General features: G+C 74.9%; 53 protein-coding genes and 1 pseudogene (1 of these 54 cut by a window edge). 34 read left to right on the top strand and 20 right to left on the bottom strand.

Annotated features, from left to right (window positions below; all coding sequences use genetic code 11):
* The 5 genes from ACFVVA_RS15645 to ACFVVA_RS15625 all read left to right on the top strand — a co-directional run.
* Window positions 1–2390: the 3' portion of an amino acid adenylation domain-containing protein gene (locus ACFVVA_RS15645; RefSeq protein WP_387689753.1), read on the top strand. It extends 967 nt beyond the left edge of the window; the window shows 2390 of its 3357 coding nt (coding positions 968–3357); its start codon lies off the left edge, out of view; it ends in the stop codon at window positions 2388–2390.
* Entirely contained in the window at window positions 2387–3301 is a 915-nt protein-coding gene (locus tag ACFVVA_RS15640; protein ID WP_387689751.1) for a leucyl/phenylalanyl-tRNA--protein transferase, read from the top strand. The genes ACFVVA_RS15645 and ACFVVA_RS15640 overlap by 4 nt, the downstream gene beginning before the upstream one ends.
* 78 nt (window positions 3302–3379) lie before the next feature.
* Window positions 3380–4954 carry a hypothetical protein gene (locus ACFVVA_RS15635; protein WP_387689749.1) on the top strand — a complete coding sequence of 525 codons (1575 nt, stop codon included), beginning with the start codon at window positions 3380–3382 and terminating at the stop codon, window positions 4952–4954.
* Between the two features lie 89 nt (window positions 4955–5043).
* Window positions 5044–5598: a hypothetical protein gene (locus ACFVVA_RS15630; protein ID WP_387689747.1), complete on the top strand. Its 555-nt coding sequence runs from the start codon at window positions 5044–5046 to the stop codon at window positions 5596–5598.
* Entirely contained in the window at window positions 5595–6116 is a 522-nt protein-coding gene (locus tag ACFVVA_RS15625) for a hypothetical protein (protein WP_387689745.1), read from the top strand. Before ACFVVA_RS15630 ends, ACFVVA_RS15625 begins: the two co-directional genes overlap by 4 nt.
* A 142-nt stretch (window positions 6117–6258) precedes the next feature.
* Here ACFVVA_RS15625 and ACFVVA_RS15620 read toward each other — a convergent pair whose 3' ends face one another.
* Together ACFVVA_RS15620 and ACFVVA_RS15615 are read right to left on the bottom strand one after the other, a co-directional pair.
* Window positions 6259–7263: a DUF2510 domain-containing protein gene (locus tag ACFVVA_RS15620; protein WP_387689743.1), complete on the bottom strand. Its 1005-nt coding sequence runs from the start codon at window positions 7261–7263 to the stop codon at window positions 6259–6261.
* The gene (locus ACFVVA_RS15615; RefSeq protein WP_387689742.1) at window positions 7260–8573 is read right to left on the bottom strand and encodes an MFS transporter; all 1314 of its coding nucleotides are present in this window, start codon (window positions 8571–8573) and stop codon (window positions 7260–7262) included. The genes ACFVVA_RS15620 and ACFVVA_RS15615 overlap by 4 nt, the downstream gene beginning before the upstream one ends.
* Before the next feature lie 26 nt (window positions 8574–8599).
* On the opposite strand from ACFVVA_RS15615, the gene ACFVVA_RS15610 reads away from it, so the two are divergent.
* Window positions 8600–9139: a CGNR zinc finger domain-containing protein gene (locus ACFVVA_RS15610; RefSeq protein WP_387689740.1), complete on the top strand. Its 540-nt coding sequence runs from the start codon at window positions 8600–8602 to the stop codon at window positions 9137–9139.
* A 135-nt stretch (window positions 9140–9274) separates the two neighbouring features.
* On the top strand, window positions 9275–10042 hold the full coding sequence (locus tag ACFVVA_RS15605) for an HAD hydrolase family protein (protein ID WP_387689738.1): 768 nt from the start codon (window positions 9275–9277) through the stop codon (window positions 10040–10042).
* A 25-nt stretch (window positions 10043–10067) separates the two neighbouring features.
* On the opposite strand, the gene ACFVVA_RS15600 is transcribed toward ACFVVA_RS15605, so the two are convergent.
* Window positions 10068–10205 (bottom strand): hypothetical protein, encoded by a 138-nt coding sequence (locus ACFVVA_RS15600; protein WP_387689736.1) that lies wholly within the window; start codon window positions 10203–10205, stop codon window positions 10068–10070.
* Between the two features lie 64 nt (window positions 10206–10269).
* Between ACFVVA_RS15600 and ACFVVA_RS15595 the strand changes: the two are divergent.
* From ACFVVA_RS15595 to ACFVVA_RS15565, 7 genes and pseudogenes are all read left to right on the top strand, one after another.
* Window positions 10270–10659 (top strand): annotated as a pseudogene (locus ACFVVA_RS15595) (nuclear transport factor 2 family protein); the annotation flags it as partial.
* Window positions 10660–10884: 225 nt separating this feature from the next.
* The gene (locus tag ACFVVA_RS15590; RefSeq protein ID WP_387689945.1) at window positions 10885–11781 is read left to right on the top strand and encodes a phosphotransferase family protein; all 897 of its coding nucleotides are present in this window, start codon (window positions 10885–10887) and stop codon (window positions 11779–11781) included.
* 246 nt (window positions 11782–12027) lie between these two features.
* Window positions 12028–12309, top strand: a complete 282-nt coding sequence (locus tag ACFVVA_RS15585) for a hypothetical protein (RefSeq protein ID WP_387689734.1) — start codon at window positions 12028–12030, stop codon at window positions 12307–12309.
* Between the two features lie 68 nt (window positions 12310–12377).
* On the top strand, window positions 12378–13778 hold the full coding sequence (locus tag ACFVVA_RS15580; RefSeq protein ID WP_387689732.1) for a cytochrome P450: 1401 nt from the start codon (window positions 12378–12380) through the stop codon (window positions 13776–13778).
* A 99-nt stretch (window positions 13779–13877) separates the two neighbouring features.
* Window positions 13878–14534 (top strand): DUF1707 domain-containing protein, encoded by a 657-nt coding sequence (locus ACFVVA_RS15575; protein WP_387689730.1) that lies wholly within the window; start codon window positions 13878–13880, stop codon window positions 14532–14534.
* Window positions 14535–14614: 80 nt separating this feature from the next.
* Window positions 14615–15415, top strand: coding sequence for a serine hydrolase (locus tag ACFVVA_RS15570; RefSeq protein ID WP_387689729.1), 801 nt, complete (start codon window positions 14615–14617; stop codon window positions 15413–15415).
* A gap of 276 nt (window positions 15416–15691) precedes the next feature.
* Window positions 15692–16942: a transferase gene (locus ACFVVA_RS15565; protein ID WP_387689727.1), complete on the top strand. Its 1251-nt coding sequence runs from the start codon at window positions 15692–15694 to the stop codon at window positions 16940–16942.
* 126 nt (window positions 16943–17068) lie between these two features.
* Here the strand turns inward: ACFVVA_RS15565 and ACFVVA_RS15560 are convergent, their stop codons facing one another.
* The 6 genes from ACFVVA_RS15560 to ACFVVA_RS15535 all read right to left on the bottom strand — a co-directional run bounded on the left by ACFVVA_RS15560 (window position 17069) and on the right by ACFVVA_RS15535 (window position 23853).
* The gene (locus ACFVVA_RS15560; protein WP_387689726.1) at window positions 17069–18202 is read right to left on the bottom strand and encodes an FAD-dependent monooxygenase; all 1134 of its coding nucleotides are present in this window, start codon (window positions 18200–18202) and stop codon (window positions 17069–17071) included.
* A 70-nt stretch (window positions 18203–18272) separates the two neighbouring features.
* Window positions 18273–18863 (bottom strand): ATP/GTP-binding protein, encoded by a 591-nt coding sequence (locus ACFVVA_RS15555; protein ID WP_387689725.1) that lies wholly within the window; start codon window positions 18861–18863, stop codon window positions 18273–18275.
* Between the two features lie 2 nt (window positions 18864–18865).
* Entirely contained in the window at window positions 18866–19381 is a 516-nt protein-coding gene (locus ACFVVA_RS15550; RefSeq protein WP_387689723.1) for a DUF742 domain-containing protein, read from the bottom strand.
* Window positions 19382–19386: 5 nt separating this feature from the next.
* Window positions 19387–19842 carry a roadblock/LC7 domain-containing protein gene (locus ACFVVA_RS15545; RefSeq protein ID WP_387689721.1) on the bottom strand — a complete coding sequence of 152 codons (456 nt, stop codon included), beginning with the start codon at window positions 19840–19842 and terminating at the stop codon, window positions 19387–19389.
* Window positions 19839–22751 (bottom strand): nitrate- and nitrite sensing domain-containing protein, encoded by a 2913-nt coding sequence (locus tag ACFVVA_RS15540; RefSeq protein ID WP_387689719.1) that lies wholly within the window; start codon window positions 22749–22751, stop codon window positions 19839–19841. Before ACFVVA_RS15540 ends, ACFVVA_RS15545 begins: the two co-directional genes overlap by 4 nt.
* 418 nt (window positions 22752–23169) lie before the next feature.
* Window positions 23170–23853 carry a FadR/GntR family transcriptional regulator gene (locus tag ACFVVA_RS15535; protein ID WP_387689717.1) on the bottom strand — a complete coding sequence of 228 codons (684 nt, stop codon included), beginning with the start codon at window positions 23851–23853 and terminating at the stop codon, window positions 23170–23172.
* Between the two features lie 186 nt (window positions 23854–24039).
* Between ACFVVA_RS15535 and ACFVVA_RS15530 the strand changes: the two genes are divergently transcribed.
* The 4 genes from ACFVVA_RS15530 to ACFVVA_RS15515 all read left to right on the top strand — a co-directional run bounded on the left by ACFVVA_RS15530 (window position 24040) and on the right by ACFVVA_RS15515 (window position 29263).
* A complete protein-coding gene (locus ACFVVA_RS15530; protein WP_387689715.1) occupies window positions 24040–25761 on the top strand; it encodes a 2-isopropylmalate synthase in 1722 nt (573 codons plus the stop codon).
* A 7-nt stretch (window positions 25762–25768) separates the two neighbouring features.
* Window positions 25769–26290, top strand: a complete 522-nt coding sequence (locus tag ACFVVA_RS15525) for a YbaK/EbsC family protein (RefSeq protein ID WP_387689713.1) — start codon at window positions 25769–25771, stop codon at window positions 26288–26290.
* A gap of 503 nt (window positions 26291–26793) precedes the next feature.
* The gene (locus ACFVVA_RS15520) at window positions 26794–28707 is read left to right on the top strand and encodes an ABC transporter ATP-binding protein (RefSeq protein WP_387689944.1); all 1914 of its coding nucleotides are present in this window, start codon (window positions 26794–26796) and stop codon (window positions 28705–28707) included.
* 64 nt (window positions 28708–28771) lie between these two features.
* On the top strand, window positions 28772–29263 hold the full coding sequence (locus ACFVVA_RS15515) for a hypothetical protein (RefSeq protein WP_387689711.1): 492 nt from the start codon (window positions 28772–28774) through the stop codon (window positions 29261–29263).
* Here the strand turns inward: ACFVVA_RS15515 and ACFVVA_RS15510 are convergent.
* From ACFVVA_RS15510 to ACFVVA_RS15500, 3 genes are all read right to left on the bottom strand, one after another.
* Complete coding sequence (locus ACFVVA_RS15510; protein ID WP_387689709.1) at window positions 29248–29892, bottom strand: response regulator; 645 nt, start codon at window positions 29890–29892, stop codon at window positions 29248–29250. The two genes, ACFVVA_RS15515 and ACFVVA_RS15510, sit on opposite strands and share 16 nt — an antisense overlap.
* Window positions 29883–31046 (bottom strand): sensor histidine kinase, encoded by a 1164-nt coding sequence (locus ACFVVA_RS15505; RefSeq protein ID WP_387689707.1) that lies wholly within the window; start codon window positions 31044–31046, stop codon window positions 29883–29885. The genes ACFVVA_RS15510 and ACFVVA_RS15505 overlap by 10 nt, the downstream gene beginning before the upstream one ends.
* A gap of 143 nt (window positions 31047–31189) precedes the next feature.
* Window positions 31190–31861 (bottom strand): DedA family protein, encoded by a 672-nt coding sequence (locus ACFVVA_RS15500; RefSeq protein ID WP_387689705.1) that lies wholly within the window; start codon window positions 31859–31861, stop codon window positions 31190–31192.
* Window positions 31862–32051: 190 nt separating this feature from the next.
* Between ACFVVA_RS15500 and ACFVVA_RS15495 the strand changes: the two genes are divergently transcribed.
* Window positions 32052–32558 (top strand): hypothetical protein, encoded by a 507-nt coding sequence (locus tag ACFVVA_RS15495; RefSeq protein ID WP_387689703.1) that lies wholly within the window; start codon window positions 32052–32054, stop codon window positions 32556–32558.
* A 100-nt stretch (window positions 32559–32658) separates the two neighbouring features.
* Here the strand turns inward: ACFVVA_RS15495 and ACFVVA_RS15490 are convergent, their stop codons facing one another.
* Window positions 32659–33462: a nucleotidyltransferase domain-containing protein gene (locus ACFVVA_RS15490; protein ID WP_387689701.1), complete on the bottom strand. Its 804-nt coding sequence runs from the start codon at window positions 33460–33462 to the stop codon at window positions 32659–32661.
* A 251-nt stretch (window positions 33463–33713) separates the two neighbouring features.
* Here ACFVVA_RS15490 and ACFVVA_RS15485 point away from each other — a divergent pair, with 251 nt between their 5' ends.
* Complete coding sequence (locus ACFVVA_RS15485; protein ID WP_387689700.1) at window positions 33714–34946, top strand: glycosyltransferase; 1233 nt, start codon at window positions 33714–33716, stop codon at window positions 34944–34946.
* A 56-nt stretch (window positions 34947–35002) separates the two neighbouring features.
* On the opposite strand, the gene ACFVVA_RS15480 is transcribed toward ACFVVA_RS15485, so the two are convergent.
* Window positions 35003–35965, bottom strand: a complete 963-nt coding sequence (locus ACFVVA_RS15480; RefSeq protein ID WP_387689698.1) for a hypothetical protein — start codon at window positions 35963–35965, stop codon at window positions 35003–35005.
* Entirely contained in the window at window positions 35962–36495 is a 534-nt protein-coding gene (locus ACFVVA_RS15475; RefSeq protein WP_387689696.1) for a SigE family RNA polymerase sigma factor, read from the bottom strand. The genes ACFVVA_RS15480 and ACFVVA_RS15475 overlap by 4 nt, the downstream gene beginning before the upstream one ends.
* Before the next feature lie 123 nt (window positions 36496–36618).
* Between ACFVVA_RS15475 and ACFVVA_RS15470 the strand changes: the two genes are divergently transcribed.
* The 11 genes from ACFVVA_RS15470 (at window position 36619) to ACFVVA_RS15420 (ending at window position 47114) form a co-directional block, all read left to right on the top strand.
* Window positions 36619–37380 (top strand): alpha/beta fold hydrolase, encoded by a 762-nt coding sequence (locus tag ACFVVA_RS15470; RefSeq protein ID WP_387689694.1) that lies wholly within the window; start codon window positions 36619–36621, stop codon window positions 37378–37380.
* A gap of 181 nt (window positions 37381–37561) precedes the next feature.
* Window positions 37562–38302 (top strand): alpha/beta hydrolase, encoded by a 741-nt coding sequence (locus tag ACFVVA_RS15465; protein ID WP_387689692.1) that lies wholly within the window; start codon window positions 37562–37564, stop codon window positions 38300–38302.
* Window positions 38303–38583: 281 nt separating this feature from the next.
* Entirely contained in the window at window positions 38584–39522 is a 939-nt protein-coding gene (locus tag ACFVVA_RS15460; protein WP_387689690.1) for an urea transporter, read from the top strand.
* Between the two features lie 185 nt (window positions 39523–39707).
* Window positions 39708–40013 carry an urease subunit gamma gene (locus tag ACFVVA_RS15455; protein WP_188298983.1) on the top strand — a complete coding sequence of 102 codons (306 nt, stop codon included), beginning with the start codon at window positions 39708–39710 and terminating at the stop codon, window positions 40011–40013.
* Between the two features lie 3 nt (window positions 40014–40016).
* A complete protein-coding gene (locus ACFVVA_RS15450; protein WP_387689687.1) occupies window positions 40017–40991 on the top strand; it encodes a cobalamin biosynthesis protein CbiX in 975 nt (324 codons plus the stop codon).
* Window positions 40981–41418 carry an urease subunit beta gene (locus ACFVVA_RS15445; RefSeq protein WP_359904398.1) on the top strand — a complete coding sequence of 146 codons (438 nt, stop codon included), beginning with the start codon at window positions 40981–40983 and terminating at the stop codon, window positions 41416–41418. Before ACFVVA_RS15450 ends, ACFVVA_RS15445 begins: the two co-directional genes overlap by 11 nt.
* Window positions 41418–43142: an urease subunit alpha gene (gene ureC, locus ACFVVA_RS15440; RefSeq protein WP_387689685.1), complete on the top strand. Its 1725-nt coding sequence runs from the start codon at window positions 41418–41420 to the stop codon at window positions 43140–43142. The genes ACFVVA_RS15445 and ureC overlap by 1 nt, the downstream gene beginning before the upstream one ends.
* 56 nt (window positions 43143–43198) lie before the next feature.
* Window positions 43199–43894, top strand: a complete 696-nt coding sequence (locus tag ACFVVA_RS15435) for an urease accessory protein UreF (protein ID WP_387689942.1) — start codon at window positions 43199–43201, stop codon at window positions 43892–43894.
* Window positions 43895–43944: 50 nt separating this feature from the next.
* A complete protein-coding gene (ureG, locus tag ACFVVA_RS15430; RefSeq protein WP_387689683.1) occupies window positions 43945–44565 on the top strand; it encodes an urease accessory protein UreG in 621 nt (206 codons plus the stop codon).
* Window positions 44566–44684: 119 nt separating this feature from the next.
* On the top strand, window positions 44685–45635 hold the full coding sequence (locus ACFVVA_RS15425) for an urease accessory protein UreD (protein ID WP_387689940.1): 951 nt from the start codon (window positions 44685–44687) through the stop codon (window positions 45633–45635).
* 120 nt (window positions 45636–45755) lie between these two features.
* Window positions 45756–47114 (top strand): PQQ-binding-like beta-propeller repeat protein, encoded by a 1359-nt coding sequence (locus ACFVVA_RS15420; protein ID WP_387689681.1) that lies wholly within the window; start codon window positions 45756–45758, stop codon window positions 47112–47114.
* Between the two features lie 50 nt (window positions 47115–47164).
* On the opposite strand, the gene ACFVVA_RS15415 is transcribed toward ACFVVA_RS15420, so the two are convergent.
* Window positions 47165–47647, bottom strand: a complete 483-nt coding sequence (locus ACFVVA_RS15415) for a MarR family winged helix-turn-helix transcriptional regulator (protein WP_387689939.1) — start codon at window positions 47645–47647, stop codon at window positions 47165–47167.
* 74 nt (window positions 47648–47721) lie between these two features.
* Between ACFVVA_RS15415 and ACFVVA_RS15410 the strand changes: the two genes are divergently transcribed.
* On the top strand, window positions 47722–48600 hold the full coding sequence (locus tag ACFVVA_RS15410) for an NmrA family NAD(P)-binding protein (RefSeq protein WP_387689679.1): 879 nt from the start codon (window positions 47722–47724) through the stop codon (window positions 48598–48600).
* A 6-nt stretch (window positions 48601–48606) separates the two neighbouring features.
* On the opposite strand, the gene ACFVVA_RS15405 is transcribed toward ACFVVA_RS15410, so the two are convergent.
* Genes ACFVVA_RS15405 through ACFVVA_RS15390 form a run of 4 tightly spaced genes read right to left on the bottom strand, consistent with a single transcriptional unit; the run spans window position 48607 to window position 53580 of the window.
* On the bottom strand, window positions 48607–48930 hold the full coding sequence (locus tag ACFVVA_RS15405; RefSeq protein ID WP_387689677.1) for a HEAT repeat domain-containing protein: 324 nt from the start codon (window positions 48928–48930) through the stop codon (window positions 48607–48609).
* Window positions 48821–51721, bottom strand: a complete 2901-nt coding sequence (locus ACFVVA_RS15400) for an NACHT domain-containing protein (protein WP_387689675.1) — start codon at window positions 51719–51721, stop codon at window positions 48821–48823. Before ACFVVA_RS15400 ends, ACFVVA_RS15405 begins: the two co-directional genes overlap by 110 nt.
* Window positions 51722–51750: 29 nt before the next feature.
* The gene (locus tag ACFVVA_RS15395; protein ID WP_387689673.1) at window positions 51751–52182 is read right to left on the bottom strand and encodes a protein phosphatase; all 432 of its coding nucleotides are present in this window, start codon (window positions 52180–52182) and stop codon (window positions 51751–51753) included.
* A 27-nt stretch (window positions 52183–52209) separates the two neighbouring features.
* On the bottom strand, window positions 52210–53580 hold the full coding sequence (locus tag ACFVVA_RS15390; protein ID WP_387689671.1) for a LuxR C-terminal-related transcriptional regulator: 1371 nt from the start codon (window positions 53578–53580) through the stop codon (window positions 52210–52212).
* 247 nt (window positions 53581–53827) lie between these two features.
* Between ACFVVA_RS15390 and ACFVVA_RS15385 the strand changes: the two genes are divergently transcribed.
* Both ACFVVA_RS15385 and ACFVVA_RS15380 read left to right on the top strand, forming a co-directional pair.
* Window positions 53828–54760, top strand: coding sequence for an NADP-dependent oxidoreductase (locus tag ACFVVA_RS15385; RefSeq protein WP_387689669.1), 933 nt, complete (start codon window positions 53828–53830; stop codon window positions 54758–54760).
* 228 nt (window positions 54761–54988) lie between these two features.
* The gene (locus tag ACFVVA_RS15380) at window positions 54989–55720 is read left to right on the top strand and encodes an MIP family channel protein (protein WP_380537783.1); all 732 of its coding nucleotides are present in this window, start codon (window positions 54989–54991) and stop codon (window positions 55718–55720) included.
* Window positions 55721–55780 lie beyond the last annotated feature (60 nt).

Below are 55780 nucleotides of genomic sequence, written 5' to 3'. Positions count from 1 at the left end.
CCGCCTACTGGCACCACCTGCTCGACCTGCTCCCGCCCGGCGGGCCCGGCCCCCGGGAACTGCGGCTGGTCGTGGTCGGCGGGGACGTCGTGGACGCCGACGACTGCCGCCGCTGCCTGGAACGGCTGCCCGGCGCCCGGCTGCTCAACGCGTACGGGGTCACCGAGGCGGCCGTCACCTCGACGCTCTGCGAGGTCACGGCCGACCTCCTCGGCGGGGGCGCCACCGGCCCGGGCCCGGCGGGACCGGGCGGCTCCGCCGCGCCCGTACCGATCGGCCGGCCACTGCCCGGAGTGCGGGTGCACGTGCTCGACGCCCGGCTGCGCCCCGTCCGGCCCGGGGAGAAGGGGCAGATCCACCTCGGCGGGCCCGGCCTCGCCCGCGGCTACTGGCGGCAGGCCGGGCTCACCGCCGAGTCCTTCCTGCCCGACCCGTACGCGCCGCTGCCCGGTGAGCGGATGTACCGCACCGGCGACGCCGGACGGTGGCGGGCCGACGGGCAGCTGGAGATCCTCGGGCGCTTCGACGACCAGCTGAAGGTGCGCGGGCACCGGGTGGACCCGGCCGAGATCGAGGCCGTCCTGGCCGCCCACCCGGACGTCCGGCAGGCCCGGATCGCGGCCGACGGGGAGGCGGCGGACGGCAGCCGCACGCTCACGGCGTACTACACGCTCGCCCCCGGGGCGGCCGGCGGGGCGCGGGCGATCCGGGCGTTCCTGGCCGAGCGGCTGCCGGAGTACCTGGTGCCGGCCGACTTCGTGCCGCTGGCGGCGATGCCGCTGACGGCGGCGGGGAAGATCGACCGGCGGCGGCTGCCGCACGCGCCGGTGCGCCCGGTCGGTTCGGGCGGTCCGCCCGGCCCGGCCGCTCCGACTGCTCCGGCCGTTCCGGCCGGCGCGGGTGCGTCCGGTGCGGACGCGGTCGAGGCGGCCGTCGGGCAGCTGTGGGCGGAGCTGCTCGGCGTCGAACACGTCGGCCCGGACGGCGACTTCTTCGCGCTCGGCGGCACCTCGCTGCTCGCGATGGAGATGCTGGCGCGGGCCCGGATCATGTTCGGCATCGACGTCGGGCAGGTGCGGGCGCTCACCCGGGCACTGCTGCGCGAACCCGTCCTGCACGCCTTCGCGGGGGCCCTGCGGGCGGCGCGCACGGAGGGCCCCGCGGGCGCCGAACGGGACGCCGGCGTCGACTGGTTCGCGGAGGCCCGGCTCACCGACGACCTCCGGCAGTCCTGGAGCCCGGCGCCCTCCCGGGCCGAACCCGCCGAGATCCTGCTCACCGGCGCCACCGGCTTCTGCGGCGCCCACCTGCTGCACGCGCTGCTCGCCACCACCCGGGCCCGCATCCACTGCCTGGTCCGCGCGCCCGACGAGGAACACGCGCTGGAACGGCTGCGGGCGGCGCAGCAGCGCTTCCTGCGGCACGACCTCGCCGACCGGCGGGTGGTGCCGCTGGTCGGCGACCTCACCCGGCCCGCACTCGGGCTGACGGACCACCGGTTCGACTGGCTGGCCGGGCACCTCGACGCGATCCACCACCTCGGCGGGCAGGTCAACTTCCTCTACCCGTACCACCAGCTGCGCCGCCCCAACGTCGGCGGCACCCGGGAGGTCGTCCGGCTCGCCGGGCACAGCCGGGGCATCCCCGTGCACTACCTCTCCACCCTCGCCGTCCTGGCCGGCTTCGGCGCGGCCGGCGTCCCGAAGGTCACCGAGCGGACCCCGCTCGCCCACCCGGAACGGCTCGGCGTCGGCTACGTCGAGAGCAAGTGGGTCGCCGAACAGCTGCTGCACAACGCGGCCGCCGCCGGCCTGCCGGTCACCGTGCTGCGCACCAACGACGTCACCGGGGACCTCGCGGACGGGGCGATGAACACCGGCACCGAACTGTGCGCGCTGATCGCCTACCTGGCCGACAGCGGGACCTGCCCGGACGTGCAGCTGCTGCTCGACTTCGTCCCCGCCGACCGCTTCTCCCGGGCCGTCGCCCACATCGCCGCCCACGCGCCGGCCGCCGGCGAGGTCTACCACCTCACCTCCCCGCAGCCGGGCGTCCTCGCCGACCTCGCCGAGCGGCTGCGGGCGCGCGGCCACCGGATCGCCCCACTGCCGTACAGGGACTGGGTGCGGCGGCTGGTCCGGTTCGCCGCCGGGAACCCGACGCACCCGATCGCACCGTTCGTCCCGCTGTTCGTGGACCGCGCGCCGGGGACGGAACTGTCGATCAGCGAGATGTACTTCCGGCCGACGTTCCCGCTGTTCGAGCGGGTCAACGCGGACGCGGCGCTGGCCGGGAGCGGGATCGAACTGCCGCCGGTGGAGGCCGGGTTGATCGACCACTACCTGGCGGGGCTGGAACGGGAGGGCTTCCTGCGGGCGGCGTCGCCGTGAGCCGTTCCGAGGGGAGCCGTTCCGAGGGGAGCCGCGCCGAGGGGGGCAGTGCCGCGGGGAGCCTTTCCGGCGCGGGCCTCTTCGACGCGCTGGGCGGGCGGCTCGGCTCCGGCGACGGCCCGGTGGCCTTCGGCGGGTCGCTCGGGCCCGGAGAACTGCTGGCGGCGTACCGGCGCGGGCTGTTCCCGCTGCCGGCGGCGGACGTGTACGCGAGCGCGTACAGCGAGGCGCTGTACGGGGACGCCGTCGAGGCGGGCGAGGTGGCCCTGCTGCCGGGCGGGACGGACCCGTACGCGCTGGCCTGGTGGTCGCCCGACCCGCGGCCGGTGATCGCGCCCGACGGCGTTCGGCTCGGGGGGCGGCTGGAGCGGCGGCTGCGCAACCGGTCCTCGTGGTGGACGAGCGCGGACCGGGCCTTCGGGCAGGTGCTGGCGGCGTGCGCCGAAGGGCGTCAACCGGTCTGGCTCACGGAGGAGTTGGCGGCGGCGCTGATGAAGCTGCACGGGCTGGGGGCGGCGCACAGCGGCGAGGTGTGGGAGGGGGAGGAGCTGATCGGCGGCGTGTTCGGGGTGGTGGTCGGCCCGGTGCTGAGCCTGGACTCGATGTTCCACCGCCGCCCGGACGCCGCCCGGGTCGCCGTCGCCGATCTCGGGGCGAGGTTCGGCGCGGCGGGCGGGCGGCTGCTCGACGCGCAGTGGGACGGGCCGCACGTGCGGAGCCTCGGGGCGGAACCGATGGCGCGCTCGCGGTACCTCGCCGTGCTCTCGGGCGAGGGCGAGGGTACGGACAGGGGCGAGGGCAGGGGCATGGGCGGGGTCGGCGCGCTGGACGGGTCGCCGCTGCCGGCGGCGCGGCTGGGGCGGGGCCCGGTTCGCCCGGCTGATCCCTCCACTCCGACGAACCTCGGATGACCTGCGGTTAAACCTGATCGGTCCGGCTTTTTGGCCTGTCTTCGACAAAGTTATTCCTCGTCAGTAACATGACGCCGCGTGTTCAAAAGCTCCATAGGCAGGGCCGCCGGCCCCGCCGTCCTCACCCTCGTCCTCGCCGGGGCCGCCGCGTGCGGGCCGACCAGCCCCGGTACCTCCCAGGCCGGTGCCGCACCGGCCGCCGCCACCGTCGCCGACCCGGCCGCGACCGCCGCCGGGGGCAGCCCGGCCGCCGCGCCGCCCGCCGGCGGCACCCCGCGCGCCAAGGCGGGCAGCCCCGCCGCCGGCCGTCCGACCCCGAGCGGAACCACCGTCACCGCCGCACCCGCAGGGGACCACCAGGCCGCGATCGGCAGCCCGGGCAAGGACGGTGGCGCCGTCACGGCGGCGGCGAAGAACCTCCAGCTGACGGCCTACGACCCGGCGGGCGGCACGGCCGTGCTGTCGGCGACGGGGCCGGCCGCCCCGGCCACCGCCCCAGCCACTGCTTCGCCCACTGCTTCGCCCACGGCTTCGGCCACGACCTCGCCCACAGCCTCGGCTACGACCTCGCCGGGCGCCGTCCCGTCTGCCGCAGTCGCGGCCGCGGCCGTCCAGCCCGGGCAGCTGATCGCCAGCCCGCCCACCGCCGCCGCCCCGCAGGGCGCGCTGGTCGCCGTCACCGGCGTCCGGCCCGGCGCGGGCAACACCATCGCCCTGACCACCCGTCCGGCCACCCTGGCCGAACTCCTCGGCGGCACCGAGGCCGACGGCAACGTCCCCGTCGACCCGCACGGCATCACCGTGACCCCGCTGGTCAAGGACCTCAAGGCGACCGCCGGCCTGACCGGGAACGGCGTCCAGGCCGACGCCTCCGGCACCCTGGAGGTGAACCTCAAGGCCCCCGTCCCGCTGCCCGACGGCGCGAGCCTCGACGCGTCCGGCTCGCTCCAGCTCCACCCCGCCGTCCACTTCGCCTACCACGGCGCGGCGGCCGGCAGCCCGCGCACCGCCTCGATCGGCTTCGACCTCGGCGCCCACGCCCAGTGGAAGGTCACCGGCGACGCCGCCCGCAGCACCGGCGCGGCCCCCGTCCGGGTGCCCTTCGCCAAGCTGCAGGCCAGCCCGGTGCTGACGGTCGCCGGCCTGCCGGTGGTCGTCAACCTCGGCCTCACCTGCTACCTGGAGGTCAGCGCCGACGGCCAGGTCCACCTGGAGGCGGAACAGGACGCCACCGGCACCTGGGCGGTGCGCGCCGACTACACCGGCGGCAAGGGCTGGACCCCGGCCACCAGCGCCGAGACCAAGGTCTCCCCGGTGCACGTGCGGCTCAACGGCAAGGCGGGCGTCCGGGCCGCGCTCGGCGCCGAGATCAGCCTCGGCCTGTACGACACCGTCGGCGTGGAGACCACCGTCGCCCCCTATCTGAGCGCCCGGGCGGAGGGCTCGCTGGTCGCCGACTCCTCCGGCAACCCGCCGCAGGCGCAGGGCAGTTGGTCGCTGGTCGGCGGCGTCGACCTGAACGGCTCGCTGCTCGCCCACCTGAAGGTCTTCGGCACCCCGGTCATCGAGGGCAAGCTGCCCCTGCCGCCGTTCCACCGGGAGTGGCCGCTGCTCGCGGGCTCGGCGACGCTGCCCGCCCCGCAGCACAGCTGACCCCTCGCCACCTTCCGGGCCCCTCGGCGGAGTTCTCCGACCGGGGGGCCCTCGTCATGGGTAGGCTCGGACCGGAGGAAGGGGGCGGTGTGGGGAGCAGACGTGCGGTGCTCGGCGGCGCGGCCGTCCTGGTCTGGGCCGGGACGCTGGTCCTGTACGCCGCCACCGGGATCGGCTGGTGGGCGGCCCTCCTGGCGCCGGCCGCGGCGGTGCTGGCCGCGCTGGCGCTGCCGACGCCGCCGCGACCGGGCGCACCGGCGGACGGGCCCGGGAGGCGCGTTCAGAGCCCGCTGCCGGCCGGGCCCGCACCCATGGGCCTGGGGTTCCCCGTCCCCGCGGGCCTGCCGCCGGTTCTTTCGGAGGGCCTTTCGAAGGCGGGGCCGGTGGGCAGCGGGCCGGTCTTCCGGTCCGACGTCTCCGGCGGCGTCCTCGCCTGGGCGGACGGCGACGCGGCGCTCACCGGGAGCGGCTGCGGGGCCGGGTGCCGGCCCCTGCTGGAGTACGCCGACGACCCGCTGACCCCGGTGGCCGCCGAGACCGTCGCCGAGGGCCTGGAACGCCTCTTCCTCCGGCTCGGCCCGCCGCCGGGCGCGGACCGGGACCCCGACCGCACCGCCCCCACGCCCCGAGGTGACGACCGGTGACCACCCCCGAGGAGAGCCGCACCCGCCGTCCGACGGCCCTGGAGGTCGCCACCCAGTGGGCCCGACTTCCGCCCGAGCACCTGCGGGTGGCCCTGGAGCACCTCGAACTGGAACTCCGGCGCGAACACGCCCGGGAGAGTGCCCGGGAGCGCCACCTGGCGTCGCTGGAACGCGAGCGGACGGCGTCGGCCTCGGCGCTCGAAGCGGCCCGGATGCGGGAGGAGCACGTGACCGAGCGTGCCCGGATCGCGGCCCAGGACCGCAAGGACCAGCGCGCCCACCAGCTCTACGCCGGCGGACTGGTGGCCGGCTTCGTGCTCGCCGCCGGAATGCTCGCCGGCTCGGTGATCGTCGGCCTGGACGGCCGCCAGTGGCTGGCCGGCCTGCTCGCCGGGCCCGGCCTGATCGCCCTCCCGGTGGTCTTCGTCCTGCGCCGCAGCGACCGGCCCGCCGCACGCCCGCGCCCGCTCCCGCCGCCCACCTTCCCGGAGCGGCTCCCGGACGACCGGCCGGCGTAGCCGAGCACTGTGGCAGCCCGGTGCCGCGGAACGCGCGGGAGGCCCCGAGGGGTGGAGCCGCGCGGCCGCGCGCCCGGAGGCGGGGCGGCCACGGCCGTGGCCGCGAGGGCGACGCCGGTCGCGACACCGCCGCAACGGGACGTCAGGTGCCGCTGGTGGGGGCGTCGTCCTTCTTGACGCCCAGGAGGATCTGGTCCAGCACCGAGACGTCCGGGGCGGCCGGGTCGTCGTCCACGCCGCCGTCGAAGACCACGTAGCCCCCGCCCTTCGCGGGGAGGGCGGCCAGCAGGACGTAGCCCTGGGTTCCGTCGGCGTTGGTGATGTGCCAGCGGGTCGCGTAGCCGGCCACGCCGGCGACGGCGAGGCTGCCCGAGCCGTAGTCGGTCTGCGAGGTCATCCCGCTGAAGATCTGCTTGGCGACGGTCGGCATGGCGGCGTCGGCGGCGGCCTTGGCGCTGTCGCCCTGGATGGTGTTCTTCTCCACCGAGAACCGGCCGCGGATGCAGGCCTTGCCGTTCGCGCAGGTGTAGCGGCCGCTGCCGAGGTAGACCGACCACTGCGGGGTGTCGGTCGTCGTCACCTCCCAGCCCTCGAACACCGGGAGGGTGATCGAGTGCTGCTGGTCCGCGACGGTGCTCCGGAGGACCGGGGCGGGCTTGGGCGTGGCCGGCTTCGGGGTGGGGCCGGGGCTCGTGGTCGGGCCGGCGCTGCGGCTGACGGAAACGGTGGGGTCGGTGGTCGGGTCCGCCGCGGGGTCGCCGCCGTGGCTGAGCGCGACTCCGGCGATGCTGCCGCCGACCGCCAGGACGCCGACCGCGGCGGCGATGATCACGCCCGGCTTGGCCCGCTTGGGGGCGGGGAGCGGGGCCGCGGCCATCGGCGGGTAGCCGGGGCCGGGTTGGCCGTAGCCCGCGGCCGGGTACGCCTGCGGGCCGGGGTACGTCTGCGGGCCCGGGTAGACCTGCGGGCCGGGGTGGTTCGGGTACGCCTGCTGCGCCGGGGGCGCCTCCTGGCCCGGGTAGCCGTAGCCGCCCTGGACCGGCCGGACGTCGCTGCTCCAGGCGTTGCCGTCCCACCAGCGCTCGTGGCCGGGGGCGCCGTCCGGACCGGGGACCGGGTACCACCCGGGAGGCGTCTCGTTGCTCACGGCCGTACGGTACCCGCCGGTGTGCGGCCCATGGCGGCAGGGGTGCCGCGCCCGCCGCCGCCCCCGCCGCGGGCGGTCAGCACGAGGGTCGCGGCCGTGGCCGCGGCGAGGGCGGCCCAGGCGGCGGTGAAGCCGTGGGTGGTGTCGCGGAGCAGCCCGAGGGCGGGCGGGACCAGGACGACGGCCAGTTGGTTGACGGCCATGACCAGCCCGAGGGCGAAGCCGGTCCGGCCCGGCGGGGCCGACTCCGCCAGGTGGGCCACCCAGGGGCCGTACCAGCCGATGCCGAAGAAGCCCAGCCAGGTGAACAGGAGGGCGGCCACCACGGGGGAGTGGCCCGCCGGCGTCGTCAGGGCCGTCAACCCGGCCACCACCGCGCCCAGGCAGACCAGGACGGGCCGGTACCGCCCGGCACGGCTGCGGTCGCTCCAGGCCGCCAGCGCGATCCGGCCGGCCGCCCCCGCCACCTGGACCGCCACCAGGACGGCGGCGCCCGGACCGGGGCCGAGGGCCGTCACGTCGTGGAGGTACAGCGCGCCGAGCACGCCGATGCCGCTGTGTACCGAGACCAGGCTCAGGCCGGAGAACAGGATCCGCGTCATGGCCGGCTCGCGGAGCATCCGCAGCCGGGAGCGGACGGAGGCCGTCGGCGCGGCGGTGCCGGGAGCGGGGCGCAGGGCCGTGGCGGCCGGCGGCCGCCGGTAGAGGGCGGTGAAGAGCCCGGCGCCCACGAGGGCGACCAGCCCGCCGACCACCAGCGCCGCCCGCCACCCGTGCGCCACGGCCACCAGCGGCAGGACGGCGGCGGCGAGTGCGCCGCCCAGCGGCAGCCCCGCCTGGCGGACGCCCATGGCCAGTCCCCGCTGCGCCGGGGCGAACCAGACGGCCACCGACTTGCTGCCGCCGGGCTGCACGGTGCTGTACCCGGCGCCGACGACCAGCAGGACGGCGAGCAGGGAGGCGTACCCCTGCGCCAGGCCGCCGAGGAGCAGGGCCGCGGCGACCACGGCGGAACCGATGCCGACGACCCAGCGCTCGCTGTGCCGGTCCAGGAGCGCACCGGCCACCAGCAGGCCGACCAGCGGCACCAGTTGGGAGGCGGACAGGAGCAGGCCGAGCCGGGTCGTGCTGAGGTCCAGTGACTGCTGCAGGGGGACGGCCATCGCCCCGATGCCCTGGACGAAGAAGCCGGAGGCGGCCTGGGTGACGGTGGCGACGCCGAGGACCACCCAGCGGTACCGGAGCGGGCGGGCGGCGTCCCCGACGGCCCTCGGCCCGGAGTGCTTTTCGGTGCCGGTGTGCTGACTCATGCTCAGCAGCCTGGTGTCATGGTCTTATGCATCTCAACCCTTACGGCGAAGGCGCCGTGCACCTCGCCGCGGAACTGGCCAACCGGCGCCCCGGAACCGCCGGGGAACTGGTGGACCGCTGCCGCGCGGCCGGGCTGGTGGTCGACGGACCGGTCCTGCCGGCGGACCTGGCGCGCATCCTGGCCCTGCTGGACAGCTGGGAGGCGGTGGTCGACGCGGCCGACGAGCGCGAACGGGCCGAACGGCTCAACCGGATGCTGGCCGCCGACGCCGCCCACCCCCGGCTGACCGACCACGCCGATGGCTGGCACCTCCACTACCGCGACGACCACCAGCCGTTCGCCGCCGTGCTGTCCACCCTGATCGCCGTCGGCACCGCCTTCCACCTGGTGGGCCGCGGCATGCACCGGCTCGGCCGGTGCGCCGTCGCCGAGTGCACCACCCTCTTCGCCGACACCACGCGGACCGGCCGCCGGCGCTACTGCTCCCAGCTCTGCGCCAACCGCGACGCCGTCCGCCGCCACCGCCGCGCGGCGCGACCTGCGACCGGCCCGGCCCGCGGGTGACCGTCCCGCCCGGACGACGGGGACGTGTCGGAGGGCTTCGGCCGGAGCGGGACGCCGGGCCCGCCGACTTCCCGATCCGGCCGTACCCGAAGGGCCGCGGGATCGTGCACCGCACCGCCTGGATACGATCGCACGATGATCACCACCAGCGCCCGCACCACGGTCTTCGACATCGACGGCACCCTCTGCTTCGACGGGCGGACGATCGACCGCCGGATCCTCGCCGCGCTGGCGGACTGCGAGCGGGCCGGGCACCAGCTGGTCTTCGCCTCCGCCCGGCCGGTCCGCGACCTCCTGCCCGTCCTCGACGGGGCCTTTCCCGCCGCCACGCTGATCGGCGGCAACGGCAGCCTGGTCTCCGTCGACGGCCGGGTGCGGGCGCGGGCCGCGTTCGAGGCCGGTGACCTCGACCGGCTGCTGACCGAGGCCGAGCGGTTCCGGGCGGGCTACCTCGCCGACGGCCCGTGGGACTACGCCTACACCGGACCGGCCGACCACCCGATCCGCGGCCGGGTCGACCAGGGCGGCCTCGCCCGCCGGGTGGAGCTCGCCGAACTCCCCGCCGTGGTCAAGTTCCTGGTGGTCGACGCGACCGACCCGGCGGCCCTCGCGGAGGCCGGCCGCGCGCTCGGGATGACCGTCAACCACCACCTCGACGAGGCGATCATCGACTTCGCCCCGGGCACCACGAACAAGTGGGAGGCGCTGACCTCGCTGGGGATCGACGCGTACAACGCCTTCGGCAACGACATCAACGACCTCGACCTGCTGCGCAACGCCCGGCACTCCGTCCGGGTCGGCGCCCACCCGGGCCTGGACGGCGTCGCCCGCGTCACCGTCGCCGCCGAACCGGAGGCCGTCGCCGCCGAGATCTCCCGGCTGGCCGAGGCGCCCGGCCGGTAGCCGCCGGGCGCCGCGACCGTTCTCGTCAGGCCGACGCGGCGTCCGGCCCGTCGGTGCCGATCTCCGGAAGCTGCTGGAGCGCTTCCAGCGCCGCCCGCCACTCGGGCACGGCGAGCTCCGCCAGGTGCGCGTCCCCGCCGGCGGATTTCCGACGCCCGGTCAAAAGCGTGGGAGAGTCGGGGAGAGGGGCGGAAGAACCGACTGCCGCCGGGCCCGTGGGGGAGAACATGTCCGCGTCCGTCGATCCGGTACCGAGCCACCGCGCGATCGAGAACCTGATCGCGCGCTACGCCGAACTCGTGGACGACGGCGACTTCGCGGGGCTCGGCGCCCTGCTCGCCGACGCCGTCTTCGTCGGCAGCGGTGCGCCGGTCCGCGGGGCCGCGGCGATCGAGGCGATGTTCCGGGAGACGATCGCCGTGTACGCCGACGGGACGCCGCGGACCCAGCACGTCACCGGCAACCTGGCCGTCGAGGTCGACGAGCGGGCGGGGACGGCGGTCGCGCGCTCGTACGTCACGGTGCTGCAGGCGCTGCCCGAACTGCCGCTGCAGGCCATCGCCGCCGGCCGGTACCACGACCGCTTCGCGCGCGGGGAGGACGGGCGGTGGCGGTTCGTGGAGCGGCGGGTGCGGATCACCCTGGTCGGTGATGTGAGCCGCCACCTGCGGAGCCAGGGTGCGCCGGCCGGGACGGGGGGACGGCCGGCCCGGGGGCGACCAGGACGAGAAGGGGCCGGGGCGGCGGTGCGGGAGCGGTTGGCGGGCGCGGCGCGCGCCGCGCTGGGCGGCGGCCGCCGGCTGGAGACGGTCGAGCGGCTGACGGGCGGCAGCAAGAAGGGCGTGTACCGGCTGTTGATGGACGACGGGACGACGGCGGTCGCCTACCGCTGGGACCGGACCGAGAACCACTGGCCCGCGGCCGAGGGGGACGACGACCTCGCCGACCCGTTCTCGCCCGGACTCGGCCTCGACCTGTTCCAGGCCGCGCACGCGCGGCTGGGCGCGCTCGGCGTCCGCGTCCCGGCGCTCCGGTTCGTCGAGCGCGCCGGGGACCGGGACGGCGCCGGCACCCCGGACACGGCCGACCTCGCGATCGTCGAGGACGTTCCCGGCGAGAGCCTGGAGAAGCTGCTCGCCCGCGACCCGCGCGCCGCCGCCCCGGTGCTGGCCCGGCTCGGCGACGCGCTGGGCGCCATGCACGGCCACCGCGCGCCCGGCTACGGGAAGGTGGCCGTGGTCGACGGCGGAGGAACCTCGCACGGGCCGTCCTGCGAGGGCGTCGTACGGGACCGCGCCCTGCGCGACCTCGCGGAGGCGGCGGCGCGCGATCCCCGGATCGCCGGGGCCCGGGACCGCTTCGCGGAACGCCTGCGGGAGCTGGCGGCGGCGGTGCGGCCGCGCGCGGAGCACGCCGTGGTGCACGGCGAACTCGGGCCCGACCACGTGCTGGTGGACGCCGACGGCCGCCCGGTGCTGATCGACATCGAGGGCACGATGTACTTCGACGTCGAGTGGGAGCACGTCTTCCTGCGGATCCGCCTGCGCGAGGCCGGCTACCGGCCGCTGGCGGCCGACGGACTGGACGAGGACCGGCTCGCCCTCTACGCGCTGGCGCAGCGCCTCTCGCTGACGGCGGGACCGCTGCGCCTGCTCGACGGGGACTTCCCGGCCCGCGAGGCCATGGCCGGCATCGCCGAGCACAACCTGCGGCAGGCCCTGCGGCTGCTCGGCGACTGAGGGCCGCCGTCACCGGCCGGTCCCGGCCGGTCCCGGCCCGTCCCGGCCCGTCCGCCCGGAGACGAGCGCCCCGAGCAGCCGTGGCCGCGACATCGCCTCCTCGCCGGAGACCCGGCAGGAGCCCGTACGCCCTCGTCGGTTCGGGGGATTGCGGCGGGGGTTTCCGGCGCGGACGGGGCGGCGGGGGAATCCATGCCCCGGAAGGGCGCCGCAACCGGTCGTGCGCCCTCGGAAGGGAGAACAGTCATGCGTCGTCGGATTGCCGCGGTCGGGATGCTGGCCGCCGCCGGAGTGCTCGCGTTCGCCGTGCCCGCACAGGCGGCGACGGGGGTGCTGGTGGTGAACGGTGCGGCGCACCAGAACCCGGCCCGGGGGTGCTACCCGACCCTGTCGCCCGTACTCGTCCAGAACCTCACGGACGCGAGGGTCGACGTGTACTCCGCGGCGAACTGCCAGGGGTCGCTGACGCGGGAGATCGCCGCCGGGATGTCCGCGGCGACGGTCGGTTTCAGCTACTTCGTCAACTGACGCAGGAGCAGGACCGGAGCACGGGAAGTCGGCCGGGCCGACTTCCCGCGCCGTCACGAGGAGGTGCGATGGAGATCCCGGGGCCCGAACCGTGCGCCGACGGCGGGGTGGGAGCCATCGCGCGGGCGGGCGGCCTGCACGCCTACCAGCTGTGGCTGCACGCCGAGTACGGACCCGTCGCGCGGCTCCAGCTGCCCGGGGCCGGGACCGCCGTGTCGATCGCCGATCCGGTGCTGCTGGAGGCCGCGGTCCACCTCGACGAGCGGCCCCGGCGGCTGTTCTCCTTCCTGGACCCGCTGTTCGAGGCGGGCAACCTCCAGGTGCTCCCGGCCGACGAGCACGGGCCGTGGCGCCGGCTGCTGCTCACCGTCCTGGCCGGACGGCCCTCGCACGAACGGCACGTCGCCCGCTTCGCCGCCCTGGCGACCGGGCTCGCGGACCGCTGGGCCGCCCTGCCCGCCGGGCGGCCCGTCGAGCTCCAGCGGGAACTGGCCGGGCTCTCCCTCCGGATGGTCTGCGGCTACGCCCTGGGCGGCGAGGTCGAGGACCCGGACGGCGTGGTCGAGGCCTTCGAGGTGGTGCTCGCCGACCAGTTGGAGCGCCTCTACCGGGATCCGGCCGAGCACGCCCCGGAGCAGCACGTCGAACGGACCGCGCGGGCCCTCGCCCGGCTGCGGGCGACGGTCGACCAGGTGATCGCCGCGCACCGCCCGGACGGCCCGAGCGCCGGCGGCCCCGGCACCCGCGACCGCGGCGCAGGCGGCCCCGACACCGACAACCCCGGCACCCGCGACCGCAGCGACCTGATCGGCGCCCTCGTCGAGGCCGGCGAGAGCCCCGCGAGGATCCGCGACACCGTCCTCGCCGTGATGCTGGCCGCCCATCACACCACGGGCGTGGCCGTCTCCTGGACGCTGCACCTGCTCGCCGCCCACCCGGAGGCGGCCGCGCGCGTCACCGAGGAACTCGACCGCGTCCTCGGTGACCGCCCGGCGCCCGACCACGCCGACCTGCACCGGCTGCCGTACCTGGGGATGGTCCTGCGCGAGTCGCTGCGCCGCTACCCGCCCGGCCCGTACGGCGCCCGGTGGACCGCCGGTCCGCTGGCCGTCGGCGGGTACACCGTCCCCGCCGGGGCGGTGGTCCTCCTCCCGATCCTGGCCGTCCACCTGAACCCCGCGTACTGGCCCGAGCCGGAGCGGTTCCGTCCCGAGCGGTTCACCCCCGAGGAGTCGGCGGGGCGCCCCCGGCTGGCCTGGATCCCGTTCGGCCTGGGCCCGCGCGCCTGCGAGGGGGCGGGCCTGGCCATGACGGAGGCCCAGGTGGTGCTGGCCGTCCTGCTCAAGCGGCTCGGCTTCCGGCCCGAGCCGGGCCACCGGGTGGTCCCGGTCGAACGGTTCGTGCTGTGGGCCGCCGACGACATCCGCATGCTGGTGAGCCCGCGCGCCGCGGACGGCCCGTCCCGCTGAGTGGTCTGGCGGGAACTCCTATCGCGATATATCGTGAGTTCCCGTCCGTGTCGCCGACCCCGACGCGTGACGACCATCGTCGAGTTCAGGACGGGAAGTATGCCGGGAGAGATCGTGCCCGCCGGGACGCACTCCGGCGGCGGCCCGCAGCAGTCCGGGATGCGGGCCTCCCACGCCGACCGGGACCGGGTGGCCGAGCTGCTGCGGGTCGCGGCGGGCGACGGCCGGCTGACCCCGGACGAGCTGGACGAGCGCCTGGAGGCCGCCCTGTCGGCGCGGACGCTCGGCGAACTGGCCGGACTGACCGCCGACTTGCCGCCGGTGTCGATCTCCGCCGACGGGGTGGTGGCGGAGGTCAAGGACGTCCTGCGGATCGACCAGCGGTGGAGCGCGGTCAGGCGGGAGGGGCGCTGGGTGGTGCCGCGACGGCTGGAACTCTTCGTGGAGTGGTGCGACGTGACGCTCGACTTCACCCGGGCGGTGATCACCCAGGACACCCTGCGGATTGACCTGGACATGGAGGGCAAGACCCTGACGCTGATCACCGGGCCCGGCGTCGTGGTCGATTCCGACGCCCTGGCACTGGAGTTCAGCAGGGTCAGGAACGACCGGGCGCCGGACTCCGGCGGGCCGGTCGTCCTGCGCGTGGAGCTGGTCGGCAGGAAGCGCCACGGCCGGATCGTCGTGCGGCAGCCGCGGCGGACGGCCGGCCAGTGGCTGCTGCGCAAGCCCGTGGCGCTGCCTCCCGGCGGCTGACGGGCCGCCGCGGCGGCCGCGGGTTCGTGTCGTGCGCCGCAACCGTCGAGGTCCGACCGGTTCTGCCCTACCCTTCCTCCATGCTCTCTGTGGTGGTGGCCCCCTGGATGGGCGACTCGAAGCCGGTGTTCCTCCACAACCCGGACGAACTGCACGACGCCGCGAGCACGATGAAGGTCGCCGTGCTCGCCGCGCTCTGCCGCGCCGGCGTCGGTCTCGACGCCGAAGTCCCCGTGGTGAACCGCTTCGAGTCCGTCGTGGGCGGGGAGTTCGGCATCGACCCGGACCGGGACAGCGATCCGCTGCCCTGGGAGCTGCTCGGCACCCACGTCCCGCTCCGGCTGCTCGCCGAGCGGATGATCACCCACTCCTCCAACCTCGCCACCAACATCTGCCTGGCCCGCACCACCCAGCAGGCCGTCGCCGACGTGTGGCGCCGCGCCGGAGCCACGCACAGCGCCACCCCGCGCGGGATCGAGGACCACGCGGCGCGCGCCCGGGGCGTGCACAACCGGGTGAGCGCCCGCGACCTGGTCCGGCTGCTGCGCTCGCTCGCCGACGAGCCCGAACTCCTCGGCCTCCTCGAATGCAACGAGTTCCGGGTGGACCTGGCCGCAGGCCTCCCCTCCAACACCCGGATCGCCTTCAAGAACGGCTGGATCCCCGGCACCCGGCTCGCCGTGGGCCTCGTCCAGGCGGCCGACTGCCCGCCCTACCTGATCGCCGTCTGCTACACCGGCCCGCTCGCCGACGGCACGGACCGCACCGACCCGGCGGCCCGCCTGCTCGCCCGCATCTCCAAGGCGGTGTGGGACCGCCGGGACCAGATCAGCCGGCCGGTGCCCTCGGCCCGCCCGGCGCCGCTCCGTTCGGCGGGTTGATCCGTACGAGCCCGTGGCGGCCGGCGGGTTCGAAGCGGCATGCGGCATGCGGCATACGGCGTGCGCCGTCCAGCCGGCCGCTTGTCGGCCGGCGCGGTGACCCGGTCGAACAGGAGTGTCCGGCGTCCACCGGGGCGGAGGCGCCCGGCGCGTGACACTGCGGAGGATCCGCCGACGGACGGCCCGGACGTGCTCCGGGCCGTCCCGCTCGGGGCGTGCGCCCGGGAACCGGCTCCGATCGCACACGCATGACGGCCCTTCCGTTGCGGTATCGGATTGAAGGGTCCTGCTCAACTGCTGCGCGAGGGTTCGGGGGTGGTCGGCGTGTCGTCCCGGCTACGGATGTTCGCCCGGTGGATCACGGCGGTCGCGCTCACGGCGGCGTACGCGGCCCTGCACCTGCTGGTCAACGTGGGCGTGGGCCAGCAGGTCCGCGCGAGCAGGGCGGGGGCGCTGTGGTGCGGGGCGGTCGCCCTGGCGCTGCTCGGACCCGCCCTGTGGCTGCGGCACCGCCGACGGGCGGGGGTCGCCGAGATCGTCGCGCTCGTCGACCGCTACGGCACCCGGCGGCCGCGATGCCGGCGGGCCGTCCTGGCCGCCAACACCGCCGGGTGCGTGCTGGCCGGGGGCGGCGCGCTCGCCGTCGCCGTGTCGGAGCGCAGCGACGCGCTCCCGCCGGAGGCGTCGCTCCTGCTGCTGGCGGGCGGCGTCGCGACCGCGGGGGCCGGCCTCCTGCTCCTGCGCGGCACCCGTCCGTACGCGGCCCGCGGGGCGGCCCAGGCCCTGCTCCGGGACGGTCGCAGACCCGTGCTCTACCTGCGCAGCTTCGACGACGACGAGGCGGCCGCCCGGGTGGACGACAGGGCGAGGAGCGACCTCCGCGCGCGGGAGGTGCAGTTCGCCGCCGCGCTGGGCGCCGTCGGTCCCGTGATCGCGGTGGGGCGGCCGGGGGAGACCCTTCCGCTCCTGGGGGCGGCCCGGTTCTACCTGCCGCCCGACGACTGGCAGGGCACCGTGCGGCGGTTGATGGACCTGTCCCAGCTGATCGTGCTGCGGCTGGGGCCGGGGGAGGGGCTGCGGTGGGAGATCGGGGAGGCCCGGGCCACGCAGCCGCCGGCGAAGCTGATCCTGCTGGCCCCGCGCGGCTTTCCGGAGCTGGCCGGCCAGGTGAACGCGAGCCTCCCCACCCCGCTGCTGCCCAGGGAGATGGTCGTGGGCGGGCACTGGGTCGGAGCCGTCATCGCCTTCGACGCCCACTGGACCCCCCGGGTGTTCCCGGTGAAGGAGCGCAGGGGGCGGACGGCGTGGACGGCCCGGTCGGGCGGCTCCTCCCTGCGGACGCCCACCGTGCACCTGGTCCGCACCATCCACGCGGCGCTGGCCGCGACCGGGAGGCGGCAGCGGGCGATGGCCTGGAGGGCGCAACTCGCCACCAGGAAGGCCGACCTGGTGATGGCGGGGCTGGCCCTCGCGCTGGTCCTGCCGGGGTGGCTCGGGTACCGGATCCTGCAGTTGGCCGGTCGCTGAACCGCCCCGCCGCCCGGCTGCCCGCCCCTTTGCCCGGCCCGGCGACGCGCCGAAACGCGCCGCTGGGCCCGGGGCCGGGCCCGGGGCCGGGGTCGCGGCCGGGCGAAGGGGCCGGGGCCGCAGCCGTCAGTACGGCTGGACCAGGACGTGCGCCGCGCCCGGGATGCCGACCTTGAGGAGCTCGTCCTCCTCCGGCGTGGTCGGCGTGCCCGTCTCCTGCTTGAGGACGGCCCGCGACAGGGCCTGGACCCACATGGCGCGGGGGCGGCGGCGCTCCTCCCAGGCGGCGAGGGCGGCCGGCACGGTGTCGGCCGCGTCCAGGCTCAGGGCGAGCACGAGCGCGTCCTCGACGGCCATCGCGGCGCCCTGGGCGAGGTGCGGGGTGGAGGCGTGGGCGGCGTCGCCGGCCAGGACGATCCGGCCGACGTGCCAGGGCTCCTCGACGGTGACCTGGGAGATCCGCGAGTGCACCACGGCGTCCGGGTCGGTGATCAGCGCCAGCGCCTCGGCGATCGGCCCGCCGAAGCCGGCCAGCCGCTCGCGCAGCTGCTCGTGGGCGCGCTCCGGGTCCGGACGGAAGTCCTCGGCCTCGGCGAAGACCGAGCCCAGGTACATCTGCTCCGTGCTGATCGGGGTGAGCAGGGCCTTGGCGCTGAGGTTGCCGGAGGACATCACCACGCCCTGCACCTCGGGCGAACGCGGCAGCGTGACACGCCAGTTGGCGAAGCCGGTGTACTCGGGGGCGTACTTCTCGCCGTACAGGTGGCGGCGCAGCGGCGAGCCGATGCCGTCGAAGCCGACGACCAGGTCGTAGCGGCCGACGTGCCCGTCGGTGAGGGCGACCTCGACGCCGTGGGCGTCCTCGTGCAGGGTGCCGATGGTGGTGCCGAAGCGGACCGTGACGCCCGCCCCGGCGGCGGCGTCGGCCAGCACGCGGGCCAGCGCGGGGCGCGGGATGCCGTTGTTGGAGGGCACGTCGCCCATCCGGGGCTGCGGGATCCTCGCGAGGGTGGCGCCGGCCGGGTCGCAGATGGTCAGCACCTCCCACGGGAAGCCGACGGACAGGCAGTCCTCCAGGACGCCGATCTCGCGCATCACGTGCAGGGCGTTGGACGGCTGGATGATGCCGACGCCGAGGGCCTCCAGCTGCTCGCGCAGCTCGGCGACGTCGACCCGGTGGCCGCGCTGGGCGAGGGCGGTGGCGAGGGTGAGGCCGCCGATGCCGCCACCGTTGACGAGGACGCGCAGGGGTCTGGTCATGAGGGTCGCTCCGAAGGGAAGTTCGCAGGAGTGTGGGGGCTCGGCCGAGTACGGTCCGGCCGGGACCGGTTCAGCCGGCGCGCGTGGCGGCGAGGTCCATCAGGTGGTCGACCAGGGCGAGCAGCAGGTCCCGGCCGAAGGCGCGCTCGCGCACGTCCCCGAGCAGCATCGGCACCTGCGGGTCGAGGTCGAGCGCGGCCCGGATCTCGTCGGGGGTGCGGGTGTTGGTGTTGTGGAAGCAGTTGATCGCGACCACGAACGGGATGCCCCGGCTCTCGAAGAAGTCGATGGAGGCGAAGCTGGTCTCCAGCCGGCGGGTGTCGGCGATGACGATCCCGCCGAGGGCGCCGTTGACCAGGTCGTTCCACATGAACCAGAAGCGTTCCTGGCCGGGCGTGCCGAACAGGTAGAGGACCAGCTCGGGGCTGACCGTGATCCGCCCGAAGTCGAGCGCGACGGTGGTGGTGGTCTTCTGGTCGACGCCGGCCAGGTCGTCGATGCCGACGCTGGCCCGGGTCAGGTACTCCTCGGTGCGCAGCGGGGCGACCTCGCTGACCGAGCCGACCAGGGTGGTCTTGCCCACGCCGAAGCCGCCCGCGATCAGGATCTTGACGGCGGCCGGGGCGGTGGGGGCGTCGATGGCGGAGTGGGGTGTTGCCATGTTCAGAGTCTCCGGAGTCCTTCGCGTACGGCCGTGAGCAGGCCGAGGTCCACGCCCCCGGCGGCCCGGGCCACCGAGAGCGGTGCCCGGGCCTTCAGCAGGCCCTGGGAGACCAGGTCGCCCAGCAGGATCTTGGTGACCGAGACCGGGAGGTCCAGGCCCGCCGACACCTCGGCGACGGCGATGGGGCGCCGGCAGCGTTCGAGGATCAGCCGGTGTTCGGGCTGCAGGCCGCGAGCACCGGCGCGGCTGCCCCGCGCCAGGGCCGCGTCGGCCTCCGCCTCGACCGTGGTGAGCACGGTGATGAGGGTGAGGTCGTCGCGCTCGGGCGCGGTCCGGCCGCGGGTGATCGTGTACGGGCGCACCATGCTGCCCGTCTCGTCCTCCGCGTCCTCCTCCAGCTCGCTCCAGTGCGGCGCCGCGCCGCGTCGCCGGCCGTCGTCCCGGCCGGACCGCGGGCCGGCCTGCCGGCCGTCGTCGGGGCCGTCCCCCCAGGCGTCGTTCCCGTACGGTTCCACCCGGGTCAGCCCCGGTTCCGGGCGGCGAAGGCGTCGAAGGAGGCCGGGGCGGCGGGGGCACCCTCGCCGCGGACCGGGGTGGTGAGCTTCTGGCCGACCTGCTGCACCAGGGTGTGCATCGCGACGGACATCACCTCGGCGTCCACCTCCTGGGAGGCGACCACGGCCAGGTGGGTGCCCTGGGCGGCGGCGATGACGAACAGCCAGCACTCGGCGAGCTCGACGATCACCTGGTGCACCGGGCCGCCGTCGAACAGCGCCCCGACCCCGCGGGCCAGGCTCTGCTGGCCGGTGGCGACGGCGGCCAGCCGCTCGGCGTCGGCCCGCTCGATGGTGCGGGAGTGGCTGACCACGAGACCGTCGTCGGAGAGCAGGACGGCGTTCCTGGTCCCGGGCACCGAGTCGACGAGTCCGTCCAGCAGCCAGTCCAGGTCCTGGTGGGTGGCGATCGTGCGGTTCATGACTGGTCATCCGTTCGTGTGGTTCGGGTGTCCGCGGCCGGAAGGGCCCAGGGGGACGGGGCGGGCGCGGGAGCCGGGTGGCCGGCGGGTGCGGGGGAGGGGGCCGGCGGGGCGGTGGGCAGCGGGTGCTCGCCGCTGTCCTGGGCCCGGGCGGCGCGGGACTGGCGCTGGAAGGCGCCGATCGCCGCACCCGAGCGCCGCACCGGGCAGTCGGTGCGCTCGACCGGGCCCGCGGGCGGGGCGGCGGCCCCGGCGGCGGGCCGCTCGACCCACGACGACCGCTCCGGCGGGGGCACCCGCAGCTCGGCCGCCAGGCTGGCCTGCCGGACGCGCTGCGGCAGTGGGGCCTGGCCGCCCTCGGCCGGGCTGAACGGCACCGAGGTCCGGTACTCGCGGCGCTGCCGGCGCTCGGCCAGCCGGTAGTGGTCGGCCGGGCGGTACTGCTCGTCGGCGTACGGGGCCTCGGCCTCGGTGACCCGGGCGTAGGCGATGTCCGGGTAGGCCGGGGTGTCCAGGGCGGGTGCCGGGTCGGCCGGGGAGCTGTGCTCGATCGGCTGCTCCGGCCGGACCGGCGGCCCGGAGGGGTGGGACGGCTCGGAGCCGAAGGCCTGCCCGGACTCGTAGGCCTGCCCGGACTCGTACGGCTGGTAGGCCTGCTCCTGCGGGAAGGGTTGTTCGGGCTGGTAGGGCTGCTCCTGCGGGAACGGCTGTCCCTGCGGGAACGGCTGCCCGTGCGGGAACGGCGCCTCCGGCAGCGGGATCTCGTGGACGGTGGCTTCCGGCTCGGCTTCGGCGATCGTCTCGGCGGTCGTCTCCGCGCCCGCCTGGACACTCGCCCCGATGTCCGCCCCGACGCCCATCGAGGACAGCGGCAGCGGCACCGGAGCGGCCTGCGGGACGAAGCCGCCCTGGCCGAAGGAGTCCAGGCCGAAGGAGTCCACCGGCGCGACCGGCGGACCGGCCGGCACCGGGGCGGGCGTCTCGTCGGAGGCCGAGCGCACGGCCCGGCGCGAGCGGCGCACCAGCGGGATGGGCTCGGTGGCCGTACCGCCGGCGCCGTCCGGCAGTCCGGTGTCGCCCTCGATGACCAGTTCGTCCGGGACGAGCACGACCGCCCGGGTGCCGCCGAAGGCGGACGGGCGGAACTCGATCCTCAGCCCGTGCAGGGCGGCCAGCCGGGAGACCACGTGGAAGCCGAGGCGGATGTCGTCGGCCCGGGCCAGCACGTCGGTGCGCGGCGGGCGGCTCATCAGTTCGTTGGCGGCGTCGTACTGCTCCGGGTCCATGCCCAGGCCCCGGTCCTCGATCTCGATCGCGAGCCCGCGGCCGACCACGGCGGCGCGCACCTCGACCGGCGTGGGCGGCTTGGAGAAGGTGGTGGCGTTCTCCATCAGTTCGGCGAGCACGTGCGCCACCGGGCCGACGGCCCGTTCGGACAGCCACGGGTCGCCCTCGATGTCGATCGAGATCCGGCGGTAGTCCTGCACCTCGCCCTGTGCGGCGCGCAGCACGTCCAGCAGCGGGACGGGCTTGCGCCAGCGCCGCTGCGGCTGGCCGCCGGCCATGATGACGAGGTTCTCCTCGTACCGGCGCAGGCGGGCGGTGAGGTGGTCGAGGTCGAAGAGGCCCTCCAGGACCTCCGGGTCGTCGTGCTTGCGCTCCAGTTCGTCCAGCTTGCGCAGCTGGCGGCCGATCAGCAGCTGGGTGCGGCGGGCGATGCGCTGGAGCAGCCGCTCGAAGCCGCGGTGCTGCTCGGCCTGGCCGACGGCGGACTCCAGGGCGGCGGAGCGGGCCAGGTTGAGTGCCTGGCCGAGCCGGGCCAGCTCGTCGGTGCCGTTGCCGTGCGGGCCGGCGGTGATGGTGCGGGTCTCGGCCTCGACGTCCACCTGCTCGCCGCGGCCGAGGCGTTCGACCACCTCGGGCAGGGTGCGCTGCATCTCCTCGGCCTGGGTGTGCAGGTCCTTGATGCGGCGGCGCAGCGAGCGGCTCAGGCGCCAGGAGGCGATGACGACCGCGACGACCGTGATCAGGCCGATGACGGTGGTCAGCACGACCCGGGTGAGCATGCCGATGATGGCGCTCTTGGCGACCTCGATGATGCCGTTGGTGCGGTCCTCGATGGCCTTGACCAGTGGCGGGTTGAGCCCGTCGAGGGCCTGGCGCCACTGGTCCTGGGTGGCCGGGAGCTTGACGGTGCCGGCGGCGTCGGCGGCGGTGGGCTTGAGCAGGGCCTGCTCGACGGCGGCCTTGGCCTGCCAGGACGGGCTGTTGACCAGGTCGTGCCAGGCCGGTGCTTCGGCGTCCGGGATGTACGGCAGGACCTGGACGTTGAGCAGGTGGTCCTGCGCGCCGATCAGCTGCTGGACCTGCTGGTAGTCGGTGGCGGACAGCCGCCCGGTGGGCCAGCCGCGGGCCAGGACGGCGTCCTCGCGGGAGATCATCTCCTTGGCCCAGAAGGAGTTGACCAGGGTCTTGGACAGCCAGGTGACCTCGCCGGTGTCGACCCGGCTGAGCGCGGTGAACAGCCGCAGGTCGACGCTGATCAGGTCGGTGTAGTAGGCGAAGACGCTCTGCTGGTCGGTGGTGGCGCGGTCGACGGCGGCACGCTGTTCGGCCAGCTTGCCCATGGCCTGGCGGGCTTCGACGACGGCGGAGCGGACCTCGGCGGGGGCGTTGTCGGCGGTCGCCCCGGAGAGGGTCTGGAACTGCCGCACCGCGTCGTCGGTCAGCTGGCGCTGGCGGCGCAGCTGGTCGGCGTTGGAGCCGGGCCGGGCGAGCGCCTCGGCGCTGAGCCGGCGCTCCTCCTGGAGGTTGTAGTAGACGATGTTGGACGGTTGGCCGGCCTTCTGCGCGACGGTGGCCTGGTCGGCCAGTCGCTGGAAGTCGGCGATGGTCTCACCGCTGGTCACGGCCCAGAGGGCGACCAGGGCGATGCTGGGGACGACGGCCAGGACGAGCAGCGCCGTCCGCAGGGACAGGCGTGGACGCCTGCGGGGGCCCTTCGGCGTCGGGGGCCGCCGATTCGCACGCGCGCGCAGAGCTGACTCCTTGGGGCTGGCGGCCGGCCGGTGAGGGGCGGGCCGTCCGGGCACGGTTTTTTGACGAAGCGATACTAGTCATACCGTGTGATTGGAGTGAAAATCCGTTCGCTGCCTGGGCCGTGCTTGCACACGCGGTGAACACAAGGTCACTCGACCGTTGACGGTGCGTATGCGGAGGAGGCGGTTCCGGGCCTGCTCGACACAGTGTCGTCGCGGCGCCCGGCCGGCGGGTGGCCGGGGTGTGAAAACTGTGTGACGCCCCGTCGCGCGGCCCCCGGGCGCCCCGTCAGTGCGCCAGCAGGCGGGAACGGGTGGCCTCCAGCTCCGCCGCCAGCACCCGCCCGGCCGCCTCCGGATCGCCGTCGTGCAGGGCTCGGACGAGGTCCGCGTGGGCGTCGTAGCCGTGGTCCGGATCCTCCGCGCGCAGGCCGAACAGGCCGACCAGGGCGACCAGCTGCTCGCGCAGGACCGGGGCGAACTGGGCGAACAGGTCGTCCAGGACGGGATTGTGCGCGGCCGCCACCACGGCCGTGTGCAGCGCGATGTCGGCGTCCACGAAGGCGGCGTCGTCCGCCCCGCCCGCCGCCCGGCGAGCTGCCAGCGCGGCGTCGAGCGCGGCGAGGTCCGCCCCGGTGCGGCGGTCGGCCGCCAACCGGGCCGCCTGCACCTCGACCACCGTCCGCACCTCGTAGACGTGCGCCAGCTCCGCGCGGCGCAGCCGGGCGGCCCAGTCCCCGGTGGGCCGGTCGGCGGTGACGTAGACCCCGGAGCCCTGGCGGCTGCGCACCATCCCGGCCGCCGCGAGGGTGCGCAGCGCCTCCCGGACGGTCGAGCGGCCGACGCCCAGCTCCTCGGCCAGCGCCACCTCGCCCGGCAGCTTCCCGCCCACCGGCCACTGCCCGGCCCGGATCTGCTCCTCCAGCCGGGCGGCGGCCTGTTCGGCGAGGGGGGAGGGGCGGAGCGCGGCCATCGGGTTCACCTGTCAGGTTGTCTGAGGACTTTGGTCGTGGTTACTCTACCCGGCATGCAGCCGTGGACGCTCCCCCCGGGGGGCCTTCTTCTTGGCGGCCGCAGCGGGGCGTGACCGGACCGGCACCCCGCTGCGGCGCGCCGTCCTGCCGGTCTCCGGTGTCCGCCCCGAGCGAGGAACCCCGTCATGCGACCGCCCGTACGCTTCCCCACCCTGCACGCCCCCGCCGGGCCCGTCCCGGCCGCCGCCCCCGCCTGGAACCCCCAGCGCGGCGGCACCATGCCCTCCCACCGCTACCGCCCCGCGCACGAGCGGGTGCACGTGCCCGCCCTGCTGCGCCGCTGGCCCGGCCGTCGCATCGAGCGGGCCCCGCTGTGGGTGCCCGTCGACCTGCGCGACGGCAACCAGGCACTGGCCGAGCCGATGGACCCGGCGCGCAAGCAGCGGATGTTCGACCTGTTCCTGGCCATGGGCTTCAAGGAGATCGAGGTCGGCTACCCGTCCGCCAGCCGCACCGACTTCGACTTCGTCCGCCAACTGGCGACCACCCCCGGAGCCGTGCCCGAGGACGTCACCGTCGTGGTCTTCACGGCGGCCCGGGCCGACCTGGTCGAGCGCACCTTCGAAGCCGTCGCGGGCCTGCCCCGGGTGGTCGTCCACCTGTACACCGCCACCGCGCCGCAGTGGCGGGAGGTGGTCCTCGGCAAGGAGCGCGCCGGGCTCCGGGCGCTGATCACCTCGGCCGCGACGCTGATGGCCAGGCTGGGGGAGGGCCGGGACGGCCTGCGGTTCCAGTTCTCGCCCGAAGTGTTCAACCTGACCGAGCCGGACTACGCGCTGGAGGTGTGCAACGGGCTCACCCGGCTCTGGGACGCCTCGCCCGAGCGGCCGGTGATCCACAACCTGCCGGCCACCGTCGAGATCGCCACCCCCAACGTGTACGCCGACCAGATCGAGTACATGGACCGCCACCTGGAACGGCGCGAGGCGGTGATCCTCTCCGTCCACCCGCACAACGACCGCGGCACCGGCGTCGCCTGCGCGGAACTCGCCGTCCTCGCCGGCGCCCAGCGGGTCGAGGGCTGCCTGTTCGGCAACGGCGAGCGGACCGGCAACGTCGACCTCGTCACCCTGGCGCTCAACCTGCACACCCAGGGTGTCGACCCGATGCTGGACCTCTCCGACATCGACGCGATCCGGCGCACCGTCGAGCACTGCAACCGGCTGCCCGTCCACGAGCGGCACCCCTACGCGGGCGACCTGGTGCACACCGCCTTCTCCGGCACCCACCAGGACGCCATCCGCAAGGGCTTCGCCCGGCACGCCGAGACCGCCGCCGCGCTGGGCGTCCCGCAGCGGGAGGCGCCCTGGTCGGTGCCGTACCTGCCGATCGACCCGGCCGACCTGGGGCGGGACTACGAGGCGGTGATCCGGGTCAACAGCCAGTCGGGCAAGGGCGGGATCGCCCACCTGCTGCAGGCCGCGGAAGGGCTGGAACTGCCCCGGCGGCTGCAGATCGACTTCGCCCGGGTGGTGCAGGAGGCCACCGACGACAGCGGACGGGAGATGACGGCGGAGGAGCTGTACGGACTCTTCCGGGCCGAGTACCTGGACGCGGGGGCCGGCCGGCGGTGGCGGGTCGGGGACGACTGGGCCGAGGTCGACGGCCGCCGGGGCACCGGCGCCGGGCCGCTGGACGCGCTGGCCGACGCCGTGGGGGCGGAGATCCTCTCCTTCGGCGAGCACGCGGTGGGCTCCGGGCGGGACGCCGTCGCCTACGTGGAGGCACGGGTCGGCGGGCCCGGCGGCGGGGTCGTGTGGGGCGCCGGGCGGGACGCCTCGGTGCTCACCGCGGGCGTACGGGCGGTGCTGAGCGCCGCCTCGCGCCGCTCGGCACGGAAGGCATGATGGGCCGATGACCTCTTCACTCCCCACACGCAGTCAGGCCGTCGCCGAGGCACTGGCGGTGGCCGGCGTCCCCGGCGAGATCCGCGTCCTGCCCGACTCCGCCCGCACCGCCGCCGAGGCCGCCGCCGCGCTGGGCTGCGAGGTCGGCGCCATCGCGAACAGCCTGGTGTTCATTTGTGACGGCGCGCCACTACTGGTGATGACCAGCGGCGCCCACCGGGTCGACACCGCCTATCTGGCACGGCAGTTGGGAACCGGCCCGATCGAACGCGCCACCGCCGCCCAGGTCCGGGAGGCCACCGGCCAGGCCATCGGCGGCGTCGCCCCGACCGGCCACCCGGCGCCGCTGCGCACCGTGGTCGACACGGCGCTCGACGCGTACGAGGTGCTCTGGGCCGCCGCCGGACACCCGCACACCGTCGTCCCGATGACGTACCGGGAGTTGCTGAACGTGACGGGCGGGACGCCATCCACAGTGGTCGTCGAACAGACGCAGGATCCGACAACCGCACAATCCGATCGGCTCTGAAGCTGCGCATACGTTCGGTAGGCGGATACTGGAGGAGTGGGGCGAATCGATCCGGGCGTCGCCGACAGGCCGCCGGAAGGGTTCGACCACCGGTAACGGCCTCCAGTTCCCCGCAATTCGCGCCGTCGGTGCGGGTCGTGGGCGCGCGGAGGGCCGACACGACGAGAGAGAGAAGCCGTGATGAGTTACTTCGGCCGTGGAGGAGACAGAGACCGTGGTTACGGTCGTGATCGTCGGGACCGTGGTCGTGACCGCGACCGCCGTGGTCACCACCGTCGTCGTTTCGGTTTTTGGTGACAGCGCTTTCGGCTAGGACTGCACACGGCAGGTCCGACCAGCGTCACCCCAGGGGCCGGCGGTGCTACCGCCGGCCCCTCGCCCTGGGGTCGCCGGCGCCTCCGCACGGAGGATGACGCGGCCCCACCCCGGTACGGCGGGTCCGGATCCCGGAACGTCGTTTCCGGATTCCGGAACGACGTCTCCGAGAGCAACGGGTCGTGTCCATGCGCGATGTGACGCCCCCGGGCGACCGGGCGGCCGATGAGGTCGACAAGGCCGCCGAGGCCGCCGAGGCCAACAAGACAAACAAGGCCGCCGAGGCAGACAAGCCCAACAAGGCCAACGAGGCCGACGACCAGGGACCGGTGGCGGAATCGCCGGTCATACCGCTGCGGGAGCTGATCCGCCGGTTCTGGCCGTGGGTGCGCCCCGACGCGCGCTGGCTCCCGGTGAGCGCGGCCCTGCTCGTCGTCGGCGCCTTCGGGGAGGTCGTCTCGGTCTGGCTGTTCAAGGACCTCATCGACGACGTCCTCGTCCCCCGGCACTTCGGCGACTTCTGGCCGCTCGCGGCCCTGATGCTCGGTGCGGCCGCCGTCGCCGCGCTGTTCACCTTCGCCGGCGCCTACACCAGCACGAGGACCGCCGAGCGCTACATGCTGCGGCTGCGAACGGACACCCTCGCCCACCTGCACACCCTGCCCCCCGACACGCTGGGGAGCCGCTGGCGCGGCGACCTGGTGGCGCGGCTCACCGTCGACATCGCCGAGATCGAGCAGATGGTGGCCACAGGGCTGGTCGACGGTGCGGTGGCCGTCGTCAGCCTGCTGCTGTTCACCGGTGCCGCGTTCTACCTGAGCTGGCCGCTCACCCTGGCCGCGCTGCTGGCCGCCCCGCTGTTCATCCTCTCCAGCAGCCTGTTCGGACGCGTCATCCGGCGCCGGGAACGGCGCGTCCAGCGCCGCGCCGGAGGGGTCACCGCGCTGCTGGAGGAATCCCTGCGCAACGCCATGGTCACCCGGACGTGCGGCCAGGAGAACCGCGAGGTCGAACGGGTCCATCGGGAGGGCCGGGCCCTGCTCGACGCCGAACTCGCCGCCGCCCGGGTCGCCGAGTTCTACCAGCCCTTCCTCGGAGTGCTTCAGCTGCTCGCCGGGCTGGTCGTGGTGGGTGTCGGCGCGCTGGAGGTCATCCACGGACAGCTCAGCCTCGGCGGCCTGCTCGCCTTCGCCGCCTTCATGGCCCAGCTGTTCGAGCCCGTCCAGCAGCTCGCCGCACTCATTCCGCTGGCCGGCACGGCCTGCGCCTCGGGCGAACGCGTCCTGGAACTGCACGAGATCCGCAGCCCGGTGCAGGAACGTCCCACGGCCCGGGACACCGGCCCGGTCCGGGGCCGGATCACCTTCCAGGGCGTCCGCGCCGGCTACCCCGGTGCCACGGGCGTTCCCGGACCGCCGGTCCTGGCCGACCTGGACCTCGACCTGCGCCCCGGCGAGAGCCTGGCCGTCCTCGGGCCCAACGGCAGCGGCAAATCCACCCTCGCCAAGCTCCTGGTCCGCTTCCTCGACCCGCAGGCCGGCACCGTCCGCCTCGACGGGCAGGACCTGCGCGACCTCACCCTCGCCTCACTGCGCCGAGCGGTCACCCTGCTGCCCCAGGAGGCCCCGCTGTTCCACGCGAGCATCGCCGACAACATCGCCTACGGCCGCCCCGACGCCCCGCCCGCCGCCGTCGAACGCGCCGCCCGCAACGCCGACGCCCACGACTTCGTCACCGCGCTCCCGGACGGCTACCGCACCGTGATCGGCGCCGACGGCTTCCAGCTCTCCGGCGGGCAGAGCCGGCGCGTGGCCATCGCCCGCGCCTTCCTGCGCGACTCCCCCGTGCTGGTCCTGGACGAACCCACCAGCGGCCTGGACGTGCACACCGTCGCGCAGCTCGTTCCCGCGCTGCGCCGCCTGATGGCCGGGCGCACCACCGTCCTGATCACCCACGACCGGGCCCTGCTGCCGCTGGCCGACCGGGTGCTCGACCTCGGGTCGCCGGAAGCCGCCCGCGACGGCGCCGGGAGGGCGGCCCGCCCCCGTCCCCGCCCCGGCCACGTCGCCGCGCTCCGGGCCCGGGAGCCGCGGGAGCACTGAGCCCCGGGGCCGGGGGCTGGGGGCTGGGGGTCGGGGGCGTCGCCCGGCCGGGGATACTGGCGCCATGCTGTTGACGTGGATCGCCGAGCTGGCGGACGAGCCGCTGGCGCTGGAGCCGGACGACCACCCGGTGGAGTGGGAGACCAACACCTGGTGGCTGACCGCCGAGGTCGAGGACCGGCGGGCGCTGAGCGTCCCGGAGGTGGTGGCCGCCTTCGAGCGGACCGCCGCCCTGCTCCGGGACCGGGTCCGGGCGCTGGGCCACGACGGGCCGGCCACGTTCTACGTCTGGCACGACGACCAGGCCGGGCAGCTGCGCTGCTCGACCGGCTCGGTCGGCCCGGACGACCTGCCGTTCGGCGGCGCGTACGAACCGGTGGCGGACCTCGGACCGATCGTCGCGGACTACCTCGCCGACGCGGAGCCCGGCGTCACCAGGATCACGGACGAGGAGGAGGCGGAGGGGGAGGAAGCGGCCATCCCGCCGTTCCCCGTCTGGGTCCGTGCCGTCGGGTCCGGCAAGGACCCAGGAGACCGGCCCTACACGCCGAGGTAGTGCAGGACGGCCAGGATGCGGCGGTTGTGGTCCGTGGTGCGGGGCAGGTCCAGCTTGTCGAAGACGGCGTTGAGGTTCTTCTCCACCGCGCTCAGCGAGACGTGCAGCCGCTGCGCGATGGCGGTGTTGGTCCAGCCCTCGGCGAGCGCCTCCAGGACGCTGCGCTCCCGCGGGGTGAGCCGGGCCAGCGGGTCGGTGCGGGTGGTGTGCACCACCAGGCGGCGGACCACCTCCGGGTCGATCACCGCGCCGCCCGCCGCGACCCGCACCAGGGCGTCCAGGAACTCCTCGACCTCGGCCACCCGGTCCTTCAGCAGATAGCCGACCCGCTCCGCGCCGGCGTCCAACAGCCGGGCCGCGTAACCGCGTTCGATGTGCTGGGAGAGCACCAGGACCCCGACCCGCGGCCACCGCTCGCGGATCTCCACCGCCGCCCGCAGCCCCTCGTCGGTGTGGGTCGGCGGCATCCGGATGTCCACCACCACGACGTCCGGCTGCTGCTCCGCCACCGCCGCGGTCAGCGCCGTCGCGTCGCCCACCGCGGCCAGCACCTCGTGCCCCTCCTCGGCGAGCAGGCGGACCAGGCCCTCCCGCAGCAGGGTCGAGTCCTCGGCGAGGGTCACGCGCATGGCAGCTCCGCGGTGATGACGGTCGGGCCCCCGGCGGGGCTGTGGACGTGGAGGGTACCGTCCAGCGCGGCCACCCGCCCGCGCAGGCCGGTCAGGCCGCTGCCGGCAGGATCCGCGCCGCCCGCGCCGTCGTCCTCCACCCGCACCGTGAGCAGGCCGTCGGCCCGCTCGACCCGGGCCGAGACCGCCGAGGCGGCGGAGTGCTTGGCGGCGTTGGTGACGCACTCCGACACCACGAAGTAGGCCGCGGTCCGCACGGGTTCGGGGAGCGGGCCGGCCACCTCGTAGCGCAGCCGCAGCGGGATGGCGCACCGCTCGGCCACCCCGCCCAGCGCCTCCTCCAGCCCCAGGGTGTCCAGCGCCGACGGGTACGCCCGCCAGGCCACCTCGCGCAGCTCGGTCAGCACCTCCCGCGCCTCCCGGTGCGCCTGGCGCAGCAGCGCCTCCGTCCGCTCCGGGCCCTGGTGGCGGTCCAGGCCGCGCCGCACCCGGCCGAGCAGCATCGCCAGCGCCACCACCCGCTGCTGCACGCCGTCGTGCAGATCCCGCTCGATCCGGCGCCGCTCGGTGTCCACCGCCCGCACCACCGCGGCCCGGCTGTCCGCGAGTTCGGCGATCCGGCGGCGCAGCAGCTCGGCCTCGGACGGCCCGAAGCACTCCCGGGCGGTCCGGGCGTCCAGCGCGGCCAGCGAGAACAGGCCCTGTACGGCCAGGAAGAGCAGCACCCCGCCGAGCAGCACCTGGGTCGCCAGCTCCTCCCAGCCCAGCGAGCCGCGCAGCACCCCGCCGACCAGCAGCACGGCCAGCGCCAGCCCGAAGACCAGCAGCCCCAGCACCACCCCGGCGACCAGCCCGCCACCGCTGCGCACCACCAGGTAGCGCAGCAGCCTGCGGTCGTCCGCCCGGTAGTGGCGGGGGAAGCGGTCGCCGAAGAACACCCTGCGCCGGGCCCGCTCCAGGGCGGCCAGCCGGCGCACCCCGGACAGCAGGCCCGGCGCCGCGTACGGGCGGGTGCGCGGCCAGAGCAGGAACGGGCCGAGGACGGCGCCGGCCAGCAGCAGGTACAGCGCGGCGAGGGCGGCGCTCGGGCAGCCGAGCAGAACTCCGGCTGCGCGGCGCGGCCATGACGTGGTGTCTGCTCCATCCCCCTGCACGGGGTTCGAGCTTACGGGGCCGGTGGCGCCGGTGGGACCGATGGGGCCGATGGGGCCGATGTGCGCGGTGCCGTCCGGGGCGGGGTGTGCGGGGCCGGCCCGGTCCGGCGTGTCGCCCGGGCCCGCAGCGCCGTCCGGGGCGGTCACCGGGTGCGGCGGTGCTGGGCGGCGCTCTCGCCGCCGCGGCCGCGGACGCGCATCACGACGTACCCGGCCACGGCCAGCACGACCACGACCAGGACCGCCTTGGAGAGCAGCCCGACGTACGTCTCCACCACGTCCCAGCGGTCCCCGAGCAGGAAGCCGGCCATCACCAGCACGGTGTTCCACACCAGGCTGCCGATCGTGGTCAGCATGACGAACGCGGGCAGCGGCATCCGCTCGACCCCGGCCGGCACCGAGATCAGGCTGCGGAAGATCGGAACCATCCGGCCCAGCAGCACCGCCTTCGTCCCGTGCCGGGCGAACCAGGCCTCGGTGCGCTCCAGGTCGGAGGCCTTGACCAGCGGCAGCCGGGCCCAGATCGCGTGCATCCGCTCCCGGCCGAACAGGGCGCCCAGCCAGTAGAGGACGACGGCCCCGGTGACCGAACCGAGGGTGGTCCAGGTCAGCGCGGACGCGAGGCTGATCACGCCCTGCCCGGCGGCGAAGCCCGTCAGCGGCAGGATCACCTCGCTGGGCAGCGGCGGGAAGAGGTTCTCCAGCGCGATCGCCAGGCCGGCCCCGGGGCCGCCCATGGTGTCGACCAGGTCGGCCGCCCAGCCGGCGAACCCGTCGGCGGGCTGCTGGGCGATGGCGAGGACGGTGTGCGGCATGCGGGGCTCCAAGGTGGTCGGGGGACTGCTCGTCCCCGGCTGGCTCCACGCTAGAAACCGCAGGTCAGTGGCGGTATGAGGGTTTCCGGCGAACCTCCTGCGGTTTCCCGCAGCACGCCACCCCGCGGTTTCCCGCAGGGCCGCGGATACCGGGTGGCGACGGCCGCGGTCGTCTTGTCAGGATGTCGCCATGAACGACGCCTTCACCCTGGCCTGGCGGTACGCCACCGGGCTCGTCCACCCCGAGGACCTGCCGATGGCCGCCGCCGAGCTGCTGGCGGCGGGAGTCGGTGCGCAGTCGGCCGCGCTGTGCGACCTGGCGGGGCGTCGGGGCCGCGGCGAGCGCTCGGCCGAGCTCAGCGGGCTGCTGTGGCAGGCGATGGCCGAGCTCGGCCTGCCGGTGCCGGACGACGACTTCGTCGGGCGCTGCCTGCTGCACCGCACGGCGGCCCGGCTGGTGTCGGAGGAGATCACGTCGGGGGACGCCGTCAGCGAGCTCTGGCGGGCGAGCGGCGGGGCCGCTGACGCGGCGGAACAGCGGTTCGCGGCGCTGGCCGACCAGGTCTGCTGCCCGGACTGCCTCGGCGACCGGGAGTCCGGGGCGCGGCAGGAGTGGGAGCGGGAGCTGCGGGCGGCGGCCGTCGAGGTGGCGTCGGCGGCCGACCACGGGTTCACCGTCTCCTGGTACCGGGACTGACCGGCTCGCCGGGAGGCCTGGACCGCCCCGCCGGGAGCCCTGGGCCGGCTCGGCGGGAGCCCGGGAGCCCGGGAGCCGGCTCCGCGGGCCGGCCGGCGGCTCAGCGGCCCAGTGCGGTCACGGTCTCCCGGGTCAGTTCCCGCGCCCGGGCGACCGTGGCCGTCAGCTCGGCCGCCGATCCGCCGGGCGCGGCGAGCAGGCCGCGCACAGTCGTGCCGAAGTCCGCCGGAGTGTCCGGCAGTTGCTCCGCAACGGCCAGGGCGCCCTTCTCGTTGAGGCACCAGCGGCGGTGGTGGGCGTGGAGGGCCTGGACCAGGATGCCGACGGCACGCGACAGACAGAGCGAGACGTGCAGGGCATCGGCGCGGGCGGCGCTCTTCGCGGCGGTGTCGAGCAGGAAGCCGGCCTCCCAGGTGGCCGCGGTGAGGGCGTCGCGCAGCGGCTCCGGATAGTCGGCGGCCTGCTCCTTGAGCCGCGTCAACTCCCCGGTGGGGTCGGCCAGCGGCAGTCCGAGGGCGACCTCGCCCGGGTAGCAGGGCGACCAGAAGCCGAGCGGGTGGCCGGCCTGCGTTCCCACCTCGAAGCGGCCCCGGCGGCAGTCCGCCCACACCCGCCCGACCCGGTCGAGGTCCCGCAGGATCCAGTCCACGGCGACACCCTCGACCCGCAGCCACGCACCGCCGTTCACCCACGGGCCCCAGCCGCCCGGCCCGGCCACCTCGACCTCCGGCCCGGCGAGCGCCCGCAGCGCGTCGAGGTCGGGGGCGCCCCGGTAGTACACCCCGAGGTCCCAGTCCGACTCCGGCCCCTCCTCGCCCCGGGCCCGGCTCCCGCCGAGCATCACCCCCACCACGCCCGGCACACGGGCGAGTTGAGCGGCCATGTGCTCAATGACGGTGCGCATGGGGAGAGTCTGCCAGGCGCTTCGGCGCCCGCCCGGGGAATTACGGCACCCGCCCGGTGTGTCATGGAGGTTCGGGCGTCCTGGCGGGGCCCGGCGTCGTGGCGGTGTCCGGAGAGTGACGGTGTCCGCAGGCGTACCCACTCCTCGCCACTCTCAACGTACAGCGCACGGGGGGCCTTGCCACAAGGCCCCGGTGCTGCCGCAGAATCACCGGCTCGAGGACGCAATCCGAGGGAACGGGGAGTCACGACGTGCGAGTGGTGTTGTCGACGTACGGGTCGCGCGGGGACGTCGAGCCGATGGCCGCGCTGGCGCTGCGGCTGCGGGAACTGGGCGCCGAGGCGCGGGTGTGCGCGCCGCCGGACGAGGAGTTCGCGGCCCGGCTGGCCGAGGCCGGGGTCGAACTGGTGCCGGTCGGGCAGTCGGTGCGTTCGCTGGTCAGCGGGCCGCCCCCGGCGCCCTCGGAACTCCCCGAGCGTGCGGCCCGGTTGGTCGAGCAGTTCCACGCGGCGGTGCTCGGGGCGGCCGAGCCGGGCGGTGCGGTCGTGGCCACCGGCCTGTTCCCGGCGGTGGCCGGAGCCCAGGCGGCGGCCGAGCGACTGGGCGCCCGCTTCACCTGCGTCGCCCTCCAGCCGACCATGCTGCCCTCCCCGCACCACCGGCCGTTCGAGTACCCGATGCTGCCGTACCCGCCGGAGGTGACCGACCCCCGGGAGCTGTGGGAGCTCAACATCGGGACGATGAACGTGCTGTTCGGCGCGGCGGTCAACACCCACCGGGCGGCCGTCGGACTGCCCGTGGCCGACAACGTCCGGGATCACGTCCTCACCGGGCGGCCGTGGCTGGCCACCGACCCGCTGCTCGACCCGTGGCCGGGCCCGGCCACGGGCGGGGGCGCGGCCGGCGCTGCCTGGCCCGAGGCGGTGCAGACCGGCGCGTGGATCCTGCCGGACGAACGCCCGCTGCCCGCCGACCTGTCGGCCTTCCTGGCGGCCGGCGAGCCGCCGGTGTACGTCGGCTTCGGCAGCATGCCGCTGCGCGACCCGGTGGACGCGGCCCGGGTCGCCGTCGAGGCGGTCCGGGCGCAGGGCCGGCGGGTGCTGTTCGGCCGCGGCTGGGCCCGACTGGCCGAGGTGGACGGGGCCGAGGACTGCTTCGCGGTCGGCGAGGTCAACCAGCAGGCGCTGTTCCCGAAGGTCGCGGCCGTCGTCCACCACGGCGGCGCGGGCACCACCACCACGGCCGCCCGGGCCGGCGTTCCGCAGGTGCTGGTCCCGCAGATCGTGGACCAGCCCTACTGGGCCTCGCGGGTGGCGGAGCTGGGCATCGGCGCCGCCCACGACGGCCCGACCACGACCACCGGATCCCTCACCGCGGCTCTCCGCCTCGCCCTCGCCCCCGCCACCCGTGAGCGCGCCGCCGCCGTCGCCGCCGGCATCCGCACGGACGGTGCGACGGTGGCCGCGAAGCTGCTGCTCGGCTGAGGGGTGGGCGAGGAGTGGGAAGTCGGCCCGGCCGACTTCCCACTCCCGCCGCCGTCTCAGGAGGCAGGCTCCGTCAGGTACCGGGCTCCGGCGTCCGGGAGCGTGTTGCCGTCCTTGTCGAAGAACTGCCAGGACTTCGCCCGCATCGTCCCCGGGCGGGCCACCACCATCGCGCGGATCGGGGAGTCGGCCACGGTGACGAACGCCGGCTCGGTGGTGCTGCCGTCCGCCCAGGTCACCACCACCCGGCCGACGTCCGGGCCGAGGGAGAGCAGCACCACGTCGAGCGGGGCCACGGTGTCGCCCTTGCCCCGGTGGCCGACCAGGCCGCCGCCGAAAGCGGTCCGGCTGCGCGGGTCGACCCTGCCCGGGGCCGGCTGGGTGCCCTCGGAGTCGTGGGACTGCCGCACCCCGTCCACCATGAAGTAGACGTTGGTGACGTCGGAGTCCGGCTGCCAGTACTGCCGGACGTACTCCGGCGTCGGCTCGGGCACCGCCGGGTCGTACCGGCTGCGCTCCTCCCACACCGCCGTCGCCTGCTCGAACGCCCGCCGCTGCGGAGCCTGCGGCCACAGCGCCTCCCACAGCTGCCACTGCTTTCCGTCCGGGGTCAGGCCCTGGCCCAGCAGCACCCGGACCGGGGCGAGCGGGTCCCGAAAGGCCGGGGCGGTCCCGTCCGGCGGGATGGGGTAGCCCCAATCGGGAGTGCGCTCCGGCGTGGGGCCGGGCGTCGGGGAGAGCGCGGCGCCGACGCTCGCGGCACCGATTCCGTGGGCGGGTGCCCCGCCCGGGCGCAGCTGCGTCAGCGCACCTCCGGTCAGGGCCACCACCGAGGCCAGCACCGCCGCGCCGACCACCGTACGGCGGCGGTGCCGCAGCCGGCGGCCGCCCGCCACGATGTCCGCCACCGGCGCCGGGCCGATGCTCGCGCCGGCCGCCGCCTCGGCGAGGCCGAACCCCACCCACAGGTCCTCGCCGTCGTCCGCTCCCGTACCCACCCCGTCCGGCTCCCGGTTCATGCCGCTCCTCCGATCCGTGTCGTGTCCTTGAGTTCCACCAGCGCCGTGACCTGCCGCAGCCGTGCGATGCCCTTCGCCGCGTGGCTGCGCACCGCACCCACCGAGCAGCCCATGGCCGCCGCCGTCTGGCTGTCGCTCAGGTCCTCCCAGTGCCGCAGCACCACCGCCTCGCGCTGGCGCGGCGGCAGGGTGGCGAGTGCGGCCAGCAGGGCCCCGCGCTGGTCGGAGCGGGCGAAGCCGTCCTCCGCCCCCGCCGTGTCAGGCACCGCGTCCACCAGCAGCTCCGGCGCCCGGCGGCGCCAGCGCCGGGCGTGCTGGTTGACCAGGATCCGCCGCACGTAGGCGTACGGATCGTCGGCCCGGCGCACCTTCGCCCAGGCCGCGCAGGCCTTCTCGGCGGCGGACTGCACCAGGTCCTCGGCCGCGTACTGCTCGCCGGCCAGCAGGTACGCCGTCCGTACCAGGCGCGGCCAGGCCGCGACGATGAACGCCTGGAACCCGTCATCCCGATCGCTCTTCGCTTCTCCCATGAGCACCTCCGATCACCTCCTTCACCCGTCCAGAGCCCCGGGGAGGCCGGAAGCGCTTACCGGGTGGGTGCGGCGGCTTCAAACTGCTTGGGGAACGGCGGCAAGGGCACTACTATCCGCCGGATGATCATTTCTCATGATGTAGCAGGCAGTGGGCCCGCCGTGGTGCTGCTGCACTCCTCGGTGTGCGACCGGCGGATGTGGGACGCGCAGTGGCAGCCGCTGATCGACGCCGGGTACCGGGTGGTCCGCTGCGACTTCCGCGGCTTCGGCGACACGCCGCTCGCGGACGGCCCGTACAGCGACACCGGGGACGTCCTGGCCCTGCTCGACCACCTGGGCATCGAGGCCGCCGCCCTGGTCGGCGCCTCCCACGGCGGCCGGATCGCCCTGACGACGGCCGCGCTGCGTCCCGAGGCGGTCACCAGGCTGGCCCTGCTCTGCGCGGGCATCCCCGGGCACCGGCCCAGCGACACCCTGCGCGCCTTCGGCGGCCGGGAGGACGAGCTGATCGAGGCCGGGGAGATCGACGCGGCCGTCGAGCTGAACGTCGAGTCCTGGCTCGGCCCGGAGGCCGACGAGCAGACGCGCGCGCACGTCCGCCGGATGCAGCGTCACGCCTTCGACGTCCAGATGGAGGCGACGTTCGGCCCCGACCGCGAGGACGTCGACCTCGGCCGGATCACCGCCCCCACCCTGGCCGTGGCCGGCGCCCACGACTTCCAGGACTTCCGCGACATCGCCGCCACCCTCCCCACCCTCCTCCCCGATGCCCGCCACCAGGAACTCCCCTGGGCCGGCCACCTCCCCAGCCTGGAGCGCCCGGCCGAAACCACCGCCCTCCTCCTCGCCTTCCTCGGCGAGTCCGCCCCGGCCGCGCAGTAGCGCTCACAGGCACCGGAATCCCGGTGCGGCGAGCCCGGAGCGGAACGTCGGCCCGCCCGGCCTCCGGTGCCCTCCGGTGCCGTGGCGTGCGGGCCGCCGCGGAGCCGCCGGTGGCGGTCCGCTCCGCCGGCAACGCGGAAAAGCCGGGACCCGAACGTGTGTCGGGAGCCATGATGGCGGGGTGCACTTCACCTCGGAATCCAGCGCGGACGGCGTGACGCAGCGCCGCTTCACCCTCGACGGCGTGCCCGGGGTGCTCTGGCAGCCGGACGGACCGCCCCTCGGCGGGCGGCCGCTGCTACTGCTGGGGCACGGCGGCGGGCAGCACAAGCTGGTGCCGGGACTGGTGGACCGGGCCCGCCGGTGCGTGCGGGAGCTCGGGTGCGCGGCGGTGGCGCTGGACGCGCCGGGGCACGGGGAGCGGCCGCGCAGTGCGCAGGACGAGCGGTTCGCCACCGAGATCGGGGAGTTGATCGCCGCGGGGCGGCCGATCAGCGCGTGGGTGGCGCGGCACACGGCGGCGCTCGCGGAGCGGGCGGTGCCGGAATGGGTGGCCGTGCTGGACGCGCTGGGCGGGCGGGCGGAGGGCCTCGGGCCGGTGGGGTACTGGGGGCTGTCGCTGGGGAGCGTGATTGGCATCCCGCTGGCGGCGGCCGAACCCCGGGTCGCCGTCGCGGTGTTCGGGCTGACGGGGCACCCGTCGCAGACGGAGGCGGCGGAGCGGGTCGGGGTGCCGGTGGAGTTCCTCCTCCAGTGGGACGACGAACTGGTCCTGCGCGAGGGGGCGCTGGCCCTGTTCGGCGCGCTGGGTTCGCGGGAGAAGACGCTGCACGCCAACCCCGGGGGCCATTTGGAGCTGCCGGAGCTCCAACTGGTGTCCTCCGAACGGTTCCTGGCGCGGCATCTGGGCCGGGTGGAGTGAGCGCGGACCCCGGCGGCGCCGATGCCAACCGTCGGTAAAACTTCGCAAAGGATTTCTCCCTGCAACGAACGCGACCCGCACTGACTTCAACAGATTGTTGCAGCTCAGTGGCCCGATGGTCACCCTTCGTGGATTTGGCATAACAGCCCGTGCCCCCTGGACTTCGCAAACCGTAGGAGTACGGTTCCGGAGGAATCGCCGGGGCCGACTTTCGGCAGGCCGGCCGTACCGGAAAATTGGTGCGCAGCATGGATGGGCAACAAGGTGGGGAGAGCGCCTCGGTGGCGACTCGTCCGATATCCGGCAGGTGGTTCGCGGAAGTGCTGCGCGGCGTCGCGCAGGTCGATTTCATGCCGTCCGTCGTCTGCGGACTCTTCTTCGTGGCCGCACTGTTCGCCGCCGACTGGCGGTACGGCCTCTACGGGCTGCTGGGCAGTGCCGTCTCCACCGCCGTCGCGTACGGGCTCGGGCTCGACCGGGAGGCCGTCGGGGCGGGGCTGCACGGGTACAACGGGTGCCTGGTGGCGCTGGGTTGCGCCGTCTTCCTGGGCGCCGGGCACCCCGCGACGGTCGCGGTGGCGGCCCTCGGGGCCGCCGTCGCCGTGGTGGTCGCGGCGGGACTCGGGGCGCTGCTCGCCACCTGGCGGCTGCCTGCGCTGACCGCGCCGTTCTGCCTGGTCGCGACCGCCGTCACGGCGGCCGCCCCCGGCCTGCGGCGGCTGTGGCACGGGGCGGGAGCGCCCGCCGCCCTGCCCGTTCCGGCGGAGGGGCCGACCGGGCTGAGCTGGGACCAGCTCTGGCACGGGTTCTTCGCGAACATCGGTCAGATCTTCCTCGTGCCGCAGTGGTACGCCGGCCTGCTGTTCCTGGCCGGGCTGTTCGCGGCGAGCCGGCTCGCGGGCCTGATGGCCTGCGCGGGAAGCGCCACCGGGCTGCTCACGGCCTGGGCGTTCGGCGCCCCCGGCGAGGCCGTCGGGCAGGGCCTGCTCGGGTACAGCGGGGTACTGGTCGCCCTCGCGCTGTGCGGGGTGTTCCTGGCGCCCGACGCCTGGAGCGCGGCCTACGCCCTGCTCGGTGCGGCCGGCGCGACGGTGCTGACCCCGGCGCTCGGCGCGGTCTCCGCGCCCTTCGGCGGCCATGCCTTCACGTGGCCGTTCGTGCTGACCACGATGCTGTTCCTGGCGGCCGCGCCGGCCGTCCCGCGCCTGCGCCGGGTCTGATTCCGCGCCCGACGCCCCCGCGATCCCCCCTCACTTTCCCCGCTTTCCCCACTTTCCCCGCCGCTCTCGTTCCCTTGCTTCCCCTCGCTTCCCTCGCTTCTCTTCGCTTTTGAACTCTCGGCAGGTCGATTGCCGCGAGCACTCCCTGCCATTCATCGGATTCCCGGAAAGGAAGAGTGATACCCGTGAATCTCTCGCCGCGTGAGATGGACAAGCTGTACATCTACGTCGTCGCCGACCTGGCCCGCAAACGCCGAGACCGCGGCGTCAAGCTGAACTACAGCGAGGCCTGCGCGCTGATCAGCGAGGCGATCATGGAGGGCGCCCGGGACGGCCGGACCGTCGCCGAGTGCATGGAGATCGGCAAGCAGGTCGTCGGCGGCGAGGACGTCATGCCCGGCGTGCGCGAGATGCTCCCGCTGCTCCAGGTCGAGGCGGCGTTCCTGGACGGGACCAAGCTGGTCTCCTGCCACGACCCGGTGGGTGCCTGAGCGATGACCCGGATTCAGGCCGCCACCGTGGTGCTGGCCGGTGGGCACGAGAGCGACGGCGGACGCGACCTCGCCGCCCTGGTGGTCGGCGGGTCCACCGGACCGGCCGCCGCCCGGCACCCGACCACGGTGCCTTCCACCACCCGGCCCCCGGCCGCCGGGCGTGCCACCGTGCACGCGGTCGCCCCCGCGGGCCGTCCGCTCACCGAGGCCGTACGGTCGGCGCTCGCCGCGGCGGGCGACGGACCGGTGTGCGTCGTGCCGATGACGCTCGGCCGCGACCCCGCACTGGTCGCCGACACCGCCCGGGCGCTGCGCTGGCTGGCCGGCGGGGAAGGCCGCGGACGGCTCGCGCTGACCGCCCCCTTCGCCGCCGCCGACCACCTGACCGGCTGGCTGCGCGCCGCCGCCGGCGCCGCCCCCGACGGCGCGGTGCTGGTCACCGCGCCGGCGGCCGGCCCGTTCGAGGACGCCGAGCTGTTCCGGATCGCCCGCCTCGCCCGCCAGTACGGCAAGCACCGGTGGGTCGAGGTCGCCCTCGACGGCGGCGACCCCGACCCGGCCGAGGGCGCCGAACGCTGCCGCCTGCTCGGCGCCCGCGAGGTGACGGCCGTTCCGGCCTCCTTCGGGCCGGCCCTGCGCACCCCGCTGCCCGGCGTACGGGACGGCGGTCCGCTGCTGCGGCCGTCCGCCGTCGCCGGGGTGGTCGCGGCCCGGACGGCGGCGGCGCTGCACCTGCTCGGGCACGGGGAGGACGGCATCCTGGCCGGCCTCGACGCCGAGCACGGGCACGGCTACGCGCACAGCCACGGGCCGGACGAGCAGAGCCATCAGCACCAGCACCACCAGCCGCACGGGAACCACCAGCACCAGCATCAGAACCACCAGCACCATTCGCACGACCGCCCCGGCCACGCCCGGGGACCCGCGCACATCCCCACTGACCCGGCAGAAAGGAAGGCCGGCCATGTCCGGTAGCGCCGCATACCTGTACGGCGAGGACCCGGTGGAGATCAACGCCGGCCGCGCCAAGGCCACCGTCACGGTCAGCAACACCGGCGACCGGGCGATCCAGGTGGGCTCCCACTACCACTTCTTCGAGGCCAACCGCGCCCTCGACTTCGACCGCAACGCCGCCTTCGGCAAGCACCTGGACATCCCGGCCGGCACCGCCGTCCGGTTCGAGCCGGGAGACACCAAGGACGTCACGCTCGCCGAGTTCGGCGGCCACCGCCGCCTGGTCGGCTTCGCCAACCTCGTGGACGGCGGCATCACCGCCCCCGCCACCCGCGCCCGCGCCGTCGACCGGGCCATCGCCCTCGGCTTCAAGGGCACCAACCTCGACCACAAGGAAGACCGGCCCCGGGACTTCCGCACGGAGACCCACCAGGAAGGCGACCGCTGATGGCCATCCTCTCCCGCAGGCAGTACACCGACCTCTTCGGCCCCACCGTCGGCGACCGCTTCCACCTCGCCGACACCAACCTCCTGGTCGAGGTCGAGCAGGACTTCAACCAGGGCCACTACGGCGACGAGGCCGTCTACGGCGGCGGCAAGGGCATCCGCGACGGGATGGCCCAGGACCCGGCCGCGACCTCGCTCCAGGGGGCGCTCGACCTGGTCATCACCAATGTGGTCGTCATGGACGCGGTGCTCGGCGTGGTCAAGGGCGACATCGGCGTCAAGGACGGCCTGATCGTCGCCGTCGGCAAGGCCGGCAACCCGCACACCCAGAGCGGCGTGCACCCGCGGCTGGTGATCGGCCCCGGCACCGAGGTGATCTCCGGCGAGCACCTGATCGCCACCGCCGGCGGCATCGACACCCACATCCACTTCATCGCCCCGCAGCAGGTGCAGGAGGCGCTGAGCAACGGCATCACCACCCTGATCGGCGGCGGCACCGGCCCGTCCGACGGCACCAACGGCACCACCTGCACCCCCGGCCCGTGGTACATCCACCGGATGTACCAGGCGGTCGAGGACCTGCCCGTCAACGTCGGCCTGCTCGGCAAGGGCAACGGCTCGCTGCCCGGAGCCCTGCGCGAGCAGGTCGAGGCGGGCGTGTGCGGCCTCAAGGTGCACGAGGACTGGGGCAGCACCCCGGCCGCGATCGACAGCGCGCTGAGCGTCGCCGACGAGTACGACGTGCAGGTGGCCATCCACACCGACACCCTCAACGAGTCCGGCTACTTCGAGGACACCCTGTCCGCGATCGACGGCCGCACCATCCACACCTTCCACACCGAGGGCGCGGGCGGCGGCCACGCCCCCGACATCATGCGGATCGCCGGCGAGCCCAACGTGCTGCCGTCCTCCACCAACCCCACGCTGCCCTACACCGTCAACTCCGTGGACGAGCTGCTGGACATGGTGATGGTCTGCCACCACCTCAGCCACAGCATCCCCGAGGACGTCTCCTTCGCCGACTCCCGGGTCCGCGCCGAGACCATCGCCGCCGAGACCGTGCTGCACGACGAGGGCGTCATCTCGATCTTCTCCTCCGACTCGCAGGCGATGGGCCGGATCGGCGAGTCCTTCACCCGCGCCTTCCAGACCGCCCACCACTGCAAGGACCAGCGCGGCAAGCTGGCCGGCGACAGCGAGCGCAACGACAACGCCCGCGTGCTGCGCTACCTCGCCAAGCTCACCATCAACCCGGCCGTCGCCTCCGGTACCGCCGACCACATCGGCTCGCTGGAGCCCGGCAAGCTCGCCGACATCGTGCTCTGGCCGATCAACTCCTTCGCCGCCAAGCCGAAGATGGTCATCAAGGGCGGCGTGATCAACTGGGCGCTCATGGGCGACCCGAACGCCTCGCTGCCCACCCCGCAGCCGGTCTACTACCGCCCGATGTTCGGCCAGTACGGCCGGACCAGGCAGGCCACCCGGGTGTCCTTCATGTCGCAGGCCGCCGTCGACCTCGGGGTTCCGGCCCGACTCGGGCTGGAGAGCCGGGTGCTGCCGGTGCGGCGGTGCCGTTCGGTCGGCAAGCAGCACATGGTGCGCAACGACGCGCTGCCGAAGATCGCGGTCGACCCCGAGACGTACAAGGTCACCCTGGACGGCGAGCCCGCCACCATCGAGCCGGCCCGCGAACTGCCGCTCAACCACCTGTTCTACCTCGCGTGAGCGGCACCGCTGTCGCCGAGGCCGGTGGTGTCGTCGGTGTCGCTGCCGACGCCGGTGTGTCGGGGCACGGCCTGGACGCGCTGCTGGTCTGCCTCCAGCTGACCGACTCGGCCTTCCCCAGCGGCTTCTACACCCTGTCGCACGGGCTGGAGGGCTACGCCCAGGCCAAGGCCGTCACCCCGGACACCCTGCCCGCGCTGCTCGCCGACCTGCTGCGGCACGGCGTCGGACCGTCCGACGCCACGGCGCTGGTCCTGGCCCACCGGGCGGCCACGGCGGGCGACTGGGCGCTGCTCGCCGAGACCGACCAGCGGCTGCACGCCACCCGGCTCAACCGCGAACTGCGCCTGGCCGCCACCCGGACCGGACGCCAACTCCTGGACATCGCCCGGGAGTCGGTGGGCGGCGAGGCGCTGGATCGGTACGCCGAACTGGTCGCGCGGAAGCGGGCCCCCGGCTGCCAGGCGGTGGCGGCCGGGGTGGCGTACGCCTCGGCCGGCGTTCCGGTCGAACAGGCCGTCACCAGCGACCTGTTCGCGTTCTGCACCAGCTTCGTCGGCGCGGCCCTCCGGCTGCGGCTGACCGACCACCGCAAGGCGCAGGTGGTGCTGCGGGCGGCCTCCCCGGTGATCCGGGAGGTCGTCTCCGCCGCGCTGGCACGGGACTTGGCGGACCTCGGCGGCTGCGTGCCGGTCGCGGACGCCATGTCCGGGCGGCACGAACGGGCGGAGGCCCGGCTGTTCATGAGCTGACCACTCGATGCGTACGCGTGCCACCAGAACGACCAATCCAAGGAGGAGAGTTGACCGAGAACGTGCTCCGCGTGGGCATCGGCGGCCCGGTGGGCTCCGGCAAGACGGCGCTGATCGAGGCGCTCGTCCCGGTGCTGATCGCCCGCGGCCACCGCCCGGCGGTCATCACCAACGACATCTACACCCAGGAGGACGCCCAGCACGTGCGGCGCACCCTGGCCGGGCTGCTGGACCCGGAGCGGGTGGTCGGCGTGGAGACCGGCGCCTGCCCGCACACGGCCGTCCGGGACGACCCGACGATGAACCTCGCGGCCGGCGCCGAGATGCTGGAGCGCTTCCCGGACGTCGACACCCTGCTGTTCGAGTCCGGCGGCGACAACCTCACCCTGACCTTCAGCCCGGTGCTGGTGGACCTCTTCCTCTTCGTCCTCGACACCGCCGAGGGCGAGAAGATGCCCCGCAAGCGTGGCCCGGGCATCACCGAGTCGGACCTGCTGGTCATCAACAAGATCGACATCGCCCAGTACGTCCGCGCCGACCTCGGGGTGATGGAGTCCGACGCCCACCGGGTGCGCGAGGGCGGGCCGGTGGTGCTCACCAACTGCCTGACGGGGGAGGGGCTGGAGGAGATCGCGGCCTTCCTGGAGACCTTCCGCAAGGTTCCGGCGTGACGGTCGCGTCGGCTGCCCGGGCCGTTCAGGACGTGCAGGACGTCCCGGCCGGTGCGGCCGCTCAGGCCGGTGCGCCCGGTGCGCCCGCCGCGCCCGGTGCGGACGCTCCGGCTTCGGGCGTGCCCCGGCTCGACCGCCGGCACTACGAGCCGGCCCGCGTCCCGTACGAGGTCCGGCGCCACGCCGGGACGCCCGACACCCTCGCGGTCGGGCGTCCCGGCAAGGTCGGGCTGCTGGAACTGGCCTTCGAGCGGATCGGCGGGCGCACCGAACTCACCGGCCACTACCAGAAGTCGCCGTTGCAGATCATGCGCCCGCTGTACTTCGACCCGGCCCGCCCCGATCTCGCCGTCACCTTCCTGATGTCCACCGGCGGCGGCATCCTCCAGGCCGACCGGCTCCGCACCGACCTGCGCTGCGGCGCCGACACGGCGGTCCACCTGACCACCCAGGCGGCCACCAAGGTCTACCGGATGGAGTACGACTACGCGACGCAGCTGGTCAACCTGGCGGCGGGCCCGCGCGCCTACGTCGAGTACCTGCCCGAGCCGGTGATCCCCTTCGTCGACTCGCGCCTCTACCAGCGGACCGTCCTCACCGTCGACCCCGAGGCGACGGTGCTGGCCGGTGAGACCGTCCTGGCCGGCCGGCTCGCCCGGGGCGAGCGCAACGCCTACCGGGTGTTCGCTTCCGACCTCGAAGTGCGGCGTCCTGACGGCGAGTTGGTGGCACTGGACACCGTACGGCTGGAGCCCTCGCCGGCCGGGGGCAGCGGGGTCACCGGGCCGGCGGTGCTGGCCGGGCACGACGTGATGTCCAGCCTGTACGTCCTCAGCCCGCTCGCCCCGGCGGGCCGGATCGCGGACGTCCTGCACGAGGCCGTGGCCGACTGCGGCCGGGGCCGCGACGAGTTGCTGTACGGGGTCAGCGTGCTGCCGCAGGACAGCGGCGCCTGGCTGCGACTGCTCGGCTCCGACACCCGGGCCGTCGCGGCCGCCCTGCGCGCGGCCTGGGACGCGGTGCGGCAACTGCTGATCGGGGTGCCGGCGCCGCAGCTGCGGAAGACGTAGTGTCGGCCGCCGTTCCGGCGTGTCGTGATCTTCTTCCGGTTCCGGGGCAACCCCGGGGCGGGGTGCGGAGTCCTGTCAGGCGTGAACGAGCATGCGAGACAGGACGCCGCACGGGGTGACGTGGCGAAGCCCGGGCCCGAGTTGGAGCCCGAGCCCGGGCCCGGGCCCGAGTTGGAGCCGGAGCCCGAACCGGAGCCGATGCCGGACCCGGAGCCCGAACCGGAGCCGATGCCGGACCCGGAGCCCGAACCGGAGCCGATGCCCGAGCCGGTGCCGGTGCCGGTGCTGATGCCCGAGCCCGAGCCCGAGCCGGAGCGGGGCACCGCGCCGACCCGGCCGACCCGGCGCCCGGTCGGCCGCCGGAAGCTGTTGATGGGTGTCGTCGGCCTGGGCGCGCTCGCGGCCGCGGCGGGCCTCGAAGCCTGGGTCCGCCAGGGGGACTCCCACGGGCCGAGGCTCTGGCGGACGACCGCCGCGAACGGGCGGCTCGCGCTGTCCGCCGGTCGCCGGCAGGGTCTGTACGCCTCCGGGTTCGACGGCAGTGTGCGCGCCCTCGACCCGCGCACCGGCGAGGTCCGTTGGAGCCGTGCGGTCAGCACGCCCGACGCGGCCGGCCCCCAGGGTGGCTGGCCGGTGGCCGCCGGGGACGGGGTGGTCTGCGTGGCCACCGACACCCGGCTGTGCGTTCTGGACGCCGCTTCGGGGGAGCCGCGGTGGGAGGCCGCCCTGTCCGACCGGTCCGAGGGCGGGTGGCGGCAGGGCCCCGCCGTCGGCGGCGGCAGCGTGTTCGCCGTGCACGGGTCCTCCGTGCGCTGCTACGACCTGGCGACGGGCGAGCCGCGGTGGACCGGTCCGGCGGGCGCCTCGGCCGCCCTGGCCCTCGCCGGCGGCACCGTGTACGCGGCGGGCAGGTCGACCGGGGTCCTGGCCCTCGACGCGCGCAGCGGCGAGCGGCTGTGGGAGCGCGACGTCGTCGCGACCGGACCGCTCACCGTCCACCGGGGCACGGTCCTCCTCGTGTCCGTCAACGAGGCGATGGTCTCCACGTTCGTCTCCGCACTGGACGGGACGACCGGCGAGGTGCGGTGGAGGTCCGTGCAGCACGGCGTGGTGGACTGTCCGCTGTCGGCCGCCGACGGGACGGCCGTCGTGTTCGGCGGGGTCCGCCTGACCGGGCTGGACGTCGAAACCGGCGACCGGCGCTGGTCGACCGACGTGCCCGCGGGCAGCCGTCCCGGGCCGGTCGCCATGGTCGCCGCCGACGGCGGTGGCGTGTACGCGGATGCGGGCGACGAGCAGTTGTACGCCTTCGACCCCGCGACGAGCGGGCTGCGCTGGCAGGACCGGTCGGAGCCGCTCGACGGCGGCAGCGGGGGCGGCAATCCGGTCTCGCTGGCTGCCGCCGGTGGGACCGTCTACCGCGCCGGCCGCGCCGACGTCCTCGCCCTCGGTTCCCTGCCGCCACTGGCGTCGTCCTGACCCGGCCGGGGATCCGTCCGGGCCCGTCCGGGGGCTTCACCCGCGTGGGCTCAGGGCCCGTTCGAGCCGTTCGGATCCATGGCCGCGAGCCGGGCGATCTGCCGGTGGCTCAGCTCGACCGTGCGGTTCATGTGCCGTAGCAGGAAGTCGAGTTCGACCTCGGTGTCCTCGGCGAAGGCGGCCACCCAGTCGGTGGACAGCTCGCGCCACACCGCCCCGAAGCGCTCCAGCGCCTCGGGGCGGACCGCGACCAGCACCCGCCGCCGGTCCGCCTCGTCGCGCTGCCGGGTGACCAGCCCGGCCTTCTCCAGCCGGTCGACCAGCCGGGTGGCCGAGCCGCTGGTGAGTCCGGTGAGCTCGGCGATCCGGCCGGTGGTGACCGGCCCGTCCTCCAGGGTGAGCAGGTTGAGGCACTGGACGTCGGTCGGGTGCATGCCCAGGTGGTCGGCGACGGCCTGGTTGAACAGCACGTACGAGGCCAGGTAGCGGCGCGAGACCGGCCACAGTCGGGCCATCAGCTCGTCGCGGGACATCGTCATGGGGGAAGGGTAACCGGCCGCCCGATAATTGTTTGCGTCGCGCAGAGATAGCGCCCTATGTTGTCTGCATGACGCAGATAATCGAGCCTTCGCCCCCCGTCGCCGTCACCGGAGCCACCGGAGCCCAGGGCGGCGCCACCGCCCGCGCCCTGCTGCGCGCCGGCCGCCCCGTCCGCGCCCTCACCCGCGAGCCCGGCTCGCCCGCCGCCGCCGAACTCGCCGCCCTCGGCGCCGACGTGGTCCGCGCCGACTTCGACGACCCGGCCTCCCTCGCCGCGGCACTCGACGGCGCCGGCGCGCTGTTCGCGATGTCCACCCCGTTCGGCACCGACCCCGACGCCGAAGTCCGCCAGGCCGCCGCCCTGCTGGACGCCGCCCGGGCCGTCGGAAGCGTCCGGCACGTCGTCTACACCTCCGCCACCAACGCCGACCGCTCCACCGGCATCCCGCACTTCGACAGCAAGTACCGGGTCGAGCGGCACCTGGCCGGCCTCGGCCTGCCGTGGACCGTCCTCGGCCCGGCCGCCTTCATGGACAACTACGCCAACGACTGGAGCCTCCAGTCCCTGCGCGACGGCGTCTTCCACCTCCCCATGCCGCCCGGTGTCCCGCTCCCCGTGATCGCCGCCGGCACCATCGGCGCCTTCGCCGCCCACGTCCTCGCCCGCCCCGAGGCCTACGCGGGCCGCCGCATCGACATCGCCTCCCAGTGGCGCACCGGCGAGCAGATCGCCGCCGCGATCACTGCGGCGAGCGGTCGGCCGATCCGCTGCGAGGAGGTGCCGCTCTCGGTCGTGGCGGGGTACTCCGAGGACCTCGCCACGATGTTCCGCTACTTCCAGGAGCCCGGGCTCGGCATCGACACCGAAGCCCTGCACGCCGAGCACCCCGAGATCGACTGGCAGCCGCTGGAGACGTGGGCGGCGGCCCGCACCTGGAACCTCTGAGGGGATTCAGGTGCCGGAGGTGAGGTGCGCGACCGCCCCGAGCCCGGCCTCGGCGGCCTCGCGGACCTCGGGGTCGGGGTCGTCGGCCAGAGCGTGTCGGAGCGCTGCCATGGTCTCCGGACTGTTGGGCCACTGCCAGGCGAGCGTGGTCAGCGCCCGGCTGCGGACGTCCGGGCTCGGGTCGTCGGCGGCCCGGCCGCGAATGGTGCTTTCTGCCATGTCAAGGGCGAGAAGCGCGTAACAACTGAGTGCTGTTCCACGGACCTCGGAGGCAGGGTCCTCCGTGGGCGCGGGTGAGCAGCAACTGGGTCGTTCCGCCGATGGCCCCATGGAGTGTGGCCAGTAGCGTCAATGCCAGGGCCCTCAGCCGGGTGGACTCGGGGTCCATGGCCGACCGCGTGAGCAGTGCGAGGGTCTCGGGTGCGCTGTCGTCCGAGGCGGCGATGCCCTCGACGGCGTGGCAGCGCAACTCGCCATCGGTGTCGGCCGTGGCGAGTTGCCAGAACAGGGCTCGGACTTCCGGGTCCCCGGGCCAGTGGTCCGCGAGTTCCCTGACCGCAATTCTGCGGACCTCGATGGCGGGGTCTTCGGTTGCGAGGTCGAGAATCACTCGGCGTACCTCGTCGGCCGTTGGCCACGTTCTTGCGAGGCTCGGGACCGCGAAAGCCCGAACGGTCTCGTTGGCGTCTTTGGCGGTTTCCATGAAATCGGTGAGACTGTCGGAGGGCCCGGGGACATGAACCAAGGTGGTTTCGCGCCGGTAGCGGTAGCCACCTCGCGGCTCCTCCGCTTCCTGGAGGACCCGTTGGACGTCCGGATGGTCGGGCCAGCCCGAACGGAGTGCCCGTAGCGCGGTCTCCCTGGTCAGCCAGTCCGGGTCGGCCGTGGCGCGCTTCAGGAGGAGCGGCAGGACAGCAGGATGCTGTGCCCGTCTCTCGAGGAGCCGCAATGCGGACCTGCGCGCTGAAGCGTCGGGCGAGCGGGCAGCGCTCCGTAGGGCCAGAGGGAGGACGGCATGATGCTCGGGCCACCGCGTCGCCAGTTCTGCCAGCGCACGGGAACGGACATCCTCGCGCTGATTCTCTGCTGTGAGTTCCAGCAGAGTGGCCGGAAGTCCGGCATGGCCGACCCACCGGTGCGCCAGGGCCTCGACGGCGGAGGCGCGGACGCTCGGGTGGCCAAAAGTTATGCGGGCAAGGGAACCCTCGATGGTGGAGTCGAACGCGGCGGCCACCATCGACGCCTTCCTGCACATCTCGGTGAACAGCCCTTGGAGGTGGAACCAGAAGAGGAATTGGCCACGTCCCGCCCAGGCGGGGGTCGCGGTCAGCGCAGTCAGCGCGGTGGTTATCGGTCCGATGGCACCGGCGAATTCGGGCGCACTCAATGCGGCGACAAGGGAGTCGATCGCACGGCTGCTCTGTGCGTTCAGCAGCCCGATCTTCCGCACCTCGGCCAATGACTGGAAGGCCAGAATCAAGGAGTCCGCGTTCTCCTGCTCCAGCAGGTGGTCGACCACCCTCCCCGCGTCCGCCTCGCTCAGCCGGTTGACCACCAGGAGCAGGACTTCGTGCCACATCGAGTCCTCCACCCGCCGCGCGAAGACCTCCTCGATCAGTTCCTCCGGCGACCACTCCCGTCCCACCGTGTAGCGCTGGACGATGTCCGCCGCCGCGAGGTACTCCAGGAACGCCCGGTGGACGAATCCGTAGACCTCGCCGCCGTACCGGGCCAGGATGAAGTTGCGCTCCCGCAGCTGGTCGCGCAGCGCGCGGGCGGCGGCGAGGCACTGGTGGGGCGGGAGGCCGAACTGGGTGAAGTAGTCGCGGAACACCTCCTCCAGCTCCTCCGCGTGGATGTGGTTCCCGGCGATGCCACCCGTTCCCTCCTGCATGCGGCGGGCGAGCAGCCGGAGCAGTTCCAGACGTTCGCGGTCGTCGAGGAGGCCGAGGGCCTCGGCGGCGCCGGGCTTCAGGGGGATGCTGAGGTGCTTGGTGTCGCGGTCCCAGTGGGCGACCAGGACCCGTACCGCGTGCTCGTAGACGCCCTGGCGGTCGCGGGGCAGGGTCTGACGCCGGCCGATGATGGTCAGGATGGTCAACAGCAAGGGGTTGCCCGCGAGTTCCCGGATGGGGCGGGACGCCTCGACGGCGCTGGTGATGCGGTCGAACAGCCGGCCGGCCAGCTCGGCGTCCGCCGGGCAGGCGATGGCGTACCAGCGGCGGGCGAAGCAGGCGATCCGCTCCGGATCGAGGTCCTGGAGCATGAAGTGGGTGAACCCGGCGCCGCCGAGGGCGCTGCGCTGGTAGCCGATGATGCGCGAGGTGACAACCACGCGCGCCCGGTCGTAGCGGGCGGCGAAGGCGGCGATGCGTTCGGCGGTGGCGGCGCGCACACCCGGGTCGAAGAGCTCGTCCAGGCCGTCGAGGACGACCACGACCCGTCCGTCGGTGAGGAGTTGGCGCAGCTCGGGGCCGGGGAGGGACATTCCGGCGACGGTGTGGCGGTGGTCGAGGAAGTCCTCGAAGGTGCGCTCGCGCCACTGCCCCTCGGCGTACTGGCGCAGCTCGACCACCAGCGGGACCAGGCCGCCCAGCGGGGCGAGCGGACCGTCGGCGTCCTGCACCAGTGTGAGGGCCAGGTACCGGGCGAGCGTGGACTTCCCCGACCCCGGGTCGCCGAGCAGGACCACCCGTTCGCCGCGCGGCCCGGCGAGGACGGAGAGCACGTCCTCCGTCGGCCGGTTCAGGTACTCGTTGCGCAGCCGTTCGAGAGCGGACTGCCCGAGGTCGCCCGGCAGTTCCTCCGCCGTGAACTCGCCGCTGGTGAGCAGTCGGTGGACCAGCTCGCGTGGCAGCTCCACCGGTGGCGGGTTCTCCCGCACCTGCGGGGTGACGAACACCTCCCGCAGCTCGACCGCCGGGTGCTCGCCCTGCTCGGAGAGCGGGGTGAGCACCTCCAGGTCGAGCCGCCCGTACGTCTCCCGCACCCGCCGGGCGTACGCGGCGCGGGCGGCGGCCATCGACCCGGCGGTGACCTCGGGCTCAACAGCCTTGTTCAGGTTGACCGTTCCGGCCTGGATCACGTCACCGTTGACCGTTCCGGTGACCTCATTGGCCACCGAAATCCCTGGATCGCTACCCACCCCGCCTAGGCTAGCCGCTCCACGAACTTGCGCTGCCACGGCGTTTCGACGGCGTGCCGGCTGTAGTGCTCCCGCACGTACGGCACGGCCTCGGCGGCCGGGACGCCGTCCAGGACGGCGATGCAGGCGAGGGCGGTGCCCGTGCGTCCTCGCCCGCCGGCGCAGGCGAGTTCGACGCGTTCGGTGGCGGCGCGCTCCCAGGCCTCGCGGAAGGCGTCGGCGGCGTCCGCGCGGTCGGCGGGGAGGCGGAAGTCGGGCCAGCGCACCCAGCGGCTCGGCCAGTCGACGTGCGGCGGGCGGCCCAACAGGTAGAGGCCGAAGTCCGGTCGGGGGCCGGGCGGCAGGGGGCGGCTGAGGCCGCGGCCGCGCAGGAGGCGGCCGGAGGGCAGGCGCAGGATGCCGGGGACGGCCGGGTCCCAGGTGGTGGGGTCGGTCACGAGGGTCTTCTTTCGGGGGGAGGGAGTTCAGGACGCCGCGTGCAGCCCGACCGGCCCGCGCGGCAGTCCGGCGCGGTGGGCCAGGGCGGCGGCCTCGCCGCGCGAGGACACGTCGAGCTTGGCGAGGATGTTGGCGACGTGGAACTTCACCGTCGACTCGCTGATCCGCAGCGTCGCCGCGATGTCCCGGTTGCGGCGGCCGCGCGCCAGCTGGTCGAGGACCTCCCGTTCGCGCGGCTGGAGGCCGTCCAGCGGATCGGTGACGACGGCGGGTTCGGGCAGGGCCAGCGGGAGGTCGACGGTCACCGTGGTGCCCCAGCCGGGGACCGCCTCGACGCCGTGGTGCCCGCCGAGGGCGGTGATGCGGTCGGCGGTGCGGTGGACGGCGAGGGCGTCGGCGGTCAGTGCGCCGAGGCCGTCGCCGCGCACCACGGCGCGCAGCAGGCCGTCGGCCGTGAGCTGCCAGCTGACGTGCAGCCGGGTCGGCTTCTCCTGCTCCAGCATCAGCAGCACGGCCACCCGGACGGCGTCGCGGGCGGTGTGCGCGGCGTCCGCCGGGATGGAGCGGCCGGCCTCCGCCGGGGGCGCGGCGTCGAGGTGGACCCGGGTGTGGCGCAGCAGTGGGCGCAGTTCGCGCACCAGCCGGGCGAAGGCGGCGTCGGCGGGCTGTTCGCTGAGCGTGCGGTCGAGTTCGGCGCCCTGGCGCAGGTCGAGCAGGGCGGTGACGGCCAGCTCGGTGGCGGTGCGGCGGGCCGTGGCGTCGTCCAGGCCGGGCGCGCGCAGCGGCGCCAGGATCGCGGTGAGCGCGGCGCTGTGGGTTCCGGTGAACTCGGCGATGGCGCGGGCCCGGGCGTTGGCGGAGGCGCGGGAGGCGGCCGTCTGGGTGGGGGCGGCGTCGGTGGCGCGGTGGTCGGAGTGGGCGACCACCAGGTCCCACAGCTGTTGCAGGACGGCGAGTGCCCCGGGTGCGACGGGTCCGGTGTCCGCCCGGACGAGGACCAGCGCGGCGCCGCTGTCGTCGGCCGGCGTGGTGGCCACGACCACCACCGGCCGGTTCCGTCCGGCGAGTTCGGCCTCGCCCTGCCAGGGCCGGCCGGCCGAGGTGGTCGCGGCCGCGCGTTCGGCCAGCCGGGACAGGTCCCGCGTGCTGAGGGCCGCGGTGAGCTCGGGCGGGCCGTAGCCGTGCGTGGGGTTGAACGTGCAGACGCCGCTGAGCTGCGCGAGCGCGGTGTGCGGGACGAGGGTGCCGAGCACCTCGGACAGGCGGGGGAGGATGTCCGGCCGGGGAGCGCGCAGCACCTCGACGGCCCGGGCCAGCGCGTCCTCGGGGCGGCCCCAGTGCCGCCGCCAGGGCTCGTCCGTGCCGGCGGTGTCCGCCGCGCCGTTCATGTCGTCCATGCGGTCCAGCCTAGTTCGGGTGCCGCCGTCGCGGCCTGGCCGTTCGGACAGGTCGAACCGTCCGAAGGGCCGGGCGGGCCCGCGCCGTCCCGGGCACAGGATGGAAGTCGTCGGAAGCGACCGGCTCCACTGACCGGCTCCGCCGACGACTCTGTCGGCGAATCCGTCGGCGAACCCGCCGGCAACGCCACCGACTGGCTCCGTCGGCGACTCCGTCGGCAACTCCACTGAAACCTAAGGACCTTCCATGACCAAGGCGATCGCCTTCTCCGAGTTCGGCGGCACGGACGTGCTGCGCCCGATCGACATCGAGCTGCCCGCGCCCGGGACCGGCCAGGTGCGGGTCGCGGTCCGCGCCGTGGGCGTCAACCCGGTGGACCGCAGGCTGCGCACCGGCGAGCTGGCCGCACTCTTCCCGGTCGTCTTCCCCTATGTGCCGGGTGTCGAGGTGTCCGGTGTGGTCGAGGCCGTCGGCGCCGGGGTGAGCGGCTTCGCTCCCGGCGACGAGGTGTTCGGCAGCATGATGGGCGGCGCGTACGCGGAGCACGCGCTGGTGGACGCGGCGGTGCTGGCCCACAAGCCCGCCGGGCTGGGCTGGGAGGAGGCCGCCGCGCTCCCGACGGCGGCCGAGACCTCCGAGCGGGTCCTCGACCTGCTGGGCGTGCGGTCGGGCGAGACGCTGTTGGTGCACGGCGCGGCCGGCGGGGTCGGCACCGTGCTGCTCCAGTTCGCCCGGGCGCGCGGGATCACCGTGGTCGGCACCGCGAGCGAGGCGAACCACGACCACCTGCGCGAGCTCGGCGCGATCCCGGTGGCGTACGGCGAGGGCCTGGCCGAGTGGGTGCGGGCCGCCGCGCCGGGCGGGGTGGACCGGGCGCTGGACGCGGCCGGGCGGGGCGGGGTGCTGCCGTTGTCGATCGAGCTGACGGGCAGCGCGGACCGGGTGCTGACGATCGCCGACGTCGTGGGGGCGCAGGAGCACGGCGTCCGGTTCAACGGCGGCGTCGAGGGCGTGGAGTCCCACCACCGGCGCGCGTTCGCGGCCGCGCTCGCCCTGCACGAGGCGGGCACCCTGCGACTGCCGCTGCACCGGGTGTTCCCGCTGGCGGAGGCGGCCGAGGCGCAGCGGGTCAGCGAGGCCGGGCACCTGCGCGGAAAGATCGTGCTGACGGTCCGGTAGCCGTTCATCGCCCGACCTGTACCCGTCTGCCCGTTTTACCTCCGTTTTGCATTGGGCTCGCCATTTTCGTACGGTTTCATCCGTTCGGAGTAATTCGGCAGGCGGACGCGCCGTGAACACGGCGCTGAGCCGTCCGGCCGACATGCGGTCCCCCGAACGGTCGACCAGGGTTGGCCGGACGTGGGCGGCACCGGACCGCCTGCCCTGACGGTCAGGAGGACCAGGCGCATGGGCGGAACGGACAGGCGGGCGGTGATCGGCGAGTTCGTCGGGACCCTGCTGCTGGTGTTGCTGGCGGTGGGTGCGGCGGTGCTCGCGGGGGAGGCGATCGGTCCGGTGGGCATCGCGTTCGCCTTCGGCTTCGTGCTGCTGGCGCTCGCGTACGCGCTCGGCCCGATCTCCGGCTGCCACGTCAACCCGGCGGTGACGCTCGGTTTCCTGCTGGCGCGCCGGATCGACGGCCGCACGGCGGTGTCGTACTGGGTGGCGCAGGTGCTCGGCGGCATCGCGGGCGCGGCGCTCGTCCTGCTGCTGGCGAAGCAGATACCGGGGCTGGAGACCCACGGCAAGCTCGGCACCAACGGCTGGGGCGACCGCTCCCAGGTGCACATCAACGCCGGCGGCGCGTTCCTGACCGAGGTCGTCCTCACCTTCCTGCTGGTCTACGTCGTCCTGGCGGTCACCCACCGGCTGGCCGCGGTCGGCTTCGACGGGCTGCCGATCGGCGTCGCGCTGGTGGTCGTCCACCTGGTCGGCATCCCGCTCACCGGTACCTCGGTCAACCCGGCGCGCAGCCTCGGCCCGGCGCTGTTCGCGGGCGGCGGGGCGCTGTCGCAGCTGTGGCTGTTCCTGCTCGCCCCGCTGGTCGGCGGCGCGCTGGCGGCGGGCGTGCACCTGCTGACCCACCCGCAGCCCAACCTCCCGGTGGCGCAGGCCCTGGCCACCGACGCGCGGGTGTAGGTCCCGCAGTCGCCCCGGAGCGGCGGCGCGGCGGCCGGGACCGTACCGACGGTCCCGGCC

Source organism: Kitasatospora sp. NPDC058048 (assembly GCF_042885555.1).
In the GTDB taxonomy this organism is placed as follows: domain Bacteria; phylum Actinomycetota; class Actinomycetes; order Streptomycetales; family Streptomycetaceae; genus Kitasatospora; species Kitasatospora lactacystinica.
This window is presented reverse-complemented; position numbering and strand designations above follow the sequence as displayed.

What these genes read in the sequence shown, in the direction of transcription:
- ACFVVA_RS15490 (WP_387689701.1), bottom strand. Translation starts at nt 33,462, where the DNA reads ATGCGCACCGTCATTGAGCACATGGCCGCTCAACTCGCCCGTGTGCCG.
- ACFVVA_RS15410 (WP_387689679.1), top strand. Translation starts at nt 47,722, where the DNA reads ATGACGCAGATAATCGAGCCTTCGCCCCCCGTCGCCGTCACCGGAGCC.
- ACFVVA_RS15575 (WP_387689730.1), top strand. Translation starts at nt 13,878, where the DNA reads ATGCCGGGAGAGATCGTGCCCGCCGGGACGCACTCCGGCGGCGGCCCG.
- ACFVVA_RS15580 (WP_387689732.1), top strand. Translation starts at nt 12,378, where the DNA reads ATGGAGATCCCGGGGCCCGAACCGTGCGCCGACGGCGGGGTGGGAGCC.
- ACFVVA_RS15525 (WP_387689713.1), top strand. Translation starts at nt 25,769, where the DNA reads ATGACCTCTTCACTCCCCACACGCAGTCAGGCCGTCGCCGAGGCACTG.
- ACFVVA_RS15560 (WP_387689726.1), bottom strand. Translation starts at nt 18,202, where the DNA reads ATGACCAGACCCCTGCGCGTCCTCGTCAACGGTGGCGGCATCGGCGGC.
- ACFVVA_RS15475 (WP_387689696.1), bottom strand. Translation starts at nt 36,495, where the DNA reads ATGGGAGAAGCGAAGAGCGATCGGGATGACGGGTTCCAGGCGTTCATC.
- ACFVVA_RS15405 (WP_387689677.1), bottom strand. Translation starts at nt 48,930, where the DNA reads ATGGGGCCATCGGCGGAACGACCCAGTTGCTGCTCACCCGCGCCCACG.
- ACFVVA_RS15480 (WP_387689698.1), bottom strand. Translation starts at nt 35,965, where the DNA reads ATGAACCGGGAGCCGGACGGGGTGGGTACGGGAGCGGACGACGGCGAG.
- ACFVVA_RS15450 (WP_387689687.1), top strand. Translation starts at nt 40,017, where the DNA reads ATGACCCGGATTCAGGCCGCCACCGTGGTGCTGGCCGGTGGGCACGAG.
- ACFVVA_RS15500 (WP_387689705.1), bottom strand. Translation starts at nt 31,861, where the DNA reads ATGCCGCACACCGTCCTCGCCATCGCCCAGCAGCCCGCCGACGGGTTC.
- ACFVVA_RS15535 (WP_387689717.1), bottom strand. Translation starts at nt 23,853, where the DNA reads ATGGCCGCGCTCCGCCCCTCCCCCCTCGCCGAACAGGCCGCCGCCCGG.
- ACFVVA_RS15445 (WP_359904398.1), top strand. Translation starts at nt 40,981, where the DNA reads ATGTCCGGTAGCGCCGCATACCTGTACGGCGAGGACCCGGTGGAGATC.
- ACFVVA_RS15570 (WP_387689729.1), top strand. Translation starts at nt 14,615, where the DNA reads ATGCTCTCTGTGGTGGTGGCCCCCTGGATGGGCGACTCGAAGCCGGTG.
- ACFVVA_RS15495 (WP_387689703.1), top strand. Translation starts at nt 32,052, where the DNA reads ATGAACGACGCCTTCACCCTGGCCTGGCGGTACGCCACCGGGCTCGTC.
- ureC (WP_387689685.1), top strand. Translation starts at nt 41,418, where the DNA reads ATGGCCATCCTCTCCCGCAGGCAGTACACCGACCTCTTCGGCCCCACC.
- ACFVVA_RS15530 (WP_387689715.1), top strand. Translation starts at nt 24,040, where the DNA reads ATGCGACCGCCCGTACGCTTCCCCACCCTGCACGCCCCCGCCGGGCCC.
- ACFVVA_RS15615 (WP_387689742.1), bottom strand. Translation starts at nt 8,573, where the DNA reads ATGAGTCAGCACACCGGCACCGAAAAGCACTCCGGGCCGAGGGCCGTC.
- ACFVVA_RS15385 (WP_387689669.1), top strand. Translation starts at nt 53,828, where the DNA reads ATGACCAAGGCGATCGCCTTCTCCGAGTTCGGCGGCACGGACGTGCTG.
- ACFVVA_RS15610 (WP_387689740.1), top strand. Translation starts at nt 8,600, where the DNA reads ATGCATCTCAACCCTTACGGCGAAGGCGCCGTGCACCTCGCCGCGGAA.
- ACFVVA_RS15605 (WP_387689738.1), top strand. Translation starts at nt 9,275, where the DNA reads ATGATCACCACCAGCGCCCGCACCACGGTCTTCGACATCGACGGCACC.
- ACFVVA_RS15510 (WP_387689709.1), bottom strand. Translation starts at nt 29,892, where the DNA reads ATGCGCGTGACCCTCGCCGAGGACTCGACCCTGCTGCGGGAGGGCCTG.
- ACFVVA_RS15380 (WP_380537783.1), top strand. Translation starts at nt 54,989, where the DNA reads ATGGGCGGAACGGACAGGCGGGCGGTGATCGGCGAGTTCGTCGGGACC.
- ACFVVA_RS15520 (WP_387689944.1), top strand. Translation starts at nt 26,794, where the DNA reads ATGCGCGATGTGACGCCCCCGGGCGACCGGGCGGCCGATGAGGTCGAC.
- ACFVVA_RS15470 (WP_387689694.1), top strand. Translation starts at nt 36,619, where the DNA reads ATGATCATTTCTCATGATGTAGCAGGCAGTGGGCCCGCCGTGGTGCTG.
- ACFVVA_RS15415 (WP_387689939.1), bottom strand. Translation starts at nt 47,647, where the DNA reads ATGTCCCGCGACGAGCTGATGGCCCGACTGTGGCCGGTCTCGCGCCGC.
- ACFVVA_RS15515 (WP_387689711.1), top strand. Translation starts at nt 28,772, where the DNA reads ATGCTGTTGACGTGGATCGCCGAGCTGGCGGACGAGCCGCTGGCGCTG.
- ACFVVA_RS15585 (WP_387689734.1), top strand. Translation starts at nt 12,028, where the DNA reads ATGCGTCGTCGGATTGCCGCGGTCGGGATGCTGGCCGCCGCCGGAGTG.
- ACFVVA_RS15545 (WP_387689721.1), bottom strand. Translation starts at nt 19,842, where the DNA reads ATGAACCGCACGATCGCCACCCACCAGGACCTGGACTGGCTGCTGGAC.
- ACFVVA_RS15555 (WP_387689725.1), bottom strand. Translation starts at nt 18,863, where the DNA reads ATGGCAACACCCCACTCCGCCATCGACGCCCCCACCGCCCCGGCCGCC.
- ACFVVA_RS15390 (WP_387689671.1), bottom strand. Translation starts at nt 53,580, where the DNA reads ATGGACGACATGAACGGCGCGGCGGACACCGCCGGCACGGACGAGCCC.